At 42.5% G+C, this 51942-nt stretch carries 41 protein-coding genes and 2 tRNA genes; 27 read left to right on the top strand and 16 right to left on the bottom strand.

Annotated features, from left to right (window positions below):
• Positions 1-202: 202 nt before the first annotated feature.
• The gene (locus VL121_RS21560) at positions 203-970 is read right to left on the bottom strand and encodes an energy transducer TonB (RefSeq protein ID WP_325408686.1); all 768 of its coding nucleotides are present in this window, start codon (positions 968-970) and stop codon (positions 203-205) included.
• A gap of 202 nt (positions 971-1172) precedes the next feature.
• On the opposite strand from VL121_RS21560, the gene VL121_RS21555 reads away from it, so the two are divergent.
• The 3 genes from VL121_RS21555 to VL121_RS21545 all read left to right on the top strand — a co-directional run bounded on the left by VL121_RS21555 (position 1173) and on the right by VL121_RS21545 (position 6081).
• The gene (locus VL121_RS21555; protein WP_325408685.1) at positions 1173-1826 is read left to right on the top strand and encodes an ERCC4 domain-containing protein; all 654 of its coding nucleotides are present in this window, start codon (positions 1173-1175) and stop codon (positions 1824-1826) included.
• A 389-nt stretch (positions 1827-2215) separates the two neighbouring features.
• Positions 2216-4525, top strand: a complete 2310-nt coding sequence (locus VL121_RS21550; protein WP_325408684.1) for a GH92 family glycosyl hydrolase — start codon at positions 2216-2218, stop codon at positions 4523-4525.
• Positions 4526-4626: 101 nt separating this feature from the next.
• A complete protein-coding gene (locus tag VL121_RS21545; protein ID WP_325408683.1) occupies positions 4627-6081 on the top strand; it encodes a Gfo/Idh/MocA family protein in 1455 nt (484 codons plus the stop codon).
• A gap of 353 nt (positions 6082-6434) precedes the next feature.
• Here VL121_RS21545 and VL121_RS21540 read toward each other — a convergent pair whose 3' ends face one another.
• The 6 genes from VL121_RS21540 to VL121_RS21515 all read right to left on the bottom strand — a co-directional run bounded on the left by VL121_RS21540 (position 6435) and on the right by VL121_RS21515 (position 12664).
• Entirely contained in the window at positions 6435-7283 is an 849-nt protein-coding gene (locus VL121_RS21540) for an alpha/beta hydrolase (protein ID WP_325408682.1), read from the bottom strand.
• Between the two features lie 90 nt (positions 7284-7373).
• Positions 7374-8588 (bottom strand): ADP-forming succinate--CoA ligase subunit beta, encoded by a 1215-nt coding sequence (gene sucC, locus VL121_RS21535; RefSeq protein WP_325408681.1) that lies wholly within the window; start codon positions 8586-8588, stop codon positions 7374-7376.
• A 793-nt stretch (positions 8589-9381) separates the two neighbouring features.
• A complete protein-coding gene (locus tag VL121_RS21530; RefSeq protein WP_325408680.1) occupies positions 9382-10218 on the bottom strand; it encodes an MBL fold metallo-hydrolase in 837 nt (278 codons plus the stop codon).
• Between the two features lie 216 nt (positions 10219-10434).
• Complete coding sequence (locus tag VL121_RS21525; protein ID WP_325408679.1) at positions 10435-11418, bottom strand: c-type cytochrome; 984 nt, start codon at positions 11416-11418, stop codon at positions 10435-10437.
• A 184-nt stretch (positions 11419-11602) separates the two neighbouring features.
• Entirely contained in the window at positions 11603-12025 is a 423-nt protein-coding gene (locus tag VL121_RS21520) for an ester cyclase (protein WP_325408678.1), read from the bottom strand.
• Positions 12026-12100: 75 nt separating this feature from the next.
• Positions 12101-12664: a Crp/Fnr family transcriptional regulator gene (locus tag VL121_RS21515; protein WP_325408677.1), complete on the bottom strand. Its 564-nt coding sequence runs from the start codon at positions 12662-12664 to the stop codon at positions 12101-12103.
• 101 nt (positions 12665-12765) lie between these two features.
• Between VL121_RS21515 and VL121_RS21510 the strand changes: the two genes are divergently transcribed.
• Positions 12766-13389, top strand: a complete 624-nt coding sequence (locus tag VL121_RS21510) for a superoxide dismutase family protein (protein WP_325408676.1) — start codon at positions 12766-12768, stop codon at positions 13387-13389.
• Positions 13390-13538: 149 nt separating this feature from the next.
• On the opposite strand, the gene VL121_RS21505 is transcribed toward VL121_RS21510, so the two are convergent.
• From VL121_RS21505 to VL121_RS21490, 4 genes are all read right to left on the bottom strand, one after another.
• Positions 13539-14849, bottom strand: a complete 1311-nt coding sequence (locus tag VL121_RS21505) for an ABC transporter permease (RefSeq protein ID WP_325408675.1) — start codon at positions 14847-14849, stop codon at positions 13539-13541.
• Between the two features lie 41 nt (positions 14850-14890).
• Positions 14891-15835 carry an ABC transporter ATP-binding protein gene (locus tag VL121_RS21500; protein WP_325408674.1) on the bottom strand — a complete coding sequence of 315 codons (945 nt, stop codon included), beginning with the start codon at positions 15833-15835 and terminating at the stop codon, positions 14891-14893.
• 160 nt (positions 15836-15995) lie between these two features.
• Entirely contained in the window at positions 15996-17564 is a 1569-nt protein-coding gene (locus VL121_RS21495) for an NAD(P)/FAD-dependent oxidoreductase (RefSeq protein ID WP_325408673.1), read from the bottom strand.
• A 55-nt stretch (positions 17565-17619) separates the two neighbouring features.
• Positions 17620-18000 carry a DUF3127 domain-containing protein gene (locus VL121_RS21490; protein ID WP_325408672.1) on the bottom strand — a complete coding sequence of 127 codons (381 nt, stop codon included), beginning with the start codon at positions 17998-18000 and terminating at the stop codon, positions 17620-17622.
• A 561-nt stretch (positions 18001-18561) separates the two neighbouring features.
• On the opposite strand from VL121_RS21490, the gene dnaA reads away from it, so the two are divergent.
• The 7 genes from dnaA to VL121_RS21455 all read left to right on the top strand — a co-directional run bounded on the left by dnaA (position 18562) and on the right by VL121_RS21455 (position 26501).
• Positions 18562-19995: a chromosomal replication initiator protein DnaA gene (gene dnaA, locus VL121_RS21485; protein WP_325408671.1), complete on the top strand. Its 1434-nt coding sequence runs from the start codon at positions 18562-18564 to the stop codon at positions 19993-19995.
• A 78-nt stretch (positions 19996-20073) separates the two neighbouring features.
• Complete coding sequence (locus VL121_RS21480; RefSeq protein ID WP_325408670.1) at positions 20074-20349, top strand: acylphosphatase; 276 nt, start codon at positions 20074-20076, stop codon at positions 20347-20349.
• A gap of 51 nt (positions 20350-20400) precedes the next feature.
• Positions 20401-20489: transfer RNA gene (locus tag VL121_RS21475), tRNA-Ser, on the top strand.
• Between the two features lie 245 nt (positions 20490-20734).
• Complete coding sequence (locus tag VL121_RS21470; RefSeq protein WP_325408669.1) at positions 20735-21916, top strand: acetyl-CoA C-acyltransferase; 1182 nt, start codon at positions 20735-20737, stop codon at positions 21914-21916.
• 303 nt (positions 21917-22219) lie between these two features.
• Entirely contained in the window at positions 22220-23563 is a 1344-nt protein-coding gene (locus VL121_RS21465) for an efflux RND transporter periplasmic adaptor subunit (protein ID WP_325408668.1), read from the top strand.
• Positions 23564-23626: 63 nt separating this feature from the next.
• Positions 23627-24982, top strand: a complete 1356-nt coding sequence (locus tag VL121_RS21460) for an ABC transporter permease (RefSeq protein ID WP_325408667.1) — start codon at positions 23627-23629, stop codon at positions 24980-24982.
• A gap of 55 nt (positions 24983-25037) precedes the next feature.
• On the top strand, positions 25038-26501 hold the full coding sequence (locus VL121_RS21455; protein WP_325408666.1) for a TolC family protein: 1464 nt from the start codon (positions 25038-25040) through the stop codon (positions 26499-26501).
• A gap of 110 nt (positions 26502-26611) precedes the next feature.
• Here the strand turns inward: VL121_RS21455 and VL121_RS21450 are convergent, their stop codons facing one another.
• Positions 26612-26959 (bottom strand): single-stranded DNA-binding protein, encoded by a 348-nt coding sequence (locus tag VL121_RS21450; protein ID WP_325408665.1) that lies wholly within the window; start codon positions 26957-26959, stop codon positions 26612-26614.
• 280 nt (positions 26960-27239) lie between these two features.
• On the opposite strand from VL121_RS21450, the gene VL121_RS21445 reads away from it, so the two are divergent.
• The 4 genes from VL121_RS21445 (at position 27240) to VL121_RS21430 (ending at position 29269) form a co-directional block, all read left to right on the top strand.
• Positions 27240-27626, top strand: coding sequence for a hypothetical protein (locus VL121_RS21445; RefSeq protein WP_325408664.1), 387 nt, complete (start codon positions 27240-27242; stop codon positions 27624-27626).
• A 3-nt stretch (positions 27627-27629) separates the two neighbouring features.
• Positions 27630-28523 (top strand): SAM hydrolase/SAM-dependent halogenase family protein, encoded by an 894-nt coding sequence (locus VL121_RS21440; protein ID WP_325408663.1) that lies wholly within the window; start codon positions 27630-27632, stop codon positions 28521-28523.
• A gap of 63 nt (positions 28524-28586) precedes the next feature.
• Positions 28587-28850 carry a DUF6364 family protein gene (locus VL121_RS21435; protein WP_325408662.1) on the top strand — a complete coding sequence of 88 codons (264 nt, stop codon included), beginning with the start codon at positions 28587-28589 and terminating at the stop codon, positions 28848-28850.
• On the top strand, positions 28850-29269 hold the full coding sequence (locus VL121_RS21430; RefSeq protein ID WP_325408661.1) for a type II toxin-antitoxin system VapC family toxin: 420 nt from the start codon (positions 28850-28852) through the stop codon (positions 29267-29269). Before VL121_RS21435 ends, VL121_RS21430 begins: the two co-directional genes overlap by 1 nt.
• Before the next feature lie 32 nt (positions 29270-29301).
• Here VL121_RS21430 and aat read toward each other — a convergent pair whose 3' ends face one another.
• On the bottom strand, positions 29302-29949 hold the full coding sequence (gene aat, locus VL121_RS21425) for a leucyl/phenylalanyl-tRNA--protein transferase (protein ID WP_325408660.1): 648 nt from the start codon (positions 29947-29949) through the stop codon (positions 29302-29304).
• A 131-nt stretch (positions 29950-30080) separates the two neighbouring features.
• Between aat and VL121_RS21420 the strand changes: the two genes are divergently transcribed.
• The 4 genes from VL121_RS21420 to VL121_RS21405 all read left to right on the top strand — a co-directional run bounded on the left by VL121_RS21420 (position 30081) and on the right by VL121_RS21405 (position 34126).
• Positions 30081-30644 carry an RNA polymerase sigma factor gene (locus VL121_RS21420; RefSeq protein ID WP_325408659.1) on the top strand — a complete coding sequence of 188 codons (564 nt, stop codon included), beginning with the start codon at positions 30081-30083 and terminating at the stop codon, positions 30642-30644.
• Positions 30631-32127, top strand: coding sequence for an outer membrane beta-barrel protein (locus VL121_RS21415; protein WP_325408658.1), 1497 nt, complete (start codon positions 30631-30633; stop codon positions 32125-32127). The genes VL121_RS21420 and VL121_RS21415 overlap by 14 nt, the downstream gene beginning before the upstream one ends.
• Before the next feature lie 110 nt (positions 32128-32237).
• Complete coding sequence (locus VL121_RS21410; RefSeq protein WP_325408657.1) at positions 32238-33530, top strand: LVIVD repeat-containing protein; 1293 nt, start codon at positions 32238-32240, stop codon at positions 33528-33530.
• Positions 33530-34126 (top strand): hypothetical protein, encoded by a 597-nt coding sequence (locus tag VL121_RS21405; RefSeq protein ID WP_325408656.1) that lies wholly within the window; start codon positions 33530-33532, stop codon positions 34124-34126. Before VL121_RS21410 ends, VL121_RS21405 begins: the two co-directional genes overlap by 1 nt.
• A 224-nt stretch (positions 34127-34350) precedes the next feature.
• Here the strand turns inward: VL121_RS21405 and queG are convergent, their stop codons facing one another.
• Entirely contained in the window at positions 34351-35283 is a 933-nt protein-coding gene (queG, locus tag VL121_RS21400) for a tRNA epoxyqueuosine(34) reductase QueG (protein WP_325408655.1), read from the bottom strand.
• A gap of 89 nt (positions 35284-35372) precedes the next feature.
• On the opposite strand from queG, the gene VL121_RS21395 reads away from it, so the two are divergent.
• The 5 genes from VL121_RS21395 (at position 35373) to VL121_RS21375 (ending at position 44802) form a co-directional block, all read left to right on the top strand.
• Complete coding sequence (locus tag VL121_RS21395; RefSeq protein ID WP_325408654.1) at positions 35373-37382, top strand: DUF3857 domain-containing protein; 2010 nt, start codon at positions 35373-35375, stop codon at positions 37380-37382.
• A 3-nt stretch (positions 37383-37385) separates the two neighbouring features.
• A complete protein-coding gene (locus VL121_RS21390; RefSeq protein WP_325408653.1) occupies positions 37386-39299 on the top strand; it encodes a DUF3857 domain-containing transglutaminase family protein in 1914 nt (637 codons plus the stop codon).
• Between the two features lie 277 nt (positions 39300-39576).
• On the top strand, positions 39577-40905 hold the full coding sequence (gene xylA, locus VL121_RS21385; RefSeq protein ID WP_325408652.1) for a xylose isomerase: 1329 nt from the start codon (positions 39577-39579) through the stop codon (positions 40903-40905).
• Positions 40906-40992: 87 nt separating this feature from the next.
• Complete coding sequence (locus VL121_RS21380; protein WP_325408651.1) at positions 40993-42183, top strand: pyridoxal phosphate-dependent aminotransferase; 1191 nt, start codon at positions 40993-40995, stop codon at positions 42181-42183.
• A gap of 141 nt (positions 42184-42324) precedes the next feature.
• The gene (locus tag VL121_RS21375) at positions 42325-44802 is read left to right on the top strand and encodes a carboxylesterase family protein (RefSeq protein ID WP_325408650.1); all 2478 of its coding nucleotides are present in this window, start codon (positions 42325-42327) and stop codon (positions 44800-44802) included.
• A gap of 72 nt (positions 44803-44874) precedes the next feature.
• Here VL121_RS21375 and VL121_RS21370 read toward each other — a convergent pair whose 3' ends face one another.
• Positions 44875-47127: a helix-turn-helix domain-containing protein gene (locus VL121_RS21370; RefSeq protein WP_325408649.1), complete on the bottom strand. Its 2253-nt coding sequence runs from the start codon at positions 47125-47127 to the stop codon at positions 44875-44877.
• A 621-nt stretch (positions 47128-47748) separates the two neighbouring features.
• Between VL121_RS21370 and VL121_RS21365 the strand changes: the two genes are divergently transcribed.
• Positions 47749-48795, top strand: a complete 1047-nt coding sequence (locus VL121_RS21365; protein ID WP_325408648.1) for a DUF6340 family protein — start codon at positions 47749-47751, stop codon at positions 48793-48795.
• Between the two features lie 189 nt (positions 48796-48984).
• A complete protein-coding gene (locus tag VL121_RS21360; RefSeq protein ID WP_325408647.1) occupies positions 48985-50880 on the top strand; it encodes a chloride channel protein in 1896 nt (631 codons plus the stop codon).
• 104 nt (positions 50881-50984) lie between these two features.
• Here VL121_RS21360 and ung read toward each other — a convergent pair whose 3' ends face one another.
• Positions 50985-51668, bottom strand: coding sequence for a uracil-DNA glycosylase (gene ung / locus VL121_RS21355; protein WP_325408646.1), 684 nt, complete (start codon positions 51666-51668; stop codon positions 50985-50987).
• 113 nt (positions 51669-51781) lie between these two features.
• Between ung and VL121_RS21350 the strand changes: the two genes are divergently transcribed.
• A tRNA-Arg gene (locus tag VL121_RS21350) sits at positions 51782-51855 on the top strand.
• Positions 51856-51942: the final 87 nt, after the last annotated feature.

Raw genomic sequence — 51942 nt, 5'->3', positions numbered from 1 at the left:
GGCTTTCAATACGATTGTTGAAATGACCGCATATAGCAGTCGGAGATTATTTTGATTACTGAATATTAAAATCTAATTTTATGTGAAGTTCTTCGCACATATCACACCTCACTATGCTTTTCTACATAGCAGTCTCCGACTTTGTATGCACTATGTTCTCCCGGGACTCTGTCCCGCAAAATGGTAACACTCTAATAATAGCTTACCGGGGTAACTGAAACGTCAGGGGCTGTCGTCTGAAAGCCTTTACCAATTTACCGTCCTGGTGTGCCGGCCGCCATTTGGGTGAATCTTTAATGAGGCGTATGGCTTCTTCATCGAGTGAATATTCAATAGACCTCAATATCCTGGTATCGCTGGTAGTACCATCCGTATTTACTACAAACTGAATCAGAAGATTACCTTGCTTTTTCAAATTTCTTGCGCGGTCGGGAAAGTTTATATTTTTCTGAATATATTTAACCCAGTCCTCTGTTCCTCCTTTAAATACGGCTTCCACTTCTCCCCAATGCTTTTCTGTTTCCGATTGCTTTTTATTCTCTTCTCTTTCTGCTTCTATTGCTGCCCAATCCATCCGCATTAATAACTTTCCCATATCATATTTTTCCTTTTTCCAAAGCGTAAAAGAATCCGTGTAATAATACCACCAGTCATTCTTTTTACCATCGAAAGTATAGCCCGAAGAATCTATTTGTCCATCCGTACCATAATAAATAAACTCACCATGTGGAATACTGGCTTCTTTGTCTTTGTAGGTTTCTACTGATAGTAGCGGCCCGTTGAAACAATAATATTTCCATTCATAGGCCGTATCCCCAAGCTTTTGCTGGCTGGCCAGGTATTTAGCTCCTTCCAGCTTACAGCCTTTCCAGTTCTCGTCAAAAATGTAAAGGGTTACATTCTTTTTGGATGTTTGGGCGTGGAGGGTAATAGCGGATAATAAAAAAACGCAGATAAACAGTGTTTTCATTTTTATAATTATGAAAGGCAATTTAAATGATTTATTGTAATGCATTAAAGAAAAGTGCGTTCTTTTGTCCAGTTTAATCATCTACTGTCAAAGGGTTGGTGTTTTCCTAACCGGCGACAATTTCAAATGCACCCGTAATTCTATCCCACAAAACTTTTGCTTAAGTTTGAATACACCTTGCGTTCGTCACAATCGCTTTCCTATGCCTATTTCCATACAGGCCGACTATAGAGAAAACCCTTCCGGTATCCCCGAGCTTCTTGCCGGCAATACCGGGGTATTACTGCTTGTTTCTTCCTTACCTGCGGGAGATTATATTATTAACGGAACCATTGGAGTAGAGCGGAAATCGGCGGAGGATTTTGTGCAGAGTATTATAGCCAATCGCCTGTTTGATCAAATAGCAAGGCTGAAACGGTCGGTGCCACGTCCGTTGCTGATTGTGGAAGGCAATCCTTATAATACTGCCCATAAAATAGAAGACTGCGCTATTCGTGGCGCACTGTTGTCTGTTTTGATCTCCTGGCAGGTGCCTGTAATATTTTCAAAAAGCAGGGAAAATACTGCAGCTTTACTGCTAATGGCTGCCAGGCAGGATCATACCGCTTCATTGCAGATTGCAGCCCCCAAAAATTATCGTTCTAAAAGGTTGGTAAGAAGACAATTGTTTTTTCTGCAGGGGATACCCGGTGTTGGGCCGCTGTTAGCTGCCCGGTTATTAAAAAAGTTCGGTACGCTGAAAGCGGTTATCAACGCTACGGAGGAGGAATTAAAACAAGTAGAAGGCATAGGCGGAAATAACGCGAAGAAGATTTCTGGATTTGTGAGTGCGCAATTCCCGGGTAACACCGGGTGATGAATCGTTTATAAAAATGTTGCCATCCTCTCTATTATAATATCCTGGAGAAAAGACCCCGGGAAGATGGCGAAGATATGGGGCGGGTTTAAAGAAGTTTTTTAACTAACAGGTAAGGGAAATAATGAAAAATTTTGAAGGAAGATTTGGTATAAACTCTGTGAAATACAAGTGAGTAATCTTATACCTGGTTTTCGCTGTACGAAGTTTACAACTTCGTACGCCATATGTTCTTCCGGAACTCCGTCCCGCAAAATGATAATCTCTTGAAAGCATTTTTAAACAACAAGCTCATTCCTGCGGCGTAAGCTATATCCCCATTCTTCTGCCCTATGTAGTTTTTATTTTCCACTTCCGGTATATTCGCAGAACAAATACATAGCATACTTATGAAAAAAGTTATATTATTTGTTTTGCTCTGCTGTATTATATCTGTCTCTCCGGCCCAAATGGTAACCAAAGTAACCGACCCCGTAGACTGGGTAAACCCTTTAATGGGTACCGACTCCAAACACAGCCTGTCTAACGGCAATACCTATCCTTCCATCGCGTTGCCCTGGGGTATGAATGTATGGACGCCGCAAACCGGCAAAATGGGAGACGGCTGGCAATACCAGTACAGCGCCGATAAAATAAGAGGGTTTAAGCAAACGCACCAGCCCTCGCCCTGGATGAAAGATTACGGGCAGTTCAGCATTATGCCGGTAACGGGTACACTGCGTTTTAAAGAAGATGACCGCGCCAGTTGGTTCAGCCATAAGGCGGAAACGGTAATGCCCTATTATTACAGCGTTTATCTTGCCGACTATGATGTTACTACTGAAATAACGCCAACAGAAAGAGCAGCCCGGTTCCGGTTTACCTTTCCCAAAACCGACAGCGCTTTTGTGGTAGTAGACGCTTTTGATAAAGGTTCCTATGTAAAGATCATTCCTGCTCAGCATAAAATCATTGGTTATTCCACCCGCAACAGTGGGGGAGTACCCGCTAATTTTAAAAACTATTTCGTTATTGAGTTCGATCATCCGTTTAGTAATGTAGCCACGTTTAACGGCAATAACCTGGATATTACCCGCATGGAAGTAGAAGACAATCATGCCGGCGCTGTAGTGGCATTCAAAATTTTTAATAAGGGAGAGCGGGTTAACGCAAAAGTGGCTTCCTCATTTATCAGCTACAAACAGGCTGAACTGAACCTGCGAGAAATTGGTAACGATCCCTTTGAAACAGTTAAACAAAAAGGCCGTAACACCTGGAACAATACCCTTAGCCGTATTTTGGTAGAAGGCGGAACGGTAGACCAGGTACGCACTTTTTATTCTGTATTATACCGTATGGTTTTTTTTCCCAACAAACTGTATGAAAAAGATGTGAATGGCAATATTGTTCATTACAGTCCGTATAACGGAAAAGTATTACCGGGCTATATGTTTGGCGGCACGGGCTTTTGGGATACTTTCAGGGCCTTATATCCTTTTCTCAATCTTATGTTTCCTTCCATTAATAAAGAAATGCAGGAAGGACTTATTAATGATTATAAAGAAAGCGGCTTTTTACCCGAGTGGTCAAGCCCTGGTTTGAGAGATGTGATGGTAGGTAATAATTCAGCCTCCGTGGTGGCAGATGCTTATATTAAAGGCCTGCGTAATTATGATATCAACACTTTGTATGAAGCATTACTGCATGGCGCCAATAATGAGGGACCTTTAACGGCCGTTGGAAGGAAGGGAGTGGAATATTATAACAGGCTCGGCTACGTACCCTATGATGTAAAGATCAATGAAAACGCCGCCCGTACACTGGAATATGCCTACGATGACTTTACCATATATCAACTCGCAAAAGCGCTTAACCGGCCCCGGGAGGAACAAAAACTGTATGCCCGGCGAAGCCAGAACTACCGGAACCTGTTTGATCCCGAAACCCAACTCATGCGGGGAAAAAATATGGATGGCAGTTTTCAAAAGCCCTTCAACCCCTTAAAGTGGGGCGATGCCTTTACAGAAGGCAATAGCTGGCATTATTCATGGAGCGTATTTCATGATATTAAGGGACTGTCGGACCTGATGGGCGGCAGAGTGAATTTTGTAAAAATGCTTGACTCGGTATTTATAATGCCACCTTTATTTGATGACAGCTATTATGGTGGCGTTATTCACGAGATACGTGAAATGCAGATTGCCAATATGGGGCAGTACGCGCATGGTAACCAGCCTATACAGCACATGACCTACCTGTACAATTATGCAGGTGAACCCTGGAAAACCCAGTACTGGGTTAGGGAAGTGATGAGCAGGATGTATAAACCCACGCCGGATGGCTATTGCGGCGATGAGGATAACGGGCAAACATCTGCATGGTATGTTTTTTCTGCTTTGGGTTTTTATCCCGTTTGCCCGGCAACGGATCAATATGTGTTAGGCGCGCCTTTATTTAAAAAAGCTACTTTACGGTTAGAGAATGGCAAACAGTTTATCATTAATGCCCCAGCCAATAGCGAACCGGCCAAATATGTTCAGGCAACGCAGCTCAACGGGAAAAAATATGAAAACAACTGGATCAGCCATTTTGATATAGAAAAAGGGGGCAGCTTCAATGTTATTATGGCCGCCGCTCCCAATAAAGAACGTGGCGCCAAAGAAAGCAGTTATCCCTATTCTTTTTCTTCCAGTGCGGATGCGGATATAGTAAAAGAATAACCGGCAGGAGTACGCGAAAGAGATCAATAAATCTCAAATATTAAATCCTACATCTCAAATCTCACCAGATGTTCTTACCTTAATGCAAAATTTCATAAACGATGAGCCAAAAATTAAAATCAAAGTCCAAAGGTTCCCGCAGAAAATTCCTGCGCAATGCTTCTCTTGCCGCCGCGGGCTATTTTATTGTACCCCGTCATGTGCTGGGTAAAGGATTTGTAGCGCCAAGCGATAAATTGAATATTGCTGGTATTGGTGCAGGAGGAAAAGGAGAAAGCGACCTTTCTTCTTTTGCAAAAAGCCCTAATGTTAATATTGTTGCCCTGGTTGACGTAGACGATCGCCAGGCTGTAAAATCAAGGCAAAACTTTCCTAAAGCCAAATATTATAAAGACTTCAGGGAAATGCTTGCCAAGGAAAAGAACAATATTGATGCCTGTTCTATTTCCACACCCGATCATACCCATGCGGTTGCTACACTGGCGGCCATGCAACTGGGAAAGCATGTATATACGCAGAAACCCCTGACACACGATATTTATGAAGCCCGTATTTTGGCACAGGCTGCCAAAAAATACAGAGTGGTAACACAAATGGGAAACCAGGGTGGCTCAGGAGATGGAGTGAGGAGAATGAAGGAATTGTATGATGCCGGCTTAATAGGAGATATTGTGGAAGCCCAGGCATGGACTAACCGCCCTATTTGGCCGCAGGGAATTGCCAAACCCACCGGTAATCACAGCATTCCTAGCGAACTGGATTGGAATTTGTGGCTGGGTACTGCTCCTAAAGAAGACTATAATCCGGCGTATTTGCCATTTAACTGGCGGGGCTGGTGGAATTATGGTACCGGTGCACTAGGTGATATGGCCTGTCATATCATGGATCCTATCTACCGTATACTACCAATAGATTATCCGTCATCGGCTGAATGTAGCATAGCCAACCAATATGCTGCTGGTATGAATCAACCGGCTAATTATATTGACAGTTGTCCTGTTGCATCTATTATCCATCTCGAATATCCCCGGAAAGATAAAAAAGGTACATTGAAAGTTTCCTGGTACGATGGTGGATTGCTGCCTAAAAGACCGGATGAATTATTGCCTGAGGAAGAATTTGGAAACTGGGATGGTGGCGTATTGTTCATAGGAACAAAAGGTAAATTACTTGCCGATTGCTATGGAGCAAAACCCAGACTGCTACCGCTTTCTAAAAATGATAGCGCTAAAGCCGTAAAAGAAACCATCAAACGGGTACCAGATGAAAATCATTATCTGCAATGGGTAAACGCATGTATGCTGGGTTATGGTAAAGGCGAAACCAGTTCTAATTTTGAATATGCTGGACCTTTTACAGAAAGTATCCTGATGGGTAACCTGGCTATCCGCAGTGCGCTATACCAGGATCCAAGCGTAAGTGGGTGGGGTAAAAATAGCTTTACAGGCCGCAAAAAACTGTTGTGGGATGCCAGGAACATGAAGATCACCAACTTTGAACCAGCCAACCAGTTCGTTAAGCGTCAGTACCGCGATGGATGGAGCCTGAGTTTATAAGAGGTGAGGGGTGTGAGTAGTGAGTGGTGAGAGAAGAGTCTTTTTAATAATTTGTTTTACAAGGTGAAGTAGCATATTAGTTGCTGCTTCACCTTTTTTATTTGAGTATTACACGAAGCGTATAGCGATAGGCCACCCGTGTACCTGTTTAGTAGAAGGAAACAAAAAGCCCGGAGAAGATAACTCCTCCAGGCTTACATCAAATCCTTTGTCGGTACAAGCTTAATCAATAAAAATAACTATTCTTAAAAAAAGCAAAGATTTTCAGGGCTTGTAAGTGTAAAAATAGCAGGGTAATAAAGCTTTTCTCTTAGCAGTATATGAAAAGTTCAATGCGTATCTACTATTGGGATTTATTTGCCAAACGCCCATTCTAAAAAACCAGGAAATGCCTGCCTCCAGGCTTTACTGTCGTTTGTTGCCCCCTCCTGGTAAACAATATCATCATCACTGGTAAAGTTTTTACTTTTCAGCAGCGCTGCCACCGAAGCCGTAGCAGCACTTATGTTTTCCGCATCGTCTTTTGCAATACCTGTACTGCCATTAGCGCCTGCGTAGAACCAATATTGCAGGTGGGGACGTTTTCGGGAACTTTTTAATTTTTCAAACATCATTCCGTTTGCTGAAGTATCGGGCTCATTTTTTTCTTTCCTTGAAAATGCGCCTGAAAATACGCCTGCACGGCTGATCTTGTCGGGGTGGTTCCATGCTATATCCAGTGCAGATAACCCTCCGGCGCCAAAGCCGGCAATAGCTACAGATTTAAATTTTCTTACCCCCGCGTTTTTCTTCGCATAAGGATACAGCTCATTATTGAAAAAACTGTCGTAGTGATCTGCTTTTCCGCCTGCCACCGCTTTGCCCGATTTTTCCGCCACACCATACTCTTCCCAACGGTTGCCCGCATGAACACCTACGATAACCAGGGGCGAAAGCCGGTTCTCCCTGTAAAGGCTGTCTGCTATGAACTCCATGTTCAATTGATCAAACAACTGTCCATCGTTACACACCAGCAGGTTAATATCTGCATTATTATCAGGCATGGGTGTACTAATAACCGTTAGTATAACCTTGCGCTGGAGATGACGGGAATACAATTCATCTTGCTGCTGCTTAACGCCCTTTTTACAGGCCGGCAGGCAGCAAAACGCAAGTGCCAGCAGGGATACGCCGTATACGTAATGCAACAAACGGAGGTTCATTTTTGTTCGTTTAAAGAAGATAAGGCAGTGCATATAAAAAGGTGAAAGCATTGTACTCCTTCACCTTTTCTTAAAATAACGTAATACGCATTAAGCGCTCACCGCCTTGTTCACCAGGCTGGCAGCTTCACTCAGCAGTATGGCAGATTGTACCTTCAGTCCGCTCTCTTCAATTAACCGCTTTGCTTCTTCTGCATTGGTTCCCTGCAGGCGCACTATAATAGGCACCCTGATATCGCCAATGGAATTATAAGCATCAATAACGCCCTGTGCTACGCGATCGCAACGCACAATACCGCCAAAGATATTAATGAGAATAGCTTTTACTTTTGGATCTTTTAAAATAATGCGGAATCCGGCTTCTACGGTTTGCGCATTGGCCGTGCCGCCTACATCTAAGAAGTTGGCAGGCTCTCCGCCACTGAGTTTGATCATATCCATGGTAGCCATAGCCAATCCCGCGCCATTAACCATACAACCTACATTACCATCTAATTTTATAAAATTAAGATTGTATTTATGCGCCTCCACTTCCGTAGGATCTTCTTCACTAATATCGCGTAAAGCCTCAAGGTCGGTATGACGCATCAATGCATTGTCATCCAGGTTCATTTTGCAGTCAACCGCAATAATCTTTTCATCGCTGGTTTTAAATAACGGGTTTATTTCAAGCATGCTGCAATCAAGGTCTACATAAGCTTTGTATAAATTGGTAACGAACCGTACACAATTTTTAAACGCTTCTCCGCTCAGCCCCAGGTTAAATGCAATTTTACGCGCCTGAAAAGGAAGTAAGCCACCAGACGGATGAACCCATTCTTTAAATATTTTGTCGGGTGTATTGTGCGCCACCTGTTCAATATCCATTCCACCTTCGGTACTGTACATAATCACATTCTGCCCTTTGCTGCGGTCGAGCAGTACAGATAAATAAAATTCCTTTACCGGGTTGGCGCCGGGATAATATACATCCTGCGCTATTAATACTTTGCTCACTAATTTACCGGCCGGCCCCGTTTGTATGGTTACCAGAGTACGTCCTATAATATTCCCGGCAATGGTTTTAATATCTTCCGCACTTTTACCAACGGCTACACCGCGTTGTTCAGAGCCCTGTATCTTACCTTTTCCGCGTCCGCCGGCATGAATCTGCGCTTTTACTACAGCAAAATTATTTCCATACTGTACTTTCAGTTGCTTATATGCTTCTTCCGCTTTTTCGGCGGTATCAACAGGTATGCCATCCTGAACGGGAACATTAAACTTTTTCAGCAGTTCTTTAGCCTGGTATTCGTGCAGATTCATGTATAAAAATTTAAGCGAAAATAGCGCAGAATGAGGGAATAGAAAAATTGATAAAGTAAGGAGCCGGGCTGGCAGGTTTCAGCAACGCTATAGCTGTTATAAACAGAAGGGGAGAAAGAAAGCAGGTCGAGGGGGGATGTGCCGGTAAAGCCATAAAAAAAAGCAACAGAAAATGAATTCTTTTTCAGGTTGTGAAGGGGATCAGTCTGATAAACTTGTTACATTTCCTGTTGCCGTAAAGGTTGCAATGATTTAAACGGACGGTTAAAATACACTGCGGTTTTCATCGGTGGTATTGGATTGGGTTGGTGTTCGTCAAATGCAGCAATGGCTTTTACATAGTATCGGATTGGTGGTTTTCGGATATTGGATATTAGTTTAGGAATTGGATTGGTTAAGGATATATTGGATTTGTTACACAAAGAAACATCCTTTAGCCATCCTGTAAAATAGGTCAACCTATTAATGTTTAGTCATTGTTTCACTACAGGGCGGGAAATTTACCATAAAAGCAGGTTAAGCATTTACCCGTAGCGGGTTATTAAACCTGCGTTTTGCCATATATAATGCTATATAGTACAATGGTAAGCCTGTTTCATTACGATAGTATTTATGCATAAACTTCCATTATGTACAGGGAAAAATACGCAGGCAGCACCGGCAGAAAAAAGGACTTTATCTGTTGAAGCGCATCATTTCATTTAAAAATGCTGTTTCAAATTGAGATAAGATAACGGAAAATGTTGCCTTTTGGTGTTGCCGTGTGAGCATAACCGGTAATAAGCGGTAACATTTAAAACAAGGAAAGCTGGGTATGTTTGGGTGATGCAGGCCTTTTAACGGCATTAAGCGGATAATCAACGGTATCCGCAATACAATAAACCGGTGTTTCGTGGTACCGGGAGGCAACTACAATAGTGGTGCCATTTGCTTCCTTATTAAAAAGCCGTTCAACTAATTCCGGACTATTATTGTTTTTAGACAGATGCGACAAGATCAGGTGGGTTAAATGCTCTGCCCTGTGTTGTGTAAATAATTCAAGCGCCTGTGTGTTCGATAAATGGCCGTTGTCTCCACTGATACGTTTTTTTAAATAATAGGGATAGTTACCGTTGGCAAGCATATCCTCACAATAATTAGCTTCCAGGAAAACGGAATGACATTGGTTGAAGTGATGAATAACATGAGCGCATGAATTACCGATATCAGTAAATACGCCTACTTTAACCCCGTTGTTTGATATTACAAAACTGTGCGGATCGCAGGCGTCATGACATTTGGGAAAACCGGTAATGGTTAAATTTCCGATAGTTACCGGCTGTTGTGGCAAAAAGCTTTGAACAAGCTGTTTTTCAACAGGAATGGATGCAGCTTGCAATGTAGCTGCGGTGATATAAACAGGAAGCTGAAATTTTTTAGATAATGCCGGTATACCGGTAATATGATCTGAATGCTCATGCGACACGAAGATTGCTTTAACCAGGTTCATATTCAATCCCAGGCGCTTCATCCTTTTTTCGGTTTCCCTGCAGGAGATGCCGGCGTCAATCAATACGGCTTCGGCTTCATTGCCTATATAATAGCAGTTGCCATTACTGCCCGAATTTAAAGAGGTGATAAAAAGCGACATGTGCCGCAAAAGTAAGCAACCTGCGTTTTGAAACCCTGCAATTATTTTAAGGCTGTGAGGTTGTATCAAAAGGGCCGGTATAGAAGATGTGCCACTAAGAGCCTAAGGCACAAAGTCCTGATCTTCAGATTTTTTTTCCTTTGTGCCCCTGCCTGCCAGGCAGGTTAGAGGCTTTGTGGCAAAATATTACTTTTTAAACAACCCCATGCCGCATCTTTACTTTTTCAGGTCTTTATTTTCAGCTAACTGAAAATGTTCTACTTTATTTTTAATGGGTTGAAGCGTTTTTAAATACGCGTAAATAGCCCTGATGTCGGTAGTATCCATCCCTGCATACATAGGCCAGGGCATGATAGTATTTACCTGGCCGGCAGTTACTTTGAATATATTCGCGGTATCGGTATAGGCTTTAAACCGGGCTATAAACGCATCTTCTGTCCAGTTGCCGAGGCCCGTTTCGGCATCGGGTGTAATATTTGCCGAGCGTACTGTGCCATTGGGCATTTGGAATTCTCTTCCCCCGCCATATGCCAGTTCAGGGATTGGCTGACCCTGTTTAACCTGGGTATGACATTCTATACAAGCTGCAATGGTAACGATGTATCCGCCATATTTTACCAGGTCTGTTTTTGCAGGGCGTTCCAGGGGAATACTATTGGCAGGAATGGTGTTGAGAATAAAACTCATTGGAAAATCTATACTGCGCTGGGGTATCGTGCTTTTAATAACGGGCAGTTGCCGCAGATAGGCAATAATATCATACACATCTTCTTTATCCATTTTTCCATAATGCAAATAGGGCATTACCGGAAATAATGCTTCCCCGTTTTTATTTACACCTGTGGTAATGGTTCTGTAAATTTCGCCATCGGTCCAGGATCCCAGGTTTTGAGGTGTAATATTTTTGGAGTAAAAGCTTCCGGGGAAACCCATCTCCCTTCCAAAGTATTCGCCTCCTTTTCCCAGCGTGCCAGGGGCTATGGGTCCGGCAAAGCGGCTCCAGTCGCGGGTGGAATGACAGTCCATGCAAACCGCTACATGGTTGGCCAGGTACTCGCCATGTGCAATGCGCTCAGGCGTTACCGTTACTTTGAGATCGGGTGACGGCGCTACATCGGGTAACGCGAATTTTAAATACCCGGCAATGCCGGCAATGGCAACAACTATAATAAGAACAATAACCAGAAGTATCTTTTTCATGACATATAAAAATTGAAGGTTGAATGATGAAAATAAAGAAGGTAGCAAATGAGGGCGGATCAAACCGGGCATAAAAGTAATATATCCTGAACAGGATTCATCGATAACCGCAAAAAAATCTAAAAAAAATTCTGTTCCTGTGAACACCGTTGGATTGATATCGAATACAACCTGGTCCGAGGCTTTACATGGCTATTGTACAACCGTTAGACGCCCCGCGTAGTTGATTCTCAATTACCTGTCCGTCAATTAGTGCCCAATGTTCAATAATTTTTCCATCTTTAAGTTTAAAGAGCCTGTAGCCGGTGGTGTGCAGGTTTATTTCGGTTGGTTCAATGTTTCGCCAATTGCCAATATGTTTCAAATTCATTCTTATTTTCACGAAGCTTTTGTCGGCCTCGGTTACCTGTTCTTCAATAATGGTGTTATGCTCAAACGAAATTCCTGTGCTGATAATCCATTTTTGAGTTCCCTCCTGATCAGGAGAAAACATAGGTGGCAAAGAATAGTCTTTAAACGCCGGATGCAGAAAACTGCCTAATTTTTCAAATGCGTTATTGTTCCAGATTTGGTTAATAAAGTGCTGTACTAAGATTGAATTGCTCATTTTACGAATAATTTTCTTTAAGTCGCAAAACTGGCATTTATACGGATAATAAACCTGCGTCAAAAATCACAAAATTCATCGTGGAGTACGTAACCTGCTCAGTGTTTCCCGGCTGATCCCTAAATAAGACGCGATTTGGGTAAGAGATATCCTTTGTAAAAAATCAGGATGTTTTGAGACCAGGTTTTCAAATCTTTGTTTAGGCGTTAACAGTTTAAAGGTGTCTGAATGTTCTTCCTGCTTTATTGTAATCAGTTCCAGAACCCTTCTTCCGAAAGTTTCAATTTGATGGGATTGGCTATACGCTTCTAAAAGTTTGGTTTTATCGAACCGCACAACTGCCGCCTTGCCGCAGGCCTTTATACTATAGTCAGATTTTGAGGCTGTGGTCAGGCTTTTAATATTGGTAGCAAATTCATTTTCAAAATAAAATGATGTATTGATTTCTTTGCCGTCCAGGTTATAGTACGATTTACAGAATCCCGAGCTGATAAAAAAAATGGAGTTACAGACTTGCCCTTCTCTCAACAAATGTTCATTCTTCTTAAATTCTATTCCGGTCATACAATTACACAATGCCGCCCAGCTCTGTTCTGAAAAACTGGTGATGGCACCTATATATTTTTTTAAATTGTCCATTTTTAACGGGTAGTTTTTTAGAGCGAAACCGAAATACAAAAATAAGAAGTATAGGTTTTGTAGCTTTGTACTTGTTTTATAATTTTAAAAAATGTTTATTTATGAATTTTTATTCCATTAGCAGGCGCTCCCTGTATCTGGCAGCGCTTCTGCCTGTACTTGCCCTGGTATTTTCCTGTAATAGCCCGGCAGACAACAAACCGGCTTCTGATAGCGCCCAGGTTCCCGAATCGCACAGCCATTCAATGAATGATACTGCGTCTGTTCCTTTGGTAAAACACGCTGAAGCTGTTCTGGCAGGAACGTACGCCGATACAACCGTATCCGGAACAGCAAAATTTGACGCGGATGAGAATGGCAAAGTAAAGTTAGAACTGGAAATCACCATTCCTGCCAAGGCAGGGAAAAGTGTAGCCGTTCATATTCATGAACATGGCGATTGCGGTGATAATGGAAAAATGTCTCATGGTCATTGGAATCCAACAAACCAGCAGCATGGTAAATGGGGAAGCGCCGGTTTTCATTCGGGCGATATAGGGAATGTTCAATTAGACGCGCAGGGAAAAGGTACGCTCACACTGGAAACAGATTTATGGACATTAGGCGGAAATGCTGAAAAAAATATTTTGGATAAAGCGCTTATTGTGCATGGTGGTGTTGACGATTATACTACGCAGCCAACAGGTAATGCGGGATCGAGGATTGGATGTGGTGTTATTAAATAATAGCTGCTCATCTTCCATTCCGCTCCGGAAATACTTAATTGCCACTAACATCGGCCTATGCTTTTGTTAGTGGCAATTTTTATTGTGCAGCCTGTTTACCAGCCAGTACATCAAATCATAAATCTCAAATCAGAAATCCGGTAGTCTTTCTATCCCTTCCGTACCAGCCATCTCCACATTTCCCTCCATGTAACCTTTTTGCCATAAAGCAAAATACCTGTGCGGTAAATTTTTGCGGTAACCCAGGTAAAGAATAAAAAAGTTAATACTAATAAAAGCATGGAAAGTCCTAACTGCCACCAGGGCACACCATAGGTAACCCTGCCCATCATTACAATAGGCGAGGTAAGCGGAAACAGGCTTCCAAAAACAGCTATGCCACTGTCGGGGTCATTGATGGCTTTGGTCATGATAACAAAACCCAGGATAAGCGGCATCATAACGGGAAAGACCAACTGCTGGGCTTCCTGCTGATCTTCGCTCACCACACTGCCTATTGCGGCAAACAGGGCGGCGTACAGTAAATAGCCTCCGAGAAAATAAAAGATAAAAGAAAAAAGGATCAGTGCTATAGGGAGCGACCTTATGCCTTCAATAATGTCAGCTATTTTTCCTGCGCTTGCCCGTTGTGCCGCGGCGCCGGCTACAGCAGGATCGGATAATTGATGAAATACATCAGGAAAAAGTAAAGGAATAATGAACTGAAGTAAGCCCATGACCACTATCCATATAGCAAACTGTGTTAAGCCAACGGCGCCAATGCCAATTATTTTTCCAAGCATGAGCTGAAAGGGTTTGGCAGAACTTACAATAACTTCGGCAATGCGGTTGGTTTTTTCTTCCATAACGCCGCGCATTACCATGGTGCCGTATATCAGCAAAATCATGTAAATAAGAATGCCTGCAATAAACGAAACGGCGTATGCCACGCCGGCAATGCTTTTCTTTTCGCCTTTGCCGGAATCTATAGCATTTTCAATTTCAATATCGGCTTTTATGTTCTTATATATCTCCGGATCAATATTTGCAGCGGTCAATCGTTTTTTTTCAACCGCTCCGTTGATCTTTTTTTCCAGTGCCGATTTTACAAACAGGTTTACAGCTGCCTGGCTGTGCAGTTTTATATGAGGAAGATCGCTTCCACTAAATTCGGGTATATACAAAAAAAGGGTGTAGCCTTCGTTTTTATACCTCGGTTTAAAGCTTTGTTCCGTTTCATTGTGAATAAAGGTATAGGTTGATTTGTCACCTTTCCCCGCTTCCATGTTACCATTAAACAGGTTGGCTTCATCAAGGATAGCTACTCTTTGTGTATTGCTTTCACCGCTAATGGAAACGGCTATAATGATGGCGTAAAAAGCTACAATTACTACAGGTACAAGAAGGGTGGTGAGTAAAAAAGATTTTCTTTTTACCCTGGTCATATACTCTCTTTCTATTATCAGGCGGATTTTATTCATATGCTTTACCGGATTGTAATATTATGTTGAAAGGGCTGTTTTTATGCAGAGGCGTTAACAGGTTGAAATTCACGGGCCAGCGGAGTGCCTTCAACCAGCCTTATAAAAATATCATTTAATGAGGGGAGTATTTCGTTAAATGATACGATCTCGTGCCGCTGGGCCAATAAATACTGTAACACATCGTGCGGTTTATACCCTTCATGTATTTTTAGTATCAATCCCTGTTCTTTTTCACCAGTCACATCAAAAATGGTATTACTGGTTATACCATCCGGCATTTTTTCAAAACCAACCTGGAAGAGATTTTCTTTAAACGCCTGCTTCACATTTTTTACGGAGCCGTCTAATATTTTATTTCCCTTATTAATAAGAATAATATGGTCGCAGATCTCTTCCACCTGCTCCATGCGATGCGTACTGAAAATAATGGTGCTGCCATTTTTTGCCAGCCTGAATATTTCATCTTTTATTAAATTGGCGTTCACGGGGTCAAGTCCGCTGAAGGGTTCATCTAAAATAATGAGTGCGGGCTCGTGGAGCACCGTGGTAACAAACTGTAATTTCTGGCTCATGCCCTTGCTCAGGTCCTGCACCTTTTTGTTCCACCAGCTTTCCATTTCTAAGCGCTGAAACCAGAATTTTATTTTTTCCATAGCTTCCGCTTTGCTTAAGCCTTTCAGCCGGGCAAGGTATAATGCCTGTTCGCCAATCTTCATTTTTTTATACAATCCTCTTTCTTCGGGCATATAACCTATCCGTATGATATCATTGATAGGATCAAATTTTTTTCCCTCAAAAGTAATAGCGCCGCTATCGGGGAAAAATATTCCCGTTATCATCCTGAGTAAGGTGGTTTTACCTGCGCCATTGGGACCCAGCATGCCAAATATTGCGCCCCTTTCTATATTAAAGCTAACATCATCTACCGCTTTTTGTGTAGCAAAATATTTCTTAAGCTCATGAACTTCTAAAATGTGCTGCATATCTAAGTATTAGTTGCGCCTGGTTAAATTTTATTACAGAGGTATGAAAAGAAAGTTATAAGATGGCAACCAGGGCGTAAAGATTTTAAAAAGTTTTGGTATGGCAAAAGAATTTTACCCCGCGTCATGTTTTCCTGCAGCCTGCAACCCACTGCCTGTCTCATAACCCCCACTTTTCGGATATTACATGCGCTACTTTTTCGCCATCCATCGCCGCGCTTACTATCCCCCCCGCAAAGCCGGCTCCTTCGGCGCAGGGGTATAGATTATGTATTTGCGGGTGGTGAAGCCCTGCCTTATCTCGTGGTATACGAACGGGTGATGAAGTGCGGCTTTCTGTTGCCACAACAATGGCTTCATTACTGTAATAGCCCTTCATTTTTTTGCCAAAGGCCATGAGTCCCTGCTGTAGTGTGTGATAAATGAATGCGGGTAAAACAGTTGTTAGCGATGTGGCTGTTACGCCCGGTAAATAAGAACAGCGGGGGAGGGTTGAAGAAGCTTTATTTTCAGCAAAATCAACCATGCGCTGCGCAGGCGCTGTAAATTGACCGCCCCCGGCAGCATAAGCCTTTCTTTCTATGCTTTCCTGGAAATACATTGCCGCCAGTGCGCCATGCTTTTTAAAGGCCTGTACGTCTTTTTCTTCTACGGTAACCACAATACCGCTATTGGCATAAGGGTTATTTCGTTTAGACGGGCTCCATCCGTTTACTACCAGTTCACCCGGGCCTGTAGCTGCCGGTGCAATAATGCCTCCCGGGCACATGCAAAATGAAAATACTCCGCGCTGGTTTGCCTGCGTTACCAAGCTGTACGAGGCGGGCGGCAGATTAAAGGATCCTGTGCCGGAAGATGAGTGATACTGTATCTGATCAATAAGTTGCTGGGGATGTTCGATGCGTACGCCTAATGCAAAAGGTTTTAGCTCAATATGTATTTTTTTCTGGTGCAGTAAATGGTATATATCTCTTGCCGAATGCCCCGTGGCTAATATAAACGCATCTGCTTCAAATACATTTTCATCGGCTGTTTTTACAGCTTTAACGGCATTTTCATCAATAATAAAATCCGTTACTTTTTTCTCAAACAAAAATATACCGCCGCAATCCTGTATGGTATGGCGCATGGCGGCAATAATATGCGGGAGTTTATTGGTACCGATATGGGGATGCGCATCATACAAAATATTTTCTTCGGCGCCAAAGTGAACAAACAGGTTAAGTATCCTGTTAATATTGCCACGCTTATTGCTGCGGGTATATAGTTTACCATCGCTGTAAGTGCCTGCTCCGCCTTCTCCAAAGCAATAATTGCTTTCTGAATTTATAATGCCTTCCTTATTCAGCACGGCAAGATCCCTCCTCCTTGCTCTTACATCTTTCCCTCTTTCCAGTATAACAGGTTGTATACCTTTTTCTATCAGTTGCAAAGCGGCAAATAACCCGGCCGGACCGGCGCCAACAATAACTACTTTTTTTTGAGCGTGTTCTACACTTTTAAAATGAAAGCCGGCTACCGGTCTTTGCTGAAAAGGTTCACGGATGAACGCGTTAACGGTAAGCATTATCCATGCCTGCCTGCTCCTGGCATCAATAGATTTTTTAAGTATATGAAATCCGGAAACATCCGAAGCTGTAATACCTTCGCCGGCAGCGATCTGTTCTTTGATCAGCGATTCCGCGGCTGCCTGCGAAGGAAGCAGGCGGAGCACTATTTTTTTTTGCATAAATAAGAGGTCAGGTGTTTATCCTAAAACTCAATTTGTTTTACCGGCAGTTGTTTTAAAAAGGCAGATCATCTCCCGCAACAGAAGACGGAATTTCACCAGGGGTATAATCATTTGCAGTGGTAACCGGTTCCTCCTGTTGCAAATTAATTGTTTCCATTCTCCATGCGTCAAGATTAGTTATATAATTCACCTGCCCGTTCTTTTCCCATTTGCTGCCTTTTATATTAAAATGTACTTTTACTGTTTCGCCAATGCTAAAGCGGTCGGGCATACTGGTTTTATCCTGCACACATTGAAATTTGGCATAATTGGTAATCAACCTTCCTCCAATGTCTTCCGTTTTTTCAATCACAAATTCACGGGTTTTAAATGTTGCAGTACGCTGCACTGTATCTGATTTGGCTATTAATTTGCCGGTTAGTTCGTAGCTCATTATAAATATTTGAAGGGCAAATGTAGCAGTTATAACTGACTGATGTTTTTGAAATTTTGTTTTTGTTTTTGTGCAAAAAAAATCTACCTTCCTTCAGGCAAGTGAAAAGCTGTACAAATGAAAAAAAGTATTTACGTACCTGTAGCAATCTTCATTTTTACAGCATCCTGCCGGCTTTCTTACCAACCACAATCAGTTCAATATACAGATTCCGGGTAAACAGTCCGGCCAAACCGGATAGCAGCCTGGCTGCGTTCTTAAAACCTTATGGCGATAGTGTACATAAAGGGCATGCAGGATATAAATGCCGGGAAGGCAACACGATGAATCAGGCATCCTTGATTTTATTTTTGAGAAGAATAAAAGTAAAAATTTGGCAAATACGCGTACTGTTGTTATTGCCGAAAAATCAAGTGAATAAAAAATTTTTTTTTCAACAGGAAATGTTGATATTCGCCGCCCTGCCCTGCTTTTTTTTGATGAGTTATTCACATTAAAAAAATGGAAAAACCTTTCAAACTATAATATACTTAATTCAATATATAAACTGCTTTACGGATAATGGATAAAACGCATGATAAAGTATGGCTCAATTGTCTTGGCATTATAAAAGATATTGTAGAATGGCAGCATTTTAAAACCTGGTTTGAACCCATTAAGCCTGTGGCGCTGAAAGATAAAATTTTAACGATACAGGTACCCAGCCAATTCTTTTATGAATACTTGGAAGAGCATTATGTAAATTTATTGGCAAAGACTTTGAAGAGAGAATTAGGAAAAGAAGCAAGGCTGGAATATCGTATAATGATGGATAGTGGTAACGACAAAAACAAACCACTTACCATGGATGTTCCCGGACATGGTTTTAAAACATACTCGAATAACGAAATGGACTTCCCTTTGGTTATAAATAATCCGGTAAAAAATCCATTTGTAATTCCGGGATTGAAAAAGATGCAGATTGATTCGCAGCTCAATCCTATCTATACATTTGAATCTTTTATTGAAGGCGATTGTAATCGCGTAGCCCGGAGGGCAGGTAAAACTGTTGCTGAAAAACCGGGATCTACTTCCTTTAACCCGCTGGTAGTATATGGCGGTGTTGGATTAGGTAAAACACATTTGGCACAGGCCATAGGCAACGATGTAAAACGGCTTCATGCACACAAAGTAGTGTTATATGTAAGCTCAGAAAAATTCATTAACCAGTTCCAGGATCACAGCCGCAATAATGCCATCAATGATTTCATTCATTTCTACCAGATGATTGATGTACTGATTGTGGATGATGTGCAATTTTTTAACCGTGCCGAAAAATCGCAGGACGCACTTTTCGCTATTTTTAATCATTTGCACCAGAGCGGTAAACAGCTTATCCTCACTTCCGATAAATCGCCCAAAGACCTGGAGGGCGTACAGGAAAGATTGCTGAGCCGTTTTCGCTGGGGACTGAGTGCTGATATGCAGTTGCCTGATTATGAAACCAGGATGGACATCCTGGAAAAGAAGATGAAGAATGACGGGCTGGAAATGCCCAAAGAGGTAGTTAAATATATTGCATACAATATTCAAAGTAATGTAAGGGAACTCGAAGGCGCTTTAATTTCTCTTTTGGCACAGTCTTCGCTCAACAAAAGGGAAATAGATCTCGAATTGGCAAAAAAAGTACTGCGTAATTTTGTAAAAACATCATCCAGGGAAATCACGATCGAAACCATCCAGAAAATGGTTTGCGATTACTTTAATCTTCCTTATGAACGGCTGCTTCAAAAAACCCGTAAAAGGGAAATCGTGCAGGCGCGTCAAATTACCATGTATCTTGCCAAACAATTCACAAAAAACTCTTTGAAAACAATTGGGGAGCATTTTGGGGGAAGAGATCATACTACTGTTATTCACTCCTGCCAAACCGTGAAGGACCTGATGGATACGGATGGATTGTTCAGGGAAAGTGTGGTGGAATTGCAACAGAAAGTACAACTGGCTGCCATGTAAAAATATTTGCACCGATTAATAATAACCCCGTGATTATTCCGGGGTTTTTTATTTTAGCGTACAAATAAAATTCCGGGCATGATCATAAACAGGATGATAAGCATAACAGGAAAAGTGCAGGGCGTGTTTTACAGGGGCAGCGCCAGGGAACAGTGCGAACGGTTAGGCATACACGGAGAGGTAAAGAATATGCCCGATGGTTCCGTGCTGTTAATTGCGGAAGGAGAGGAGGAAGCCGTGCATACTTTAATTACCTGGTGTTATTATGGTTCGCCGCGTGCCGAAGTAAAAGAAGTAGTGGTAAAAGAGGGTATAGTAAAAGGATATAAAGATTTTAAAGTAATACGGTTTTAATATTTGGGTTTTTTGATGAATCCCCCTATTTTTGCCGTCCTTTCAGCAACAGGTGAGGTGGATGAGTGGCTGAAATCAGTAGTTTGCTAAACTGCCGTACGGGTAACTCTGTACCGCGGGTTCGAATCCCGCCCTCACCGCAAATCAAACAAAGCCCCCATGAGGGGCATTTTTGTTTTCAGGAGCGTTCAAAGCTTGCTTTGTAAGCGGATGAAAATAAAAATGAAAGGCGTATAGCGCCGGCTTTGTTTGATTTAAGCCCCCCCGCCGCAGGCGTAAGGGATAATGTGAGTAATTCCGCCCTCACCGCAGATGATTTAAAAGGTTGACAATAAAAGTCAACCTTTTTCTTTTGCTATCTTTGATAATCTAATTGAACCTATTTATGAAAGAAGTGGTAATCATCTCAGCGGTGCGAACACCTATTGGCAGCTTTGGCGGTTCAATGAAGGACTTGTCTGCTACAAAATTAGGAGCCGCGGTTATTAAAGGCGCTGTGCAAAAAGCGGGTATTGCGCCGGAGCAGGTGCAGGATGTGCTGATGGGCTGTGTAATACAGGCGAACCTGGGACAGGCGCCCGCCAGGCAGGCGGCTAAGTTTGCAGGGTTGCCCGATGAAGTAAACTGTACAACCATTAATAAAGTATGTGCCAGTGGTATGAAGTCCATTGCGCTGGCGGCGCAGAGTATAGCGCTGGGCGATGCCGATATTGTGGTGGCCGGCGGCATGGAGAGTATGAGTAACGCGCCTTTTTATATTGAGCAGATGCGATGGGGTAATAAATATGGTAATACGGCGCTGATAGATAGTTTGGCAAAAGACGGATTAACGGATGTATATGATGGTAAAGCAATGGGCAATGCGGCCGAGTTATGTGCAGGCGTATGTGGCATCAGCCGTGAAGAGCAGGATGCATTTGCTATAGAAAGCTATAAGCGCAGCCAGCAGGCCTGGGAAAAAAATTATTTTGCCAATGAAATCATACCCGTGGAAGTGCCACAGCGAAAAGGCGACCCTGTTTTAATTACAGAAGATGAAGAGCCGTTTAATGTGAAGTTTGATAAAATAACTTCGCTTAAACCAGCTTTTCAGAAAGGCGGAACTGTAACAGCGGCCAATGCAAGTACATTAAATGATGGCGCCGCCGCACTGGTATTAATGAGCAAAGAAAAAGCAGACGCATTGGGTTTGAAGCCCATTGCCCGGATACTTTCTTATGCCGATGCGGAACAGGCGCCCGAATGGTTTACCACTACTCCATCCATAGCGGTGCCTAAAGCGGTGGCTAAAGCAGGCCTGCAAATGAAAGACATTAGTTACTGGGAATTAAACGAGGCCTTTAGCGTAGTAGGTATTGAAAACAGCAGGAGAATGCAGCTCGATCCCGCAACCGTAAATGTAAATGGGGGAGCGGTTGCACTTGGTCATCCGTTAGGCGCCAGCGGCGCCAGGATTATTGTTACCCTCATTCAAGTACTCAAACAAAATAACGCGAAGTACGGCGCCGCGGGTATTTGTAATGGCGGCGGCGGAGCAAGCGCTATGGTCATTGAAAATATGAAGTAGCGCCTCACCCCGCCCGACTAAACGTTGTTCGGGTGGGCTCTTTCCCTGCCCGTCCGGCGGGCCTCTCATCGCGGTGGCGAGGGACGGTGCTTAATGGCAATCCCAGGCATAAGTTCTTCCACCTCAACTATTGAATAAAATTCAACAATTCCCATAAAATGAAAATAATTTTATGGAATTTTAACTTTCCTGCATCCATCCGTTAGTATTTATTTTTGTTTTATTTAACACGCAATTCATGAAGTTTTAAAACTATAGGTTTAGTTTTAAAATTCCTAACACTCTAACAAGCGAAACCTTCGTATGACCATCAAACGAATTCTTATATCAATAGGCATACTATTGATAGCATCAGCCACTGCTTACGCGTTTTTTTTCCGCGACAAGAAAATTAACAGGGATATACTGGTTGAAGTAAATAAAAATGATTTTGAAGTAAACATCCTTACTACGGGTGAGTTACGCTCTAAAAGCATGACCCGTATTTCTGCCCCCACCAAGCTGCAGCAACTGGGTATTTACCAGATCAAAATTGCCGATATGGTGCCGGAAGGTACATTGGTAAAAGAAGGAGCGTTTGTGGTGTCGCTGGATAACTCAGATGTACTGAATAAAATAAAAGATCAGCAGCTCAATATTGATAAAAAGAACGCTGAGATAAAGCAGGCTTCGCTTGATACGATGATGGAATTGAGAACCCTGCGCGATGAAATTGTAAACCTTGGCTTTGACCTGGAACAAAAGGTGCTGGAAAAAGAACAGTCCCGCTATGAAGCGCCTGCCGAAATAAAAAGAGTACAATTAGAATACGAAAAAGCGGAACGGACGCTCAGGCAAAAAAAGGATAATTACAAAACCAAACAAATTCAAACGCAAACCAAAATGCAGATCCTGGGTTCGGATCTGAAACAGTTAACGAACTACATGGAAGGACTTACCAGTATTTTGAGCCAGCTTACCATCAGTGCGCCAAAAAGCGGGATGCTGGTATATGATAAAAACTGGAACGGACAAAAGAAAAGCGTAGGCACCCAAATTGAATTGTGGAACCCTACACTGGCAACATTACCAGACCTTACGCAAATGGAAGCGCTTACTTATGTAAATGAGGTGGATATACAAAAAGTAAAAGTGGGGCAGGCAGTTGATATTGGTTTGGATGCCGCTACGGATAAAAAATTAAAAGGTATAGTAAAAAGTGTTGCCAATATTGGCGAAGAAAAACCGAACAGCGATGCCAAGGTTTTTGAAGTGTTGATTGATGTGCTTACCGAAGACCCTATTTTAAAACCCGCGATGACGGTGAGTTGCAAAATTGCAACCGAGAAATATAAAGACGCACTGCAGGTACCCCTGGAGGCCATATACAACGATGCGAACGGAAGCTTCATTTTTAAAAGAACGGATGGCAGCCTGGTGAAACAATACGTAAAAGTATATACGGTTAATGAAAGTAATGCGCTTATTTCAAACGGGCTGAAGCAAGGCGACAGGGTTTATCACAGCCTTCCGTCTGACACAACCGGACTAAAAATGTTTAAGCCGGATTCAACCGCGGAAATAAAACCAAAACAATTAATTAGTATTGATACCACTGAAGCCAAACGATTGAAAGAGCAGGCTGGTAAGGAAAGTAAAACCCAGTGAGGGAGAGCCAACAGCGGAATAATTATTGTGAACTGATATTTCATTAACCACTCTTCTTGCAGCATGCGATTACAACGGATTATATTCAACTTCGATATTGGTATCCGGGCTTTATTCCAAAACAGGTTCAGGGCTATACTTACATCCCTGGGCATCATATTCGGCGTAGCTTCCGTTATTGCTATGCTGGCCATTGGCAAAGGAGCAGAAAAAGAAATATTGGAGCAAATTAAACAGGTAGGCTCCAATAATGTTATTATCAAATCAAAGATGGAAGATCAGTCGCGGAAAAATAGCGATAACGCAGGTTCCGGAGATGATGCAACATCTTCTAACAGTAAAGAACCCCAGGATAAAAAGAATTTCTCTCCCGGTTTAAGTATGGACGATGCGGATGATATTATGCGTAATATCAGTACGATTAAGTTTGTGAGTCCTGAAATTGAGCAGCAAACGCAATTTATGTTTAACGGGTTAAACATGAAGGGCAAATTAATTGGCGTACAGAACTATTATTTTGAAACAACGGGCATAACACTTTCCGAAGGCAGCTTTTTTTCAGATCAGCAGATGGAAAACGCGGAGCCAGTTTGCGTAATAGGAAAGAATATTAAAACAAAACTTTTTGCGGGCGAGGATCCTATAGGTCAATACTTAAAGTGCGGCAATACCTGGCTTTTAATTATAGGAGTATTAGGCAATAAGAACGTTGCTGATAAAGATGTGGAGAAGCTGTCTATCCGTAACCTCAACAACGAGGTTTATCTGCCGGTTAATACCATGCTCATCCGTTATACCAACCGTTCATTAGTAACTACGGGTAAAATAAGAATGATGCGCAACAGGAGAAATCAGGCCCCTTCTAACTATAACCAATTAGATAGGATAGTGGTACACGTTGCTGAAAGTGAGATGGTAATGCCAACGGTAGAAATATTGAGCCGCCTGCTTTCAAGAAGGCACCAGCAGGTAGAGGATTATGAAATTGTGGTGCCTGAACTTTTATTGAAACAGGAACAAAAAACAAAAGCGCTTTTTAACGTGGTATTGGCCATCATTGCTTCTATTTCCTTAATCGTTGGAGGCATAGGCATTATGAATATTATGCTGGCATCAGTGCTGGAAAGAACTCGTGAAATTGGTTTGCGGCTGGCCCTCGGGGCAACCAAAAGAGATGTGGTGATGCAGTTCCTGGGAGAGGCGGTAAGCATAAGCGTTACAGGAGGTGCGATAGGCGTTATATTGGGTGTTACCACCAGTTTGCTGATCCGGAGTGCAACAGGAATACAAACGATCATTTCACCAGCGTCTATTATTATTTCATTTACCATATCTATTGCTGTGGGTTTAATATTTGGAATACTGCCTGCCCGCCGTGCAGCCAAAAGTGATCCTGTGGTATCATTACGGTCTGATTAAAGCAGGCATATCCTGTTTCTCTTTTCTGAAGTGATTTCTAAACCATCAAAATATTATGTCATTGAAACCTGCTTTATACTTAACTGTTGCGGTAATGTGCTTTTGCCGGCCTGTGCTGTCGCAAAATAAAATGACCTTATCTCTGCAGGAAGCTATTGGTGTGGCCAGAGGGCAAAGTTTACTGGCTAAACAAATTGAAGCCAACTACAGCAGTTATGTACACCGCTACAATTCTTTTAAGGCATCCCTTAAGCCACAGCTAAGCCTGGATGGCACATTGCCGTCTTACGACCGCTCCCTGCTGAATATCACTCAGCCGGATGGTTCTTATAAGGTGCAATCGGTGCGGCGTTCCATACTGGGTAGTAATCTTACATTAACACAAAATATTTTTTGGACCGGCGGTAACATATTTGTTTCATCCGGCGCCAACCTGTTTACCAATAAAGGTACAGGGCTCGACCAGCGCCAATGGCAAACGGCTCCTTTCCAGGTGGGGATCATTCAGCCTTTAAGCTTATTTAATACGGTTAAATGGAATTTTGAGCAGGAAAAACTCCGGATGAAGCAGGCTACCAAGCAACAGATCGAATTATATGAAAATTTATCCGGACAAATAACAGCCGCCTATTTCGATCTGTATGTTTCCAATATGGTATTGAACAATGCACGTCAGAACGTGCAGGTAAATGATACCCTGTATAAAATATCTACAGGTCGTTTTAATGTGGGACGAATAGCTGAAAATGAATTGCTGCAGGTTGAACTCCAGTTAATGAATGCCCGCAACGCGGTAACCCAGGGAGAAGTAAATGTGAAGGCAAGTGCAAAACGGCTGGCTAATCTTTTGAATTTAGACAGTAATACGGAGTTTGAGCTGGTGCCGGTAACAGACGCGCCTGTATTTCCGGTAGATATGCAACGCGCTGTGGAAGAAGCCAAAAACAATCGCAGTGATATACTGGGGTTTGATTTGCAGGAGAACAATGCCAGGAGGCAGGTAAGGCAAAGTCAGTCTAATGCCTTTGCCAGCGGCAATATCATGCTCAGCTATGGATTAAATCAAACCGCTATGACGCTGTCGGGAGCCTATCAAAATCCATTGAATTTTCAACAGGTAAATATTGGCTATTCTTTACCCCTGTTTGGATTTGGGAAGAACAGACACGATATCGCTTCCAGCAAAGCTAATTTAGAATCAGCGCAGGCTCAGATCGCTTTTCAGAAAAAATCATTTGAGCTCGAAATTGAAAATACGGTTAACCAGTTCCTGCAGTTGCAATCTGCATTGGTTATATCCGCTAAAAGCGACACGATCGCCCAAAAAAGATATGAGGTAGCCCGCAACAGGTATATGCTGGGCAAAATAAGTATTACAGATCTTGGCCTGGCGCAGGAAGCAAAGGATAATGCGGTAGTAGATTATGTTCGCATGCTACAGCAATATTGGCAATCTTATTATGACATCCGTAGGGTAACATTATTCGATTTTGAAAAGAATCTGCCCATTAATAATTAAAAGTGCAAAACCGCATCGCCGCATAAGCAAAAATTATACGGATGCTGGTTACACCGGTCATAAAAAAAGGCCACTGTTACAGCGGCCTTCCTGCCCGGATAATTACAGGCTTATTTCGCGTTGTTCTTACTGCTCAGAAATAATATGTCATTTACCTGCACTTCCGTAGTATATCTTTTAATGCCGTCCTTATCTACATAATTACGGTTCACTAATTTTCCCTCAACAGCTACCTGACTACCTTTGGTAAGATATTTTTCTATGAGTTCCGCGTTTTTACCCCATGCTATCGCATTATGCCATTGCGTTTCTTTCACGGTCTCGCCTTTAGCGTTACGGTAGTTTTCATTAGTAGCAATAGATACGCGTGCCATTTTCTTTCCTGATTCTGTGTTGCGAACATCCGGGTTGTTACCCAGGTTGCCGATCAGTTGTACTTTGTTTTGTAAAGTGTTCATAATACTAATTTTTAATTGTTTTAAATGCGTATTCCCTTTCCGGGGTTTTTATGGGTTTCCTGGTAAAAGCGCTTTCCCGTTTAACCTTACAAAGATGCATCTGCTCAAAAACGATAGTCGGTATATAGTCGCTTAAAACCGTTTATAGTCGTTTATAAGCGCTTAAAAACGGATAATCGGATGCAGATTTCTTGTGAAAATGTGCACTTAAAAACTTAATTTTATTAGTATTCCCGGAATACAGTAAATAAAAAACACCCCATTTCTAAAACGGAAACCTATGTCAGACACCCCACAACAGGTATATTGCCTGTATTGTGGTAAGCCGGTTAAAGGCAGGATTGATAAAAAGTTCTGCGATGACTGGTGCCGCAATGCACACAACAATAAGCGCTATAGCCAAACCCCCAATTTCGTTCGCAACGTTAACAGCATTCTGCGAAAGAACAGGCGGATATTGGAAATGCTGATACCGAACGGAAAGGAAATTGCCAAAGCGCCGAAAAAAAAGCTCGCCGAAAAAGGATTTAACTTCCATTTTATCACCCATACCTATACTACTAAAAAAGGATTAACTTATTATTTTTGCTACGAATACGGTTACCTTTCTATTGAACACGATTATTGCCTGCTGGTAAGTCGTGATAAAAATGAAGACATCTCTTAACCCATGCGATATTTATTATTATCTGTTATTGTCCTGCTATTATTGAGTTGCACAAAAAAGCAAACGCCCGCTATTGTTTTGCAAACCGATTTTGGTGTAAAAGACGGCGCCGTAGCCGAAGTGAAGGGAGTGATTTTTGAAACCTCACCTGCCATTCCCGTGTTTGATCTTACACATGAAATCCCTTCTTATAATATTGGGGAAGCAGCCTACCGCCTTCAGCAAACCGCGCCCTATTGGCCCCGGGGAACCATCTTTGTGTCTGTGGTAGATCCGGGTGTAGGTACAGCACGTAAACCCGTAGTATTAAAAACACTTACCGGGCATTATTTTGTTAGTCCGGATAATGGCTCTTTAACATGGGTTGCTCAAAAAATGGGCGTAGTGCAGGTCCGGCAAATTGATGAAATATTGAACAGGCGGCCGGGTTCAGCAGATTCTTACACTTTTCACGGACGTGATATTTTTGCGTATACCGCCGCAAAGCTGGCGGCCGGAAAAATAAGTTTTGAAGAAGTGGGGCCTAAGCTTCCGGCAGGTGTAGTTATGCTGCCCTACCAGCAACCCGTTTATGAGAATAGGGCAATTAAAGGAAACATTCCGGTGCTTGATCCACAATATGGAAATGTATGGACGGATATAGATACTTCGGTATTCAAAAAGTTACAGGTAAGGTATAACGATACACTGGAAGTAAAAATCACACATAACGATTTATTGGTGTATGCAGGCAACCTTCCCTATATGCGGGCCTTTGGGGAAGCAGGAGAAAATGATGCTTTGATTTATATGAACAGCCTGATGAATATTGCCCTGGCAATTAATATGGGAAATTTTTCTGAAAAATATAAGATAGGAAGTGGGGCAACCTGGAACATCACTTTGAAAAAGTATTAATTTTTACTAATATTATTTTTATACGTATAGTTTTTTTATTTTTGTCGTGTAAAGCAATTTTTTATGGATGCTAAGGTCACTTTAAGTTTTGATGCAAAAATCATTAAGCAGGCAAAGGAATATGCAGAGGACCAGGGAATAAGCCTTAGCCGTCTTACCGAAATCTTACTTCGCAAGCTCACCAGTGGGGGCTATAACAATATTGAAGATTTCCCTGTTGATGAATGGGTGAGCATGGTTTCGGAGGGCGAGGCCGAATATATCATCACGCCCAGGAGCAATAAAAAAACAAAAGCAGCATTCTTTGAAAACAGAAAGAAAAAATAATGCGTGTTTTTTTGGATGCCAATATTCTTGTTTCCGTATTAAACAAAGAATATCCCCTGTTCCCTTATACAGCCAGGCTATTAAGCCTTACCAGGTACAGCCAGTTTACGCTAATCACTTCATCCGTATGTCTTGCCATTGCCTTTTATTTCGCTGAAAAAAAGCATGGTACTGCTATGGCCCGTAATAAAGTAGCGCTTTTACTGGAGCATATGAAAGTGGCCGAATGCGGGGAAAAAGAAGCAAAAATGGCTGTTCAAAATAAACAAGCCTCTGATTTTGAAGACGCCCTGCAATATTACTGTGCGTTGCATGCCGGCTGTGGACATCTGATAACAAATGATCTGAATGATTTTTATTTTGCACAGATCGAAGTGTTAACACCGGAAGCTTTTTTAATGAAATATGTGCAGCGATAACTCTGCCCTGCCGATGGGCTTTTCCGCTACCTTCATTTCAATAGCAGGTTCAGCTTCTTCATAAAAATTTCCCTCGGTATCATTTGCGCTCCCAGGCTTTCTAAATGCGCGGTGTATATCTGGCAGTCTATTAGCTCAATTCCTTCCTGCTGCAATAGTTGCACGTACATGGTGAAGGCAAATTTACTGGCATTACTTTCACGACTGAACATGCTTTCTCCGAAAAATACTTTGCCCATCCGTATGCCATACAGCCCTCCGGCCAGTTCATCACCCATCCATGCTTCAGCGCTGTGCGCATATCCTTTTTCATGCAGCAGGCAATAGGCTTCCTCCACTTCATCCGTTATCCAGGTACCCTGCTGCTGTTTTCGCGGGCTGGTTTTACACGCCCGGATCACTGATTTGAAACTGGTATTAATGCTAACGCGAAATGTCTCTTTTTTAATCAGTTGCTGCATGCTTTTACTGATCTTCAAATTTCCGGGGAAAAGCACAAAGCGCGGATCGGGGCACCACCATAAAGGAACATTTCCCTCATACCAGGGGAAAATGCCGTTTCTATAGGCTAAAAGCAGTCTTTCCGTTGATAAATCTCCTCCCATAGCCAATAAACCATCGGGTTCGGCCAGGTGAACCGGGGGGAAAATAAGCTCCTGCTGTAATGCGAATAAAGCCATTCCCGCGAAGATATGCAGAAAGGACGGATGACTAAATGGCGGCGGGACGGGTAATTACTTTCCGTTCAAATAAAATATGGTGCGGTGCAACGATTTATATAGTAGCATTGTCAGCTATAATGTTCGAACGGATGATTGACTATCAACATTTAATAAAAGATTGCCTGAAAGAGAAGGCCTCCGCCCAGCAACAACTCTATGATTTGTATGCTGAGCAAATGCTTGGCATATGCTACCGGTATACCAAATCCCTTGCAGACGCGGAAGATGTACTACAGGAAGGCTTTGTGAAAGTTTTTAAATACCTGCACCAGTACCGCTCCGATGGAGAATTAGGCGCATGGATAAGACGCATTATGGTGAACACAGCTATCAACTATCTAAAACAAAACAGTAAATACCAGTACGACCTTTCATTTACAGATATTACACTGCACCCGGTTTCGGAAGATAACCCGCAGGTATACATGCAGGCAAAAGAGCTGGCCAATTTAGTAAGGCAACTGCCTACCGGATACCAAACGGTATTTAATATGCATGCAGTTGAAGGATATACACATGTGGAAATAGGAGAGATACTGGGTATCAATGAAGGTACTTCCCGTTCTCAGTATATGAGAGCGAGAAATTTACTGATCAATTGGATAGAAAAACATTCTATTGAATCTAAACTGGGACAATATGCCGGAAAATGATTTTGAAAAGCAGGTGCAGCGGCTTTTTGATGAGCTGCAGCTAAAACCATCTGCAGAAGTGTGGCCCAAAGTGAGCGGCAGGATACGAAAAGAAAAGAGCCGTAAAAGAATATTTATCTGGATTCCTTTAGCGCTGCTGCTGTTAGGCACAGGCGGTTACTGGCTGTTGCAAAATAACGGCAGCTATCCTGCGCCGGACAGTCTTACAAAATCAACTGCTGCTTCGGAAAACAGCAAACAAAATACAGCTATAACAGCATCGCCTGCTGCCGGCAGCACAATGTCCAATGCAGGCTCAAATACACACGGTTCAGGTTCTGATTCTCATGCTTCAAACGGGCCACAACATTCCGTGAAGCCACCGGTAAACATTCAGGCATTAGGTAATACAAAGCAACAGGCCCCGCCTGCTGTTCACTTACCGGTGCCTGATCATGCCGGTAAACTTACTGCGGTTGCAGATGAAAAAAGTAAACCGATTGCTCAGGCATCTGGAAACAATAAAAAGGGAATGGCTTCTGCCGGTAGTAAAGAAGTGTTAAATTCCACCAACAAAAATGCTATAGCAATACCGCTTTTAGCAGTACAGCAATTTGTTCATGCAAAAGTTTTGCACCTTCCGGGCATTGAAACAGCGAAGATACTGTATGGCATTCCTAAAGAAAATATTGCCGGAAATACGAATACACCGGTTAAGTTAACAAAAAAGAAGGTTTGGGAATGGGGTATTTCAGGCGGAGCCGGGGTATCGTCAGTAAGCGATGGTTTATCTGAGCTTTTTGGTAATAGCAGCACGGAGAAATCGCTCCTCAATGCTATGCCGAGTACCCCCAATATGTCAAATAATATTAATTTTCTTACCGGGCAAAATAGTTTGGTTGCTGCAATGCCACCTCCTGCCTCTACTGTAAAAAAAGGGTTGGCCTGGCAGGCAGGCGGGTTTGTAAAATGGAAGATGACCTCGCGGCTGGCAATTACAGGCGGATTACAGTATAGTTATTATTCAACCAACAGGGCCGTAGGGAATGATATCAATAACTACAGGCTTGCCCTGGGCAATACCCAAAATGATGCGAATGCCAGCTATGCAGGATATTATATTGGAGGACAAAACATAAATTATACCAACCGCTATCATTTTATTGAAATACCGGTAGGAATGCAGTGGCAATTCAATAAAGCCGCCAAATTCCCTTTGCTGCTCAACGGAGGATTGTCCCTTTCTTATCTGGCAAATACAACTGCGGTACATTATCATGCGCAAACGGGATCGTATTATGAGGACAAGACTTTATTTAATAAAATACAGGCAGGGGTATATGCAGGGGCTTCCGTTAAATTTTTTGCCAATAGCAAAAGACCGCTTTATGCAGGGCCTGTTGTTCAGTATAATATTACGAACTTACTTAAATCTTCTGTAAACCTGAACCAGCATTTTATATACGCCGGGTTAAAAGCGGAATGGGTATTGGGCAAAAAATAATAAAACTGGTTTTCATTTTTCCTGTAAGCACATCATGGCAGCACGGATAAAATAGTTTCATTGATGCAACGCTTATGCTTAACCGTTTGTCAGTCCATTAAACCATTGCTATGCTGAAAAAAATATTCAACCCCGTTCTTGTTTTTATAGCCGCAGGATTATTAATGCAGGGATGCATTAAAGACCATTGTACACAAACCTACAGCTACTTCGTACCGGTATACAAAACTACTGAAGAAGTAAGGGCAAATATTAAGAGTAATGCCCCCCGGGAAATGGAACTAACAGGTAAATTATATATTCGCGGCAACTATATTTTTTTAAATGAAATAGACAAAGGCATTCATATTATTGATAATGCTATCCCCACCTCACCTAAAAATGTAGCTTTTATTGATATTCCCGGTAATATGGATATGGCGGTGAAAGGAAATACTTTGTATGCCGATGCGTATACTGATTTGATTACCCTGGATATTACAGACCCGCTTAATGCCAAAACCACCAAAATTGTAGAAAACGCTTTTCCGTTCCGGCAATATTACGGTACGTTTTACGCCGATAACAGTAAAGTAATTGTAGACTGGCTGAAAAGAGACACAACGGTAAATAGAGATTGTGACAACGGCGGCTTTTTCGGTATTGATTTTAATAAAAACGAAGTATTGATGTATAATGATATGCTTAGCCTTCCCAACTATTCAAATAATGCCGGTTCATCTTCTTCGTCTAAAAGTGTATCGCCTTTTGGCGCTGGTGGTTCTATGGCACGATTTGCAATTGCCGGTAACAACTTATATAGCGTTACGTTAAACGATCTGAATGTTTTTGAGATCAGTGCGCCTCAGCAGCCTTCATTTACCAATAAAGTAAATATTGGCTGGAATATTGAAACCATTTTTCCTTTTCAGCAAAAGCTGTTCATAGGTTCCACTACAGGCATGTATATCTATAGTATTTCAAATGGCAATAACCCTGTAAAAGAGAGCCAGTTTTTACATGTGCAAAGTTGCGATCCTGTAATTGCCGATGAAAAGTACGCATACGTAACCCTGCGTACCGGCACTACATGCAATGGTACCAGTAATCGCCTGGAAATACTGGATATTACCAATATCAATAGCCCTTCTTTGGTTAAAACCTATGAAATGACTAATCCACACGGACTGTCTAAAGACGGAGATCTGCTGTTTATCTGCGATGGAGCCAACGGATTAAAAGTATATAACGCCGCGGATATAAATAACCTCAAACTGGTAACAACCATTGAAGGCATTGAAACCTATGATGTGATTGCCATGAACAACATTGCACTGGTGGTAACCAGCGATGGTTTATACCAGTACCTGTACGCTGATCCTAACAATATACAATTACTCAGTAAAATTAAAGTGAAGCAATAATGAGGAAGCAGATCGTTTTCATAGGTATAAGCTTTTTCGTTTTGGGCTCGCATTTGCAGGCACAGCAAAAAGTATTACCCAAACCTGTTTTTCATTCTCTTGAACAAATAGCGCTGGTTAACGGTAACAATGCCGTATCGGGCGCGCTGCAAACGGTTAACGGACTGGCCTATGGCAACTGGTTTGCCGGTATAGGAGCAGGAATTGATTTTTACCGCTACCGTTCTGTTCCCCTGTTCCTTGACCTGAGAAGATATTTCGATGTAAAAAAAGGGAATAAACTTTTTGTATACGCCGATGGCGGGTACAACCTTCCCTGGACTAAAAGTAAAGATCCGGTGTTTTCCATCTGGGGTTGGCCAAGCAAAACAAACTATACATATAAAGGAGGCGCTTATATGGATGCCGGTTTTGGATACGCTGTTCATGTAAAAGGAGGTAATGCTTTTTTGCTGAGTACAGGTTATTCGCATAAATATTTTAGTGAGCAAAAAACCACTACTACTGTTACAGCAGAAAATATGGAAACGGTAGATATACAAAAATTCACCTACAGCATGAACCGGTTAATGATTAAGCTGGGCTGGCAGTTTTAGACCGAAATTGCAGGTGAAAAGAGAGGGGAGAAAGAAGCGATTTATCCTATCGTTAGTAGTTACGCACCTGGTTGCTGGCGGCTCATTGCTGATTGCCACAAATTCTAAATTTAACAACAAACTCAAATTTGGAACGGATACCATCTTAAATATCAAATTTCCGGGACGGTTAGGGGTAATGCATCTTGCGTTGCTCCTTTTTTATTATACCCGGTTTTTAATTTTTAACTAATCTTTCCAATGAATTTCAGGTTTCTTTTAATGCCATTAAATTTGGCTCTTTTCAATGGAGAGTGCCTGAATATTTTTTTAAAGCTTTCTTCCGTTAAGGTTTCCCAGTCCTGCGTATCAAAATTGAGTATTTCCGGAATGGGTTCAAAAGCTGTTTCGTGCGTAGCGGTGCTGAAGCGGTTCCAGGGGCATACTTCCTGGCATATGTCGCAGCCAAACATCCAGTTATTGAATTTGCCCTTCATTTCACCGGGTATCAGCATATCTTTCAGCTCAATAGTGAAGTACGAAATACATTTGCTGCCATTCACTACACGATTTTCCTGTATCGCATCCGTGGGGCAGGCGTCAATGCATTTCCTGCAGGTGCCGCAATAATCTTTAGCAACAGGATCGTCATAGTCTAATTTAAGATCAACAATAAGTGTAGCGATAAAAAAGAAAGACCCTGATTTTTTATTGATAAGATTCCCGTTTTTCCCTACCCATCCCAGCCCGCTGCGCTGCGCCCACGTACGTTCCAGCACCGGCGCCGAATCCACGAAGCCCCTTCCGTTTACTTCACCGATCTTAGCTTTCATTTCCTGCAGGAAGTATCTTAATTTAGCCCTGATCACTTCATGATAATCATTTCCCCATGCGTAACGGGATATCTTTGGTGCACCCGGATGGGGTGATGCCGAAGGAAAGTAATTTAATAAAAGGGTAATAACCGATTGGGCGCCCGGCACTAATTTAAGCGGGTTCACCCTCAGCTCAAAATAATTTTCCATATACTGCATGGTGCCATTCATGCCCTGGTTAAGCCAGGTTTCCAGCCTGCGGGCATCATCATCGAGCGGTACGGCTTTCGCAATTCCACAATAATCAAATCCGCATTGCGTTGCTATATCTTTAACAGTGGTGGTATAGTTGTTCGTATTCAAGTTCAAAAATTAGAAAGATACTGATGGTGTTTTTAATATAGAAAAAACTTACATTCGTAGTACAACCCTCCTAAACCGGTTAATAAATCATGAAAAACAAAACCCTTCTCCTCGCGGTAGCCGTGTTCGGCCTTTCGCAAAATTATCTCTTTGCACAGGATAAACTCAATATTAAATTCGGAAAGATAGCCGCTGCCGATTTTGATCTTTCTAAAAGTACATTCGATACCAGCGTTAGCGCGGTTGTTATTGCTGATATGGGTAAATCTGACTTTGAAGGTAATAATAAAGGCTGGTTTTCATTATCGTTTAAAAAACATACCCGGATTAAAATCCTGAACAAAAACGGCATGGATGCCGCTAATGTGGAAATACCACTGTATATAAGCGGCAGCGCGGAAGAAAAAGTAGTTAACCTCAAGGCATCTACCTACAACCTGGAAAACGGGAAGGTGATAGAAACAGAGCTGGATAAGAAATCCATATTTAAAGATAAATATGATAAGAACCATATAACGGTTAAGTTCACCCTGCCGGCCGTAAAGGAGGGGTCGGTTATTGAATATATGTATACGGTTACTTCAGACTTCCTGAGAAATCTTCAGCCCTGGGTGTTCCAGGGCGATTATCCTGTTTTATGGAGCCAGTACGAAGTAAAAATTCCGGACTTCTTTAATTATGTCTTTTTATCACAGGGCAGCTTTCCGCTGGAGCATAGCTCGGAAACAACCCGCGATAATTTTAGCATGGTAGAGCCCGGCGGAGCTTCCAGCTCTTCTTATTATAGCTTTACCTCCAACGCCGCACAGCATAAGTGGATTGCCAGGAACGTACCTGCGCTTAAAACGGAAAGCTTCACTTCAACGATCCGCAATCATATAGCAAAAATAGAATTTCAATTATCTCAATACCGGTTTCCCAATTCACCGGTAAAAGATATCATGGGTAACTGGCCGAGCCTTGCCACCGAGCTAATGAAAGATGAGGATTTTGGCGCCGGACTTTTAAAGAACAACAACTGGTTAGAGGATGAACTGAAACCGGTAACACAGGGTGTAGCCGGTAAATTAGAAAAGGCAAAGAAGATATATGCGTATGTACGCGACAGGTTTACCAGTACAGGTAAAAGGGGCATTGGACTTTCCGCACCGCTAAAAACCATCAATAAAAATAAAAACGGCTATGTTGCCGATATCAATTTGCTGCTTACGGCTATGATGAAGCAACAGGATATTGAAGCCTATCCTGTTATATTAAGCACCCGCGATCATGGATATACCCATGAGTTTTACCCGCTGATAGACAGGTTTAATTATGTGATTTGCGCGGTAAATATTGATGATAAACTGTATTATCTCGATGGCACTTCCCCTGCATTGGGCTTCAATCATTTGCCCGGTGAGTGTTATAACGGGCATGCAAGGCTGATCATGCCGGATTTGGCAAAAGCAGTATACCTGAGTGCGGATTCTGTAGTAGAGAAAAAACTTACTTCAGTTTTTATTCACAGTGAAAAGCCGGGTGAATGGACGGGCCATAGCAGCACCAATGCAGGTTATTACGAATCCATAAGTGTACGGGAAAGGATAAAGGAGAAAGGTGAAGAACCCTTTTTTAAAAGTATACAAACTGCTTATACGGGCGATATGACATTAAGCGGAGAAAAAATAGAACAGTTGAAAGACTTAGATGTACCGGTTAAAGTAGCGTATGATTTTGTGATGAACCAGGAAGACGATATGATTTATTTTAATCCTATGATGTGGGAAGGGTATAAAGACAATTATTTTAAGGCCGCTGAAAGATCATATCCGGTAGAAATGCCTTATTTATTTGATGAAACCTATATCCTGAACATGGACATACCGGCCGGTTATACCGTGGAAGAAATTCCCAGATCGGCAAAAGTGCAATTTGGCGAGGCCGATGGTTTTTTTGAATACCTGATTGATAAATCGGGCGAAACCATCAGGCTCCGCTCGCGGCTTAAGATCAACCGGGCCACTTATGCACCCGAAGAGTATAATGACCTGAGGGAATTTTTCAGCTATGTGGTGAAAAAGCACGCTGAACCTATTGTATTGAAAAAGAAAAACTAAGCTATGACCCGCAACATATTTGTAACTATCACCATTTTATTAACTGTATGCTATGCCTTTGCCGCCGAAGGCGATTATGCAGTGGATAAAATACCCGAAGCATTGTTGAAAAACGCACATGTGGTAAAACGGATGGAAGATATCCGGTTTGAGGTGCTGGACCTTGGAAAATCACGCTTATATCATAAATATGCGTTAACCGTTCTTAATGAAAACGGCGATAAATATGCTGTGGAAGTTGTGGGGTATGATAAACTGCGGGAGTTTAAAACCATGGAAGGTAATTTGTATGACGCCAACGGAAAAAAAATCAAGAGTCTTAAAAAAAGTGAGATCAAGGATTTAAGCGCTATGGATGATATTAGCCTTATGGATGATAACCGGATTAAAGTACATGGCTTTTTTCACCGGGTTTATCCCTATACCATCGAATATGAAACCGTAGTACAGTATAATTATAATATGTTTTTTCCTGCGTGGTCTCCTTTGGGCGGCGAAAATATGTCGGTAATGCAAAGCACTATGACCCTGGTTGTTCCGGCAGATTTTGCTATCCGCTACAAAGCCTTTAATTACAACGCTGCACCTGATAAGAAAATGGAAAAAGGAAGGGATATCTACCGCTGGCAATTGAACAACCTGGAAGCTATCCAGTTAGAGTACGCTTCGCCCAACTGGAGCGATATCATGCCTGTAGTGTATTTAGGTCCTGTTCAATTTGAGTTCGAAAAATACACAGGAGATATGTCGTCCTGGGAGGGCCTCGGAAAATTTATTTATACTTTAAACCAGGGCCGTGATAAGCTTCCCGACAATATTAAACAAACCGTTCACCAGCTTACCGATGCTATTACCAATGATAAAGAAAAGGTATTGAAGCTGTACGATTACCTGCAACAAAACACCCGTTATATCAGTGTGCAACTGGGCATTGGAGGCTGGCAAACATTCGATGCGGCTTATGTTGCGCAAAGAAAATACGGCGACTGCAAGGCATTATCCAACTACATGTTTTCATTGCTTAAAGAAGCGGGTATAAAATCGCATTACACGCTTATTAAAAATGGTAGCGGACAACCACATTTCCTGGAAGATTTTCCGAGCAGCCAGTTCAATCATATTATTTTATGTGTACCTCTACAAGCGGATACCATATGGCTGGAATGCACGAGTCAAACAGTAGCTGCCGGCTATCTGGGCGGAAGCAATGCCAACCGGCCGGTGCTGCTGATAGATGAAAATGGGGGCAAACTGGTAAAAACCCCCAGGTATGGGATAGAGCAAAATCTTCAGATCAGAAAAGCGCTGGGCAAACTTTCTGAAAATGGTGAATTGAACGTAAAGATCAATACACATTATACTGCAGTACAGCAGGATTATCTGCATGGGATGATCCACCAGCTCTCGAAAGATAAGCAATTGGAATACCTGAAAAAAAATATAGACCTGCCGCATTATGATGTTGAAAAATTTGAATACAAAGAAAGTGAAACAACGATCCCGGCAATAGATGAGTATCTCGAATTAAACGCTTTAAACTATGCTTCTGCTACGGGAAAGCGGTTATTCATCACGCCTAATATCATAACCCGCTCATCGGTGAAGCTCAAGCCTGATGATAAAAGGAAATACCCGGTTTCGCTGAATTTTGAATACCGGGATATTGACACTGCTGTTATCGAAATTCCGGCTGGCTATAAAGTTGAAAACATGCCTGCCCCTGTAAAAATAGAAAGTAAATTTGGAAGGTACAGCGCTTCCGTGGATGTTAAAGCCGATAAGATCATCTATTACCGGCGTATTGAAAAGTTCAGCGGTCAATTCCCTCCTTCTGATTATAATGAACTGGTGAGGTTTTATGATCAACTGTATAAGGCCGACAGGGGCAGGGTAGTGCTGGTAAAAAAAGAAGAGTAGGAGAATTGAAGTTGGTAAGTTTACAGTTAGCAGCAATAACACAAAGGCCTGATGCTACTGATAAAGACAAAGAGTTCTTTGTTTTAGCTTTTGCTCCAGCAGGCCTAACGCTTCTCTCGTTGCGTACCGACCGCTTCATTTTCAAACCAGCCTACCGGCTGGCAGGTTTTCACATTTTCACATTTTTCACATTTCTCACATTCCCACATTTCCACATTATCTTTTGCCTTATCTTTAGCCCCCTTAATTTTTTGTATAATCGAATAATAAAAAAGTCATGAGTGTAACTTTAGGCAGCCGCGAATATTTTCCCGGTATCAGTAAAATCAAATTTGAAGGTGCTCAGTCAGATAACCCCCTTGCTTATAAATGGTATGATGAAAACAGGGTAGTGGCAGGAAAAACCATGAAGGAACAATTTCGTTTTGCCGTGGCTTACTGGCATACCTTCTGCGGAACCGGCGGCGATCCTTTCGGCCCCGGTACCAAACAGTTTCCCTGGGACGCTAACCAGGATGCGGTGCAACGTGCAAAAGATAAAATGGATGCCGCTTTTGAGTTCATTACCAAATTAGGCGTTCCTTATTATTGTTTTCACGATATAGACCTGGTAGATGAAGGAAATTCTCTTTCCGAATATGAAAGCCGCCTGCAGGCAATGGTGGATTATGCAAAAGCCAAGCAACAAGCCAGCGGCGTAAAGCTTTTGTGGGGCACAGCCAATGTGTTTTCCAATCCGCGCTATATGAACGGCGCTTCCACTAATCCCGATTTTAATGCGGTAGCCTGTGCCGGCGCGCAGGTTAAGAATGCATTGGATGCTACTATTGCTTTAAATGGAGAGAACTATGTATTTTGGGGTGGGAGAGAAGGTTATATGACCTTGCTGAATACGAACATGAAACGGGAACTGGATCACCTGGCTAATTTTTTAACGATAGCACGCGATTATGCCCATCGCAATGGTTTTAAAGGTACTTTTTTCATTGAACCCAAGCCCTGCGAGCCTACCAAGCATCAGTATGATTATGACAGTGCAACAGTGATCGGTTTTTTACGCCATTATGGTTTAGATAAAGATTTTAAGCTGAACATAGAAGTTAACCATGCTACTTTAGCCGGGCATACTTTTCAGCATGAGCTGCAGGTGGCGGCCGATAATGGTATGCTGGGCAGTATGGATGCTAACCGGGGCGATTACCAGAACGGATGGGATACCGACCAGTTCCCTACTAATCTCAATGAATTAACGGAGTCTTTACTTATTATTCTTGAAGCAGGCGGTTTTGCCGGGGGCGGTGTCAATTTCGATGCTAAAACACGCCGGAACTCTACCGACCCGGAAGATATTTTTCACGCGCATATTGGTGGTATGGACGCATTTGCCAGGGCGTTGGTTATCGCGGATAATATATTGCAAAAATCGCCTTACCTGAAATTCCGCAAAGAACGCTATGCTTCTTTTGACAGTGGCGCCGGTAAGCAATTTGAGGATGGCAAGCTACAATTAGAAGACCTGAGGAATTTTGCAGCGCAAAACGGCGAACCTGCGCAGTTAAGCGGTAAACAGGAATGGCTCGAAAATATCATCAACCAGTATATCTGAAATAACTGTGCTTAAAATCATCATTTTGCCGTAGGTTTGCTGGCTTTTTTAAAAACCAGTGATCAAAATAAAATAAAAAATATACGGATGAAACTTTCTTCCAGATTACAAAAATTTAATGAGCCGGAAACTTTAAAGATGGCCAAACTGGGCCGTGAATTAAGAGCTAAAGGTGTAGACGTAATTGACCTTAGCCTCGGCGAACCCGATTTTGATACGCCCGACCATGTTAAACAATTTGCTAAAAAAGCGATTGATGATAATTATAGTCATTATACGCCGGTTGCAGGTTATGCCGATTTGCGCGAAGCCGTTTGCACCAAATTAAAACGCGATAATAATTTAGACTACAAGCCGGAAAATGTGCTGACATCAACCGGCGCCAAGCAAAGCCTGGCAAATGTTATACTGGCTGTTGTAGATATTGGAGATGAAGTAATCATTCCCACACCCTATTGGGTTACCTATTCGGAACTGGTACGCCTGGCAGACGGGAAACCGGTATTCGTTCAGTCGTCTATAGAAAGTAATTACAAAATTACGCCTGAGCAGTTGGAAGCGGCAATTACGCCCAAAACAAAGCTGTTCATGTTTTCTTCTCCCTGTAATCCTTCCGGCTCTGTATATAGCAGGGAAGAATTAAAAGGGCTGGCTGAGGTATTCAGTAAATATCCGGATGTACTTATTATTTCCGATGAAATATATGAATACATCAACTATAAAGGCAAGCATGAAAGTATTGCGCAATTCAGCGATATTAAAGACCGCGTAATTATTGTAAACGGTTTAAGTAAAGGATTTGCCATGACCGGCTGGCGGCTTGGTTATATAGCTGCCGACCCTGCTATTGTAAAAGGCTGCGAAAAATTACAGGGACAAATTACAAGCGCTACCTGTTCCATTACGCAGCGGGCGGCTATTGAGGCGCTTACCGGCGACCTTACCGCATCTCACGATATGCTGAAAGCGTTTACGGATCGCCGTAAGCGTATACTTGAATTACTTTCTGCAATTCCAGGCGTAGCATGTGCTGAGCCCGATGGCGCTTTTTATGTTTTTCCTAAAATAGATGCTTATTTTGGAAAAAAACACGGAGATGCTGTTATTGCCAATGCCGATGACCTGTGCATGTATTTATTGAATACGGCGCATGTATCTACGGTAACCGGAACCGCATTTGGCGAGCCTACCTGTATCCGTATTTCTTTTGCCAACAGCATGACCAATATTGAAAAAGCGGTGGAACGCATTAAAAAAGCCCTGGCTGCTTTGCAATAAATAGTGAATAGCTTTTGCTAAAATCCATTCATGTGTACAACCACATTATTAAGGCCCTGGTTACAGGGCTTTTTTTATGTTTATACTTTGTATACAAAGCACATTCAGCTAACTTTGATTCTTCCCCCTAAATTTTTAAGTATGAAGAAGCTGCATATTTTTCTGGTACTGTTTCTTACGGCCCCCATATTGTTCGTTACTGCACAGGATACGGTTTATTTTAAAAATGGCTTAATGGCTAACGGATTGCACCGTTATGGTCGTGAGGCTTTGTATACCGATCTGCTGGCTTATCAGCTATATAATAATACATTGCAGCAACCACGGGAAAACAGTATAGCAGGTGTTAACGATGAGCAACAGGAAATTAAATGGGTAGCCGTTAATGCAGACAGCCTGAACAGTTTCAGAATGCCCAGGCAAAATGATGTGAGAAGACAGGGCTTTTTTAACAGTGGCTACCTGTATGTAACCTATACCGCAGATAAGGAAAGAACGGCGCTGCTCAATACGAAGGGTGGCAGCAGCGTGTATGTAAACAGAGAACCGCATACCGGCGATCCATACGCTTCAGGCTGGTTGTATATTCCAGTAAAATTAAAAAAGGGATTGAATGAATTTTATATACGCTCCGGCTTTCGCACAACGGCCAGCCTCATCTTTCCGGTAAAGCCCGTAAGTTTAAATACAGAGGACCCTACTTTGCCGGTTATTGCTTTACAAAATAATAACGCCTCATTGCAGGGTGCCGTAGTTGTAATCAATACATCATCGAAGCCGCTTCAGCATGTAAAGATCACAAGTAATGTAGCGGGCAATGAAATGGTCTCCGATTTGCCTCTTATACCGGCAATGAGTACCCGAAAAGTTCCCTTTTCATTTAATGCGGGCAGTATTGCACAAAAAGGCATGCACGAAATGAAGCTGTTGCTCACAGACGGTAATAAAACGCTGGATGAACAGCATATATCCATTGAAGCGGTGGAACAGGGCGAATCGTACAGCAATACTTTTGTTAGCGCTATTGACGGGAGTCTCCAGTATTACGCGCTAACCCCGCAATCGGGTTCCGGTACGGCAAACGCTGCATTGTTCCTTTCTGTTCATGGCGCCGGAGTGGAGGCCATTGGCCAGGCGAGGGCCTATAAGCCTAAAGACTGGGGCACACTGGTAGCGGCCACCAACCGCAGGCCGCGCGGATTTAACTGGGAAGACTGGGGGAGGTTAGATGCGATGGAAGTATTGAATATTGCTAAGAAAAAATTTAATCCCGATCCCCGGCGCATATACCTTACCGGACATTCGATGGGCGGACATGGTACCTGGTTTTTAGGCGCTACGTACCCCGAGCTGTGGGCGGCTATAGCACCTTGTGCAGGATATCCAACCCTTAAAGCGTATGGTTCACATGATGGCAAGATCCCAGATAGCACCAACTCGCTTACAGAAAAAATATTATTGCAGGCCGGTAACCAAAGCGATGTGATAAAGCTGGCCGAAAATTACAGGCCATTGGGGGTTTATATTTTTCATGGCGACTCCGACCGGGTAGTTTCGGTAAACTATGCACGGCAAATGAAAAAAGTGTTAGCCGGTTTTCACCCGGATTTTGCTTATAAAGAATATCCCGGGGGGAGCCATTGGTTCAGCAACGAGAGCGTGGATTGGCCGCCGTTGTTCAACTTCTTTACATCGCATACCATATTGCCCGACAGTGCCGTAAATACAATTGACTTCAAAACCTCAAGTCCCGGTATATCTTCTTCTTATCGCTGGGCTGCTATTCAACAACAAATACTTCCCTTGCAGTTCAGCCGTATTCAATTGAACAGAAACCTGGCTGCCAAAACCATAACCGGCTCAACCCAAAATGTGCAGACCCTGAAACTGGCGGTTGGGCAATTTGGAAAAGGAGCATCCATAACCATAACATTGGATAGTTTGGCACCGCTGCGCTATTCCACTAACGATGCTAAAGATAGTATCTGGCTACAAAAGCAAAACGATCAATGGCAAATTGTGGCAGCAACCGGTGCTGAACAAAAAGGGCCGCAGCGCTACGGCACATTCAAAGAAGCTTTTAGTCATAACATGGTTTTTGTATATGGTACAAAGGGTAATAAAACCGAAAATGAATGGGCATTTAACAAAGCCCGTTATGATGCGGAAACCTGGTATTACAGAGGCAACGGGGCTGTGGATATTATAGCAGACAAAGCATATCATACAGATCAGTATGCAGGAAGAAACGTGATCTTATATGGCAATGCCAGCACTAATGCTGTATGGCAAATATTACTGAACGATTCGCCCGTGCAGGTGAGCCGTAACCATGTAAGCGCAGGCGCCAATGCATGGAGCGGCGATGACCTGGCTGTATATTTTACCTGGCCTATTAAAAACTCAGTGTTAAACTCGGTTGGGGTTGTAGCAGGTACCGGCATAAAAGGCATGAATGCTGCCAATGCCAACCAGTATTTTGCCGGTGGCAGCGGTTTTCCAGATTACATGATCTTTCGCTTAGATATGCTGCGCGATGGCAGTAAGGCTATTGAACTGGCAGGCTTTTTTGATAATAACTGGAAAATGGATGTAAAGAACCAGGCCGGCAGTAAATAACGCGGTGAAAGTAAGTGAATAGGCAATGGTGAATCCATCATTCCCTATTCACAGTTCACTATTCACTACCCCTCACTTCGGCACAGCACTATCTTTAACAGCCTCCCCTGCATTTAAATGCGCAATAACTGCCCTGATCTCACCATGCGAAAAAGCGTCTCCCAGTTTTTCCTTAACCGGTGAGGTAGCAAAACCCGATCCCGTTTCTTCAATGGCCTTGCGAATGGTTTCTATTTTTTCTTCAGGAAGAATATCCGTTATTTTAATTTCACCCGTAGGAATAAAATACGCCAGGTGCCCTTCAATTGTGCCTGTAGTTAATTCCCGGAGTTTGGCAATTTCAGCTATGGGTTTTCCTTCCCTGAACAATTCAAGGCTCATGCGCTGGGTATCGCCCTTTTTAGGCTTTGCCGTAATAATGGTTTCCGCTTCAGCTATTGTTTCTTCCACAGTGGACGGGCTTTTTTGCATTTCCGCTAATTGCAGCAAATCAGCTAGTTGCGTTCCTTTCATTAAGCCTTCAGACAATTGAACAGCTTGTGCGATCTGTTGTTTTTTCCTGGTAATATCCAGTTCTATGTTGCGCAATTCCTTCAGGTATTTTTTTACTTTCTTTTTTACCTTCACTTCGTTGACATGCTGTTTTAAGGAAGCCAGCATTTTTTCTAATGATTCGAAAAAGTAGGCAGAGGCGGCGGTAATGCGTTCATGCAGTTTGGTAAATCCATTGGCTTCAGCTTCGGTAATCAATACGGTTAATTGTTTATTGAATTTGTTGCTTACTTCCAACTGCGATTGTGCCAGTGTTAATAAATTTTGCGCCCATTGAATGGCGCTGTTTTTATCGGGTACCTGGCGATGCGCGTATGCTTCGTAATGTATATTAATGTTTTGGGTGAGCTTAATAAAATGAAAGGCATGGGTTAATGAAAGGGTAACGAAGTGTTTTTGTTCCTGCTGCAACTGTTCCTGTATTTCCGCATCGTTCATTTCACTTTGGGCAAAGGTTAATACCCGCGGATCGGTATTAATGCTTTGCGGATGTATTCTTGAATAGAGTACCAGCCCGTTGAGAGAAGTAAGCCGGCTCAGCGCCACATATACCTGCCCCGGTGCAAAAGAGGCGCCTGCATCAATAATAGCTTTCGTAAAAGTGAGTCCCTGGCTTTTGTGAATGGTAATAGCCCAGGCCAAACGGAGCGGGTATTGCGTAAAAGCGCCAAGTTCTTCTTCCTCAATATTGTCTTTTTCCTTGTTATAGTTATAGCGGATGTTTTTCCAGGTTTCTTTTTCAAGCAGCAGTTCGCTATCATCACCGGGAAACTTCACATAAATCTTGTCGTTGCCAATACGGCTTATCATACCAATCTTTCCATTGTAATACCTCCTGACCTCACCTTTATCGTTTTTGGTAAACATAATTTGAGCGCCGGGTTTTAACTTTAATATTTTTTCGGCAGGAAGTGCCCGCTCATTAAAGTCGCCCGTTAGCTTCCCTGTAAAAGCGGATGATTTGCCGGGAAGTTTTTCCAGCTCCTGCCTGTTGATCTGGTCGGCTCGTGCATTGTGCGTGGTAAGCACAATAAAATTTTCCTCCTTAGGCGGTTCAAAGCCCGGCTTATAATACTGGTGCAACCGTTCAAGGTCGGCAGCGGTGGTATTATTATTCCGGACATTATTCAGTATCTGTATAAAATCCGCTTCATTTTGCCGGTATATTTTTTTCAGTTCCAGGTAAATGGGCGGACTTTGCTGTAAAGCCAGCGCGTCAAAAAAGAAAGGACTTTTATAGGTAGATTGCAATATTTCCCACTCCGTATTATTAATTACCGGCGGTAACTGAAACAGGTCGCCGATATACAATACCTGCACCCCGCCAAAAGGCGTGAGTAACTGCCGGCGAATATGCCGTAAAATAGCATCTATGGCATCTAAGGTATCGGCGCGCATCATGCTCACTTCATCTATCACCAGCAACTCCAGTTCCTGCAACAGTTCCCGCTTGGTGCTGCTGAGCTTTAAATTTCTGAACAGGGTGTGTTCATTGGTAACCTGTGTTTCGCCCGCAACCGCATGATGCGTAGGGAGGTAGGGTCCAAAGGGCAGTTGAAAAAACGAATGCAGGGTAGTGCCACCCGCATTTATGGCTGCAACGCCTGTTGGGGCCACTACGGCCATTTTCTTAAAACAGTTTTCCCGTATATAACGCAGGAAAGTGGTTTTGCCGGTGCCTGCCTTGCCGGTTAAAAAAATATGCTTGCTGGTTTGATTGACAAACTGGAGCGCACGTTGAAAATGTATATTGGAGGTATCAAAAGACGTCATGTTCTCCAAAGGTAAAAGCTATTAGGTAATAAATAATTGGTGTTAGCAAATGAAGCTTTAATATACGCATATACTGGTGTAAATGCAAGTAAAATATTTTCATTTTTGATAATGATTATAATAAGAAATACGGTAGCCATACCGCCACACCAACATTAATCGCAATATAATTTGTAGTACAAGACCTACAGGTCTTTTAATATAAATAGTACATAACAAACATATAATGTACTATTTTTTATCGCCCCACTATAGATTTTCTTTGTGCCAGCATTGATCAATAAGAACCTGATCCCATAGGCCCCCTCATTTCCCTTTTCCTGATAAAGTATGAAACTGTTGCAACCCGGAAAAAAGGCATTAAACCTGAAACCACAACCTGAGAAACAACCCTGAACCCTCACCAGAAGATGGAGATTTTGCCCTTGAGTAAATGATCCCTCATCCCTAACCCCTGGAAATCATTTCCTCTTCTGGTGTTTTTTACTTTAATAATTGTGGAGGCTTCCCGGACAGCAGGTAAGCGTATTGTTTCGTGTTATAGGTTTTGAAATCCATACTATATTGAACGATCTCACGTTTTACTCTGGTATAACGCCTGTTATACCTAAATTCAGTAGTATGAAAAATCAGGTCTTCTATATTTTAATTTCAGTTGGTTTATCTTCCTGTGCGTCAACAGAACTGGTACGGTTAAGCGTATTGGAACCGGCGCCGGTAACGCTTCCCGCCCATATTAAAAATGTTGGCGTAATGAACAGGAGCGAAGTAGCTCAGCAAAATAAAGTGGTAGATGTAGTGGATAAAGTGTTTTCCTTGGAAGGAAAGGACCTGGATAAAGAAGGCGCGCAGGCGAGTATTGCCGGGCTGGAAAATGAACTGCTGAAAAATAACAGGTTTACAGAGGTTAAAACAATTGATAATGCCGGTATTACAAGTTCTGTTCCCGGCATTTTTCCGGCGCCGCTTACCTGGGATGTTGTAGAAAAAATATGCAGGAAAAATAATACAGACGCACTTTTTGCGCTGGAATTGTTCGATACCGATTCAAAAATTACTTATGCCGCTAACCCGGTTACCATTAATACGCCATTAGGCAAAGTACCCGGCGTTGAACATAGCGCTACCATGCTTACCACGGTAAAAGCAGGTTGGCGTATATATGATCCTGCTGAAAGAAATATATTGGATGAGTTTCCGGTAATGGGCAAAATGGTCTTTTCAGGCAAAGGCATCAACCCCGTAAAGGCGGCAGGCACCTTAATTGGCCGTAAAGAAGCGCTGAAGCAGGTGAGCAATAAAGCCGGACAGGATTATGCGTTCAGGATTATTCCTTACTGGTTGCGGGTGTCAAGAGATTATTACGTGAGAGGAACCGATAATTTCAGAGTAGCGCGGCGTAAAGCCCAAACTGGCAACTGGGATGATGCTGCCGCGATATGGGAAAAGGAAACCACCAGCGATAAAAGCAAGGTAGCCGGGAGGGCCTGCTATAACATGGCTATTATTAATGAAATCAACGGCAACCTGAACGGAGCCATACAATGGGCACAAAAAGCCTATGAGAATTATAATAATAAGCTCGCGCTCCGCTATATAAAAATGCTCGAAAACAGGAAGATCAATAATGCTATCCTGGAAGATCAGGAAGCGCTAAGCGCCAGGTAAATCCATCTGCCTGTATGTTTTGCTGTTTCATCGGCTGCCATTTACCGCACACCAGTATGAAGGCTGCACAATTAAAATTTGCACATTAGTACTTACCTTCGCCACTTTCAAAGCCGGGATGAGATGTTGCTCTCCATCATACTGACTTTCCCGCCCTGACTTCGCCTGACAGTAAAAGACAAATAGTAAATGATCAAGAGTAAAATTTTAAACAAGGGCATTCCTGTTTCCATTTCATTAAACCCTGCCATAGAAGCAGAGATTGATCAGCCGCTGGTAGCCCAGGACAAAAAAAGGTTAGTAACCATTTCGGCGCTGGCTGTTTTGGTTGCCCTTTGCATCAGCTTTATCGCCAAATTGCTGATCCATCTAATTGATTTCATTACAAACATCTCTTTTTACGGAAGCTTTTCCACGGCACATTCCACACCTGTTAATAATACCCTGGGGCTATTTGTAATTGCCATTCCGGTAATAGGCGGAATAATTGTTGGATTAATGGCCCTGTATGGTTCAAGAGCAATAAGAGGACACGGTATTCCGGAAGCTATGGAGCAAATACTAACCAATCAAAGTAAAATAAAACCCACCATTACTTACTTAAAGCCATTGTCATCGGCGGTATCTATAGGTACCGGCGGTCCGTTCGGTGCGGAAGGTCCCATTATAGCTACCGGGGGTGCATTAGGTTCTACACTGGGGCAATTGATGAAGATCACCCATAACGAAAGAAAGATATTATTAGCGGCAGGTGCCACGGCAGGTATGTCGGCTATTTTTGGAAGTCCTATTGCCGCTATTTTCCTGGCAGTAGAGCTCTTGTTGTTTGAATTTTCACCACGTTCTATCATTCCCGTAGCGCTGGCATGTATTACCGGTGCGGCGGGGCATCATCTTTTATTTGGGTCTGACCCGGTATTTGCTATTAAGCATGTTATAGCAACGTCTTCCAATACGGCACTGGCGGCATATAGTGGGATGGGTATTGTTATTGGAGTATTATCGGTTTTGGTTACCAAGATCGTTTATTATATAGAGGATGGATTTGAAAAATTACCTGTTCACTGGATGTGGTGGCCCGCTATTGGCGGACTGGCTGTTGGCATTATTGGTTATTTTTCTCCGGCAACACTGGGTGTAGGATATGAAAATATAACGAATATCCTGTCCGGGGAACTTACCGTTCAATTTGTATTGTCGTTATGTCTCCTCAAATTTTTATCATGGGCAATTGCCCTGGGCAGTGGCACATCGGGCGGCACATTGGCGCCGTTGCTTACTATAGGAGGTGCAACAGGTGTTTTACTGGGAAGCGTTATTATTTATTTTTTCCCGCAAAGTGGCGTTACCCTTTCATTGGCCGCCCTGGTGGGTATGTCGGCTATGTTTGCCGGCGCATCACGGGCCCTGCTCACTTCCATTATTTTTGCGCTGGAAACCACGGCACAATCTAATGCGCTATTGCCCTTGCTGGCTGCCTGCGCCGCTTCCTATTTTGTTTCCTTCTTTATAATGGAAAATACTATTATGACGGAAAAAATTGCACGCAGGGGCGTTAAAACACCCGATTCGTATGAGCCGGATATACTGGAAAAGATTTCAGTGGAGCAGGTCATTAAAGAAAATGGTATTGTGCTGAGCGAGGATAATACGGTTAAAGAAGTAAAGGAATGGCTCGGTAAAGAACCCGATTATAATAGTAACTATTTTATTATTTCCAGTAATGAAGGGGAATATAAAGGGATACTAAGCTCTTCTACTATATTCAGTAATCTTCAAAATGATGACAGCAGGGTGGGGGCGCTTATTAAACGCAAAAATATTTCTGTTGGCATAGGCAACAGTCTGCGTACGGCAGTGGAAATCATGGCAAAAGAAAATACAGATGTATTGCCGGTAGTATCCAAAGAAAACAATAATAGTATTATCGGCATTCTGTCTTACCGGGAAATCATTGCTTCGTATAAAAAAAACATGGATGAACACGTAAAAAAACATCCCGATATTTCATTAAAGAGAAGAGGACTTAAAATATTGCTGCGCGGACAAAAGCTCATGACTTCAATGAAGATTAAAGATAAATAAAGGGATTATAAATTTGAGATATAAAACCTCCCCGTCCGGCAGGCGGGTTTGAGATTGCGTTTGGGTTTCAGGTATCAGTTTGACTAACAACCTGATATATCATCTCAAATCCCTTCAGTTTTCCAGTCAACCGGGTCTTTCCCCTGCTGTTGCAATAAGTTGTTTGTTTGTGAAAAGTGTTTACAGTTAAAAAAGCCTTTATCGGCCGAAAAAGGAGAAGGATGCGCCGCTTTTAATACATAATGTTTGGTTTCATCAATCAGCGCCTGCTTTTCCTGGGCAAACTTCCCCCATAATAAGAAAACAATGCCTGTTTTAAGTTCCGATATTTTTTGTATAACGGCATCCGTAAATACAGCCCATCCTATTTTGGAATGGCTGAACGGTTCATTTGCTCTAACCGTAAGCGCTGCATTTAATAATAATACACCCTGTTGCGCCCAGTGGGTAAGATTTCCTTTTTTAAGAGGCATTGTTATCCCGATATCCGATTGTATTTCTTTAAAAATATTAATAAGCGAAGGAGGAGGAGTTACGCCATCCTGAACGGAAAAACATAATCCATGCGCCTGTCCGGCGCCGTGATAAGGATCCTGCCCGAGTAAAACCACTTTCACTTTAGCAAAAGGCGTTTGTTCAAACGCGTTAAAAATATGCGGGCCGGGAGGGTATATTGTTTTGCCCGCCATTTTTTCAGTCTTCAAAAAATGAACAATCTGTTCAAAATAAGGCTTGGCAAATTCTTCTTTTAATACCGCTTTCCAGCTTAATTCTATTTTTACATCCATGATCTGCGAATTACAGTTTGGGTGCAAACTAAAAAAAATTATCTTTGCCAACCTAAAAAGGTCCGGTAGCATTCGTCTTTTGGGTATTGGCAAAGAATATATTAAACAGTATTGGTCCGGTAGCTCAGTTGGATAGAGCATCAGCCTTCTAAGCTGAGGGTCATTGGTTCGAATCCAATCCGGATCACAAAAGGGATGCTTACATAGTATCCCTTTTTATGTGCGCCAGGCATGTCGTAACAGCTATAGGGTGCAAGTTCCGAGTACGCCTTAC

Source organism: Agriterribacter sp. (genome assembly GCF_035497235.1).
Classification (GTDB): Bacteria; Bacteroidota; Bacteroidia; order Chitinophagales; family Chitinophagaceae; genus Agriterribacter.
The sequence above is the reverse complement of the archived record's forward strand: the minus strand, read 5'-3'. Positions and strand labels throughout refer to the sequence as shown.

Excerpts from the sequence above, each read along its gene's own strand:
- dnaA (WP_325408671.1), top strand. The coding sequence starts at position 18,562 with ATGGATAAAACGCATGATAAAGTATGGCTCAATTGTCTTGGCATTATA.
- VL121_RS21525 (WP_325408679.1), bottom strand. The coding sequence starts at position 11,418 with ATGAAAAAGATACTTCTGGTTATTGTTCTTATTATAGTTGTTGCCATT.
- aat (WP_325408660.1), bottom strand. The coding sequence starts at position 29,949 with ATGGCTTTATTCGCATTACAGCAGGAGCTTATTTTCCCCCCGGTTCAC.
- VL121_RS21365 (WP_325408648.1), top strand. The coding sequence starts at position 47,749 with ATGAAAAATCAGGTCTTCTATATTTTAATTTCAGTTGGTTTATCTTCC.
- VL121_RS21430 (WP_325408661.1), top strand. The coding sequence starts at position 28,850 with ATGCGTGTTTTTTTGGATGCCAATATTCTTGTTTCCGTATTAAACAAA.
- VL121_RS21360 (WP_325408647.1), top strand. The coding sequence starts at position 48,985 with ATGATCAAGAGTAAAATTTTAAACAAGGGCATTCCTGTTTCCATTTCA.
- VL121_RS21540 (WP_325408682.1), bottom strand. The coding sequence starts at position 7,283 with ATGAACCTCCGTTTGTTGCATTACGTATACGGCGTATCCCTGCTGGCA.
- VL121_RS21370 (WP_325408649.1), bottom strand. The coding sequence starts at position 47,127 with ATGACGTCTTTTGATACCTCCAATATACATTTTCAACGTGCGCTCCAG.
- VL121_RS21415 (WP_325408658.1), top strand. The coding sequence starts at position 30,631 with ATGCCGGAAAATGATTTTGAAAAGCAGGTGCAGCGGCTTTTTGATGAG.
- VL121_RS21515 (WP_325408677.1), bottom strand. The coding sequence starts at position 12,664 with ATGGACAATTTAAAAAAATATATAGGTGCCATCACCAGTTTTTCAGAA.
- VL121_RS21395 (WP_325408654.1), top strand. The coding sequence starts at position 35,373 with ATGAAAAACAAAACCCTTCTCCTCGCGGTAGCCGTGTTCGGCCTTTCG.
- VL121_RS21520 (WP_325408678.1), bottom strand. The coding sequence starts at position 12,025 with ATGAGCAATTCAATCTTAGTACAGCACTTTATTAACCAAATCTGGAAC.
- VL121_RS21450 (WP_325408665.1), bottom strand. The coding sequence starts at position 26,959 with ATGAACACTTTACAAAACAAAGTACAACTGATCGGCAACCTGGGTAAC.
- VL121_RS21420 (WP_325408659.1), top strand. The coding sequence starts at position 30,081 with ATGATTGACTATCAACATTTAATAAAAGATTGCCTGAAAGAGAAGGCC.
- ung (WP_325408646.1), bottom strand. The coding sequence starts at position 51,668 with ATGGATGTAAAAATAGAATTAAGCTGGAAAGCGGTATTAAAAGAAGAA.
- xylA (WP_325408652.1), top strand. The coding sequence starts at position 39,577 with ATGAGTGTAACTTTAGGCAGCCGCGAATATTTTCCCGGTATCAGTAAA.
- VL121_RS21460 (WP_325408667.1), top strand. The coding sequence starts at position 23,627 with ATGCGATTACAACGGATTATATTCAACTTCGATATTGGTATCCGGGCT.
- VL121_RS21480 (WP_325408670.1), top strand. The coding sequence starts at position 20,074 with ATGATCATAAACAGGATGATAAGCATAACAGGAAAAGTGCAGGGCGTG.
- sucC (WP_325408681.1), bottom strand. The coding sequence starts at position 8,588 with ATGAATCTGCACGAATACCAGGCTAAAGAACTGCTGAAAAAGTTTAAT.
- VL121_RS21490 (WP_325408672.1), bottom strand. The coding sequence starts at position 18,000 with ATGAGCTACGAACTAACCGGCAAATTAATAGCCAAATCAGATACAGTG.
- VL121_RS21530 (WP_325408680.1), bottom strand. The coding sequence starts at position 10,218 with ATGTCGCTTTTTATCACCTCTTTAAATTCGGGCAGTAATGGCAACTGC.
- VL121_RS21505 (WP_325408675.1), bottom strand. The coding sequence starts at position 14,849 with ATGAATAAAATCCGCCTGATAATAGAAAGAGAGTATATGACCAGGGTA.
- VL121_RS21510 (WP_325408676.1), top strand. The coding sequence starts at position 12,766 with ATGAATTTTTATTCCATTAGCAGGCGCTCCCTGTATCTGGCAGCGCTT.
- VL121_RS21500 (WP_325408674.1), bottom strand. The coding sequence starts at position 15,835 with ATGCAGCACATTTTAGAAGTTCATGAGCTTAAGAAATATTTTGCTACA.
- VL121_RS21465 (WP_325408668.1), top strand. The coding sequence starts at position 22,220 with ATGACCATCAAACGAATTCTTATATCAATAGGCATACTATTGATAGCA.
- VL121_RS21550 (WP_325408684.1), top strand. The coding sequence starts at position 2,216 with ATGAAAAAAGTTATATTATTTGTTTTGCTCTGCTGTATTATATCTGTC.
- VL121_RS21380 (WP_325408651.1), top strand. The coding sequence starts at position 40,993 with ATGAAACTTTCTTCCAGATTACAAAAATTTAATGAGCCGGAAACTTTA.
- VL121_RS21405 (WP_325408656.1), top strand. The coding sequence starts at position 33,530 with ATGAGGAAGCAGATCGTTTTCATAGGTATAAGCTTTTTCGTTTTGGGC.
- VL121_RS21440 (WP_325408663.1), top strand. The coding sequence starts at position 27,630 with ATGCGATATTTATTATTATCTGTTATTGTCCTGCTATTATTGAGTTGC.
- VL121_RS21455 (WP_325408666.1), top strand. The coding sequence starts at position 25,038 with ATGTCATTGAAACCTGCTTTATACTTAACTGTTGCGGTAATGTGCTTT.
- VL121_RS21560 (WP_325408686.1), bottom strand. The coding sequence starts at position 970 with ATGAAAACACTGTTTATCTGCGTTTTTTTATTATCCGCTATTACCCTC.
- VL121_RS21410 (WP_325408657.1), top strand. The coding sequence starts at position 32,238 with ATGCTGAAAAAAATATTCAACCCCGTTCTTGTTTTTATAGCCGCAGGA.
- VL121_RS21545 (WP_325408683.1), top strand. The coding sequence starts at position 4,627 with ATGAGCCAAAAATTAAAATCAAAGTCCAAAGGTTCCCGCAGAAAATTC.
- VL121_RS21495 (WP_325408673.1), bottom strand. The coding sequence starts at position 17,564 with ATGCAAAAAAAAATAGTGCTCCGCCTGCTTCCTTCGCAGGCAGCCGCG.
- VL121_RS21445 (WP_325408664.1), top strand. The coding sequence starts at position 27,240 with ATGTCAGACACCCCACAACAGGTATATTGCCTGTATTGTGGTAAGCCG.
- VL121_RS21470 (WP_325408669.1), top strand. The coding sequence starts at position 20,735 with ATGAAAGAAGTGGTAATCATCTCAGCGGTGCGAACACCTATTGGCAGC.
- VL121_RS21390 (WP_325408653.1), top strand. The coding sequence starts at position 37,386 with ATGACCCGCAACATATTTGTAACTATCACCATTTTATTAACTGTATGC.
- VL121_RS21555 (WP_325408685.1), top strand. The coding sequence starts at position 1,173 with ATGCCTATTTCCATACAGGCCGACTATAGAGAAAACCCTTCCGGTATC.
- VL121_RS21435 (WP_325408662.1), top strand. The coding sequence starts at position 28,587 with ATGGATGCTAAGGTCACTTTAAGTTTTGATGCAAAAATCATTAAGCAG.
- VL121_RS21375 (WP_325408650.1), top strand. The coding sequence starts at position 42,325 with ATGAAGAAGCTGCATATTTTTCTGGTACTGTTTCTTACGGCCCCCATA.